General features: G+C 45.5%; 61 protein-coding genes and 1 other annotated feature (1 of these 62 running past the window's edge). Of the genes, 46 read left to right on the forward strand and 15 right to left on the reverse strand.

The window, feature by feature from the left end; genetic code table 11:
- A partial coding sequence (locus tag BUA78_RS13010; RefSeq protein ID WP_072915276.1) for an S-layer homology domain-containing protein occupies positions 1-1,977 on the forward strand: 1,977 nt, incomplete at its 5' end.
- 35 nt (positions 1,978-2,012) lie between these two features.
- On the opposite strand, the gene BUA78_RS13015 is transcribed toward BUA78_RS13010, so the two are convergent.
- Positions 2,013-2,270: a ribbon-helix-helix domain-containing protein gene (locus BUA78_RS13015; protein ID WP_072915278.1), complete on the reverse strand. Its 258-nt coding sequence runs from the start codon at positions 2,268-2,270 to the stop codon at positions 2,013-2,015.
- Between the two features lie 189 nt (positions 2,271-2,459).
- Here BUA78_RS13015 and BUA78_RS13020 point away from each other — a divergent pair, with 189 nt between their 5' ends.
- On the forward strand, positions 2,460-2,768 hold the full coding sequence (locus tag BUA78_RS13020; RefSeq protein ID WP_072915281.1) for a helix-turn-helix domain-containing protein: 309 nt from the start codon (positions 2,460-2,462) through the stop codon (positions 2,766-2,768).
- A gap of 148 nt (positions 2,769-2,916) precedes the next feature.
- On the opposite strand, the gene BUA78_RS13025 is transcribed toward BUA78_RS13020, so the two are convergent.
- From BUA78_RS13025 to BUA78_RS13050, 6 genes are all read right to left on the reverse strand, one after another.
- The gene (locus BUA78_RS13025; protein ID WP_072915283.1) at positions 2,917-3,216 is read right to left on the reverse strand and encodes a zinc-ribbon domain containing protein; all 300 of its coding nucleotides are present in this window, start codon (positions 3,214-3,216) and stop codon (positions 2,917-2,919) included.
- A gap of 178 nt (positions 3,217-3,394) precedes the next feature.
- Positions 3,395-4,342, reverse strand: coding sequence for an NAD(P)H-dependent flavin oxidoreductase (locus BUA78_RS13030; protein ID WP_072915286.1), 948 nt, complete (start codon positions 4,340-4,342; stop codon positions 3,395-3,397).
- A 301-nt stretch (positions 4,343-4,643) separates the two neighbouring features.
- Complete coding sequence (gene trkA, locus BUA78_RS13035) at positions 4,644-5,993, reverse strand: Trk system potassium transporter TrkA (protein ID WP_072915288.1); 1,350 nt, start codon at positions 5,991-5,993, stop codon at positions 4,644-4,646.
- A 266-nt stretch (positions 5,994-6,259) separates the two neighbouring features.
- Entirely contained in the window at positions 6,260-6,832 is a 573-nt protein-coding gene (locus tag BUA78_RS13040; RefSeq protein WP_072915291.1) for a manganese catalase family protein, read from the reverse strand.
- Positions 6,833-6,852: 20 nt separating this feature from the next.
- On the reverse strand, positions 6,853-7,116 hold the full coding sequence (locus BUA78_RS13045) for a spore coat protein CotJB (protein WP_072915494.1): 264 nt from the start codon (positions 7,114-7,116) through the stop codon (positions 6,853-6,855).
- 32 nt (positions 7,117-7,148) lie between these two features.
- A complete protein-coding gene (locus tag BUA78_RS13050; protein WP_072915293.1) occupies positions 7,149-7,430 on the reverse strand; it encodes a spore coat associated protein CotJA in 282 nt (93 codons plus the stop codon).
- 456 nt (positions 7,431-7,886) lie between these two features.
- Between BUA78_RS13050 and BUA78_RS13055 the strand changes: the two genes are divergently transcribed.
- From BUA78_RS13055 to BUA78_RS13065, 3 genes are all read left to right on the forward strand, one after another.
- Positions 7,887-9,317: a glucose-6-phosphate isomerase gene (locus BUA78_RS13055; protein ID WP_072915296.1), complete on the forward strand. Its 1,431-nt coding sequence runs from the start codon at positions 7,887-7,889 to the stop codon at positions 9,315-9,317.
- 168 nt (positions 9,318-9,485) lie between these two features.
- Positions 9,486-9,821, forward strand: a complete 336-nt coding sequence (locus BUA78_RS13060; protein WP_072915298.1) for a hypothetical protein — start codon at positions 9,486-9,488, stop codon at positions 9,819-9,821.
- A 222-nt stretch (positions 9,822-10,043) separates the two neighbouring features.
- Complete coding sequence (locus BUA78_RS13065) at positions 10,044-10,691, forward strand: rhomboid family intramembrane serine protease (RefSeq protein ID WP_072915301.1); 648 nt, start codon at positions 10,044-10,046, stop codon at positions 10,689-10,691.
- A 49-nt stretch (positions 10,692-10,740) separates the two neighbouring features.
- Here BUA78_RS13065 and BUA78_RS13070 read toward each other — a convergent pair whose 3' ends face one another.
- Positions 10,741-11,076, reverse strand: a complete 336-nt coding sequence (locus BUA78_RS13070; RefSeq protein ID WP_072915304.1) for a YmaF family protein — start codon at positions 11,074-11,076, stop codon at positions 10,741-10,743.
- 204 nt (positions 11,077-11,280) lie between these two features.
- Here BUA78_RS13070 and BUA78_RS13075 point away from each other — a divergent pair, with 204 nt between their 5' ends.
- From BUA78_RS13075 to BUA78_RS13150, 16 genes are all read left to right on the forward strand, one after another.
- A complete protein-coding gene (locus tag BUA78_RS13075; protein ID WP_072915306.1) occupies positions 11,281-11,736 on the forward strand; it encodes an N-acetyltransferase in 456 nt (151 codons plus the stop codon).
- A 13-nt stretch (positions 11,737-11,749) separates the two neighbouring features.
- A complete protein-coding gene (locus BUA78_RS13080; protein WP_072915309.1) occupies positions 11,750-12,127 on the forward strand; it encodes a zinc ribbon domain-containing protein in 378 nt (125 codons plus the stop codon).
- Positions 12,128-12,338: 211 nt separating this feature from the next.
- Positions 12,339-12,854: an acetolactate synthase small subunit gene (ilvN, locus tag BUA78_RS13085; protein WP_072915312.1), complete on the forward strand. Its 516-nt coding sequence runs from the start codon at positions 12,339-12,341 to the stop codon at positions 12,852-12,854.
- Between the two features lie 63 nt (positions 12,855-12,917).
- The gene (locus BUA78_RS13090; protein WP_072915314.1) at positions 12,918-13,193 is read left to right on the forward strand and encodes a CopG family ribbon-helix-helix protein; all 276 of its coding nucleotides are present in this window, start codon (positions 12,918-12,920) and stop codon (positions 13,191-13,193) included.
- A gap of 6 nt (positions 13,194-13,199) precedes the next feature.
- On the forward strand, positions 13,200-13,550 hold the full coding sequence (locus tag BUA78_RS13095) for a type II toxin-antitoxin system PemK/MazF family toxin (protein ID WP_072915317.1): 351 nt from the start codon (positions 13,200-13,202) through the stop codon (positions 13,548-13,550).
- Between the two features lie 56 nt (positions 13,551-13,606).
- Complete coding sequence (locus BUA78_RS13100; protein WP_072915319.1) at positions 13,607-14,311, forward strand: gamma-glutamyl-gamma-aminobutyrate hydrolase family protein; 705 nt, start codon at positions 13,607-13,609, stop codon at positions 14,309-14,311.
- Between the two features lie 24 nt (positions 14,312-14,335).
- Positions 14,336-15,490 carry an amidohydrolase gene (locus BUA78_RS13105; RefSeq protein ID WP_072915322.1) on the forward strand — a complete coding sequence of 385 codons (1,155 nt, stop codon included), beginning with the start codon at positions 14,336-14,338 and terminating at the stop codon, positions 15,488-15,490.
- A 131-nt stretch (positions 15,491-15,621) separates the two neighbouring features.
- Positions 15,622-16,029, forward strand: coding sequence for a response regulator (locus BUA78_RS13110; protein ID WP_072915324.1), 408 nt, complete (start codon positions 15,622-15,624; stop codon positions 16,027-16,029).
- 160 nt (positions 16,030-16,189) lie between these two features.
- Positions 16,190-16,408 (forward strand): hypothetical protein, encoded by a 219-nt coding sequence (locus BUA78_RS13115; protein WP_072915327.1) that lies wholly within the window; start codon positions 16,190-16,192, stop codon positions 16,406-16,408.
- 216 nt (positions 16,409-16,624) lie between these two features.
- Positions 16,625-17,098 carry a tRNA (adenosine(37)-N6)-threonylcarbamoyltransferase complex ATPase subunit type 1 TsaE gene (gene tsaE, locus BUA78_RS13120; RefSeq protein WP_238456820.1) on the forward strand — a complete coding sequence of 158 codons (474 nt, stop codon included), beginning with the start codon at positions 16,625-16,627 and terminating at the stop codon, positions 17,096-17,098.
- Positions 17,079-17,783, forward strand: coding sequence for a tRNA (adenosine(37)-N6)-threonylcarbamoyltransferase complex dimerization subunit type 1 TsaB (tsaB, locus tag BUA78_RS13125; protein WP_072915331.1), 705 nt, complete (start codon positions 17,079-17,081; stop codon positions 17,781-17,783). The genes tsaE and tsaB overlap by 20 nt, the downstream gene beginning before the upstream one ends.
- Positions 17,771-18,235, forward strand: coding sequence for a ribosomal protein S18-alanine N-acetyltransferase (gene rimI / locus BUA78_RS13130; RefSeq protein WP_084082418.1), 465 nt, complete (start codon positions 17,771-17,773; stop codon positions 18,233-18,235). The genes tsaB and rimI overlap by 13 nt, the downstream gene beginning before the upstream one ends.
- Positions 18,236-18,264: 29 nt before the next feature.
- Positions 18,265-19,287 (forward strand): tRNA (adenosine(37)-N6)-threonylcarbamoyltransferase complex transferase subunit TsaD, encoded by a 1,023-nt coding sequence (gene tsaD / locus BUA78_RS13135; RefSeq protein ID WP_072915499.1) that lies wholly within the window; start codon positions 18,265-18,267, stop codon positions 19,285-19,287.
- A gap of 273 nt (positions 19,288-19,560) precedes the next feature.
- Positions 19,561-19,802: a binding site (T-box leader), on the forward strand.
- A 168-nt stretch (positions 19,803-19,970) separates the two neighbouring features.
- Positions 19,971-21,275, forward strand: coding sequence for a phenylacetate--CoA ligase family protein (locus BUA78_RS13140; protein ID WP_072915501.1), 1,305 nt, complete (start codon positions 19,971-19,973; stop codon positions 21,273-21,275).
- 18 nt (positions 21,276-21,293) lie between these two features.
- A complete protein-coding gene (locus BUA78_RS13145; RefSeq protein ID WP_072915332.1) occupies positions 21,294-21,725 on the forward strand; it encodes an ACT domain-containing protein in 432 nt (143 codons plus the stop codon).
- Positions 21,725-22,318: a 5-formyltetrahydrofolate cyclo-ligase gene (locus tag BUA78_RS13150; RefSeq protein ID WP_072915334.1), complete on the forward strand. Its 594-nt coding sequence runs from the start codon at positions 21,725-21,727 to the stop codon at positions 22,316-22,318. The genes BUA78_RS13145 and BUA78_RS13150 overlap by 1 nt, the downstream gene beginning before the upstream one ends.
- A 49-nt stretch (positions 22,319-22,367) precedes the next feature.
- On the opposite strand, the gene BUA78_RS13155 is transcribed toward BUA78_RS13150, so the two are convergent.
- Both BUA78_RS13155 and BUA78_RS13160 read right to left on the reverse strand, forming a co-directional pair.
- Entirely contained in the window at positions 22,368-23,903 is a 1,536-nt protein-coding gene (locus tag BUA78_RS13155) for a CoA-acylating methylmalonate-semialdehyde dehydrogenase (protein ID WP_072915336.1), read from the reverse strand.
- Between the two features lie 38 nt (positions 23,904-23,941).
- Complete coding sequence (locus tag BUA78_RS13160; RefSeq protein WP_072915338.1) at positions 23,942-25,324, reverse strand: aminotransferase; 1,383 nt, start codon at positions 25,322-25,324, stop codon at positions 23,942-23,944.
- 199 nt (positions 25,325-25,523) lie between these two features.
- Between BUA78_RS13160 and BUA78_RS13165 the strand changes: the two genes are divergently transcribed.
- The 3 genes from BUA78_RS13165 to BUA78_RS19720 all read left to right on the forward strand — a co-directional run bounded on the left by BUA78_RS13165 (position 25,524) and on the right by BUA78_RS19720 (position 28,918).
- Entirely contained in the window at positions 25,524-26,954 is a 1,431-nt protein-coding gene (locus BUA78_RS13165) for a sigma-54 interaction domain-containing protein (protein WP_072915341.1), read from the forward strand.
- Positions 26,955-27,420: 466 nt separating this feature from the next.
- Positions 27,421-28,641: an APC family permease gene (locus tag BUA78_RS13175; RefSeq protein ID WP_084082420.1), complete on the forward strand. Its 1,221-nt coding sequence runs from the start codon at positions 27,421-27,423 to the stop codon at positions 28,639-28,641.
- Positions 28,628-28,918: a hypothetical protein gene (locus BUA78_RS19720; RefSeq protein WP_084082421.1), complete on the forward strand. Its 291-nt coding sequence runs from the start codon at positions 28,628-28,630 to the stop codon at positions 28,916-28,918. Before BUA78_RS13175 ends, BUA78_RS19720 begins: the two co-directional genes overlap by 14 nt.
- 120 nt (positions 28,919-29,038) lie before the next feature.
- Here BUA78_RS19720 and BUA78_RS13180 read toward each other — a convergent pair whose 3' ends face one another.
- Complete coding sequence (locus tag BUA78_RS13180; protein WP_072915345.1) at positions 29,039-29,404, reverse strand: hypothetical protein; 366 nt, start codon at positions 29,402-29,404, stop codon at positions 29,039-29,041.
- 56 nt (positions 29,405-29,460) lie between these two features.
- On the opposite strand from BUA78_RS13180, the gene BUA78_RS13185 reads away from it, so the two are divergent.
- A complete protein-coding gene (locus BUA78_RS13185; RefSeq protein WP_072915347.1) occupies positions 29,461-30,036 on the forward strand; it encodes a class I SAM-dependent methyltransferase in 576 nt (191 codons plus the stop codon).
- Positions 30,037-30,212: 176 nt separating this feature from the next.
- On the opposite strand, the gene hemZ is transcribed toward BUA78_RS13185, so the two are convergent.
- Positions 30,213-31,691 (reverse strand): coproporphyrinogen dehydrogenase HemZ, encoded by a 1,479-nt coding sequence (hemZ, locus tag BUA78_RS13190; RefSeq protein ID WP_238456821.1) that lies wholly within the window; start codon positions 31,689-31,691, stop codon positions 30,213-30,215.
- Between the two features lie 152 nt (positions 31,692-31,843).
- Between hemZ and BUA78_RS13195 the strand changes: the two genes are divergently transcribed.
- From BUA78_RS13195 to BUA78_RS13210, 4 genes are all read left to right on the forward strand, one after another.
- On the forward strand, positions 31,844-32,023 hold the full coding sequence (locus BUA78_RS13195) for a hypothetical protein (RefSeq protein WP_072915348.1): 180 nt from the start codon (positions 31,844-31,846) through the stop codon (positions 32,021-32,023).
- Between the two features lie 139 nt (positions 32,024-32,162).
- Positions 32,163-33,392 carry a molybdopterin molybdotransferase MoeA gene (locus tag BUA78_RS13200; RefSeq protein ID WP_072915350.1) on the forward strand — a complete coding sequence of 410 codons (1,230 nt, stop codon included), beginning with the start codon at positions 32,163-32,165 and terminating at the stop codon, positions 33,390-33,392.
- 99 nt (positions 33,393-33,491) lie between these two features.
- Complete coding sequence (locus tag BUA78_RS13205; RefSeq protein ID WP_072915351.1) at positions 33,492-35,426, forward strand: molybdopterin biosynthesis protein; 1,935 nt, start codon at positions 33,492-33,494, stop codon at positions 35,424-35,426.
- Positions 35,427-35,433: 7 nt separating this feature from the next.
- Entirely contained in the window at positions 35,434-35,787 is a 354-nt protein-coding gene (locus BUA78_RS13210) for a winged helix-turn-helix domain-containing protein (protein WP_072915353.1), read from the forward strand.
- A gap of 87 nt (positions 35,788-35,874) precedes the next feature.
- On the opposite strand, the gene fdhD is transcribed toward BUA78_RS13210, so the two are convergent.
- Positions 35,875-36,663: a formate dehydrogenase accessory sulfurtransferase FdhD gene (fdhD, locus tag BUA78_RS13215; RefSeq protein WP_072915355.1), complete on the reverse strand. Its 789-nt coding sequence runs from the start codon at positions 36,661-36,663 to the stop codon at positions 35,875-35,877.
- A gap of 153 nt (positions 36,664-36,816) precedes the next feature.
- On the opposite strand from fdhD, the gene BUA78_RS13220 reads away from it, so the two are divergent.
- The 3 genes from BUA78_RS13220 (at position 36,817) to groL (ending at position 39,665) form a co-directional block, all read left to right on the forward strand.
- Positions 36,817-37,305, forward strand: coding sequence for a MogA/MoaB family molybdenum cofactor biosynthesis protein (locus BUA78_RS13220; RefSeq protein ID WP_072915357.1), 489 nt, complete (start codon positions 36,817-36,819; stop codon positions 37,303-37,305).
- A gap of 362 nt (positions 37,306-37,667) precedes the next feature.
- Positions 37,668-37,952, forward strand: a complete 285-nt coding sequence (gene groES / locus BUA78_RS13225; protein ID WP_072915358.1) for a co-chaperone GroES — start codon at positions 37,668-37,670, stop codon at positions 37,950-37,952.
- A 75-nt stretch (positions 37,953-38,027) separates the two neighbouring features.
- Entirely contained in the window at positions 38,028-39,665 is a 1,638-nt protein-coding gene (gene groL / locus BUA78_RS13230) for a chaperonin GroEL (protein WP_072915360.1), read from the forward strand.
- Between the two features lie 403 nt (positions 39,666-40,068).
- Here groL and BUA78_RS21085 read toward each other — a convergent pair whose 3' ends face one another.
- On the reverse strand, positions 40,069-40,152 hold the full coding sequence (locus BUA78_RS21085; protein WP_420795511.1) for a putative holin-like toxin: 84 nt from the start codon (positions 40,150-40,152) through the stop codon (positions 40,069-40,071).
- Positions 40,153-40,340: 188 nt separating this feature from the next.
- On the opposite strand from BUA78_RS21085, the gene BUA78_RS13235 reads away from it, so the two are divergent.
- Both BUA78_RS13235 and cysK read left to right on the forward strand, forming a co-directional pair.
- Positions 40,341-40,517, forward strand: coding sequence for an aspartyl-phosphate phosphatase Spo0E family protein (locus BUA78_RS13235; RefSeq protein WP_072915362.1), 177 nt, complete (start codon positions 40,341-40,343; stop codon positions 40,515-40,517).
- Positions 40,518-40,553: 36 nt separating this feature from the next.
- A complete protein-coding gene (cysK, locus tag BUA78_RS13240) occupies positions 40,554-41,510 on the forward strand; it encodes a cysteine synthase A (RefSeq protein ID WP_072915365.1) in 957 nt (318 codons plus the stop codon).
- Between the two features lie 83 nt (positions 41,511-41,593).
- Here cysK and BUA78_RS13245 read toward each other — a convergent pair whose 3' ends face one another.
- Positions 41,594-42,409 carry a DUF169 domain-containing protein gene (locus BUA78_RS13245; RefSeq protein ID WP_072915368.1) on the reverse strand — a complete coding sequence of 272 codons (816 nt, stop codon included), beginning with the start codon at positions 42,407-42,409 and terminating at the stop codon, positions 41,594-41,596.
- Between the two features lie 354 nt (positions 42,410-42,763).
- Here BUA78_RS13245 and acs point away from each other — a divergent pair, with 354 nt between their 5' ends.
- From acs to BUA78_RS13305, 12 genes are all read left to right on the forward strand, one after another.
- Complete coding sequence (gene acs / locus BUA78_RS13250) at positions 42,764-44,701, forward strand: acetate--CoA ligase (RefSeq protein ID WP_072915372.1); 1,938 nt, start codon at positions 42,764-42,766, stop codon at positions 44,699-44,701.
- Between the two features lie 81 nt (positions 44,702-44,782).
- Positions 44,783-46,123: a histidine kinase gene (locus tag BUA78_RS13255; RefSeq protein ID WP_139257378.1), complete on the forward strand. Its 1,341-nt coding sequence runs from the start codon at positions 44,783-44,785 to the stop codon at positions 46,121-46,123.
- A 32-nt stretch (positions 46,124-46,155) separates the two neighbouring features.
- Positions 46,156-46,944 (forward strand): LytR/AlgR family response regulator transcription factor, encoded by a 789-nt coding sequence (locus tag BUA78_RS13260; protein ID WP_072915373.1) that lies wholly within the window; start codon positions 46,156-46,158, stop codon positions 46,942-46,944.
- Between the two features lie 35 nt (positions 46,945-46,979).
- The gene (gene acpS, locus BUA78_RS13265) at positions 46,980-47,351 is read left to right on the forward strand and encodes a holo-ACP synthase (RefSeq protein WP_072915375.1); all 372 of its coding nucleotides are present in this window, start codon (positions 46,980-46,982) and stop codon (positions 47,349-47,351) included.
- 5 nt (positions 47,352-47,356) lie between these two features.
- On the forward strand, positions 47,357-48,910 hold the full coding sequence (locus tag BUA78_RS13270; RefSeq protein ID WP_072915376.1) for a bifunctional ADP-dependent NAD(P)H-hydrate dehydratase/NAD(P)H-hydrate epimerase: 1,554 nt from the start codon (positions 47,357-47,359) through the stop codon (positions 48,908-48,910).
- Between the two features lie 455 nt (positions 48,911-49,365).
- Complete coding sequence (gene ald, locus BUA78_RS13275; RefSeq protein WP_072915379.1) at positions 49,366-50,481, forward strand: alanine dehydrogenase; 1,116 nt, start codon at positions 49,366-49,368, stop codon at positions 50,479-50,481.
- Positions 50,482-50,595: 114 nt separating this feature from the next.
- A complete protein-coding gene (alr, locus tag BUA78_RS13280; protein ID WP_072915381.1) occupies positions 50,596-51,717 on the forward strand; it encodes an alanine racemase in 1,122 nt (373 codons plus the stop codon).
- Positions 51,718-51,731: 14 nt separating this feature from the next.
- Entirely contained in the window at positions 51,732-52,313 is a 582-nt protein-coding gene (locus BUA78_RS13285) for an ANTAR domain-containing response regulator (RefSeq protein WP_072915384.1), read from the forward strand.
- 159 nt (positions 52,314-52,472) lie between these two features.
- Positions 52,473-54,689 (forward strand): YcdB/YcdC domain-containing protein, encoded by a 2,217-nt coding sequence (locus tag BUA78_RS13290; protein WP_072915386.1) that lies wholly within the window; start codon positions 52,473-52,475, stop codon positions 54,687-54,689.
- Positions 54,690-54,885: 196 nt separating this feature from the next.
- On the forward strand, positions 54,886-55,767 hold the full coding sequence (locus BUA78_RS13295) for a glycosyltransferase family 2 protein (protein WP_072915389.1): 882 nt from the start codon (positions 54,886-54,888) through the stop codon (positions 55,765-55,767).
- Between the two features lie 102 nt (positions 55,768-55,869).
- On the forward strand, positions 55,870-56,625 hold the full coding sequence (locus tag BUA78_RS13300) for a metallophosphoesterase (protein ID WP_072915391.1): 756 nt from the start codon (positions 55,870-55,872) through the stop codon (positions 56,623-56,625).
- Positions 56,626-56,712: 87 nt separating this feature from the next.
- Positions 56,713-57,671 carry the 5' portion of a methyl-accepting chemotaxis protein gene (locus BUA78_RS13305; RefSeq protein WP_072915394.1) on the forward strand. Its footprint extends 604 nt past the window's final position, so the window shows 959 of its 1,563 coding nt (coding positions 1-959); it begins with the start codon at positions 56,713-56,715; the stop codon falls past the right edge of the window.

Consider the following 57,671-nt stretch of genomic DNA (forward strand, 5'->3'; position numbering starts at 1 on the left):
ATTGATCCCAGTATGCAAACCTTTGTGGCGGCTGCCGTAAAGCATGGCGTGATGTCTGGTAAGACGAATAATTTATTTGATCCCAAAGCCAACGTTACCCGGGGTGAAATGGCTGCCATTGTGGCACGGCTATTTGAAAATGGCAAGATAAACCCTTCACCCGATAAATATTTCATTGGCAAACTTTCTACAGTGGATGTAACTGGTAAGAAAATAACAGTGACTAAGGACGGCCAAAGTAAGACCTATAGCTTGGATGCTGATGCTCTATGTTATCGGGATGGTAAACGCACGGGGATTGGTGTTTTTAAGGCCAATGAAAATGTTAAGGTTGCCCTGGATGCTGCCAATAAAGTAACGGTTATGGCCTATACCACAGCCACCACCACGGCACCTCCCAGTGTGTCAGTTGCTACCACCTATACAGGAACGATCCGTAGCCTGTTGTCGGGTAATCCGATAACTTTATCTTTCCAGCCCGACTCTGGAACTCTCAATTCCTATCCACTGTCTAGCAATGCCATTATTAAACAAAATGGTATAGTGAAGGATTTAACGGCTTTAACTTCTGGTTCCAGGGCAGAGATTAAGGTAACCGGTGACAGTGTAACAGAGGTTAATTTACTAAGTGCAGTTCCCTCTGGTAACGAGAAAAGGGGCTATGTAGTTAATATGTACTTGGATTACTTCACCATTCGTTATGATGACGGGACCTCAGAAGAGATCCAAAAAACCAATGCAGGTGCTTCCTTTTCCCAGCTATTCCGGGGACAACGGGTGGCTGTTACTAAGTCGGGGAGTCTGGTGACCGGTGTGGTTGGTTTATCGGAAGCTAAGAAGCTGTTCGGTGAAGTGGTTAGTGTTGGTTCCTCCAGTATTACTATCGAAGATGTGGATGGCTATGAGCGTAATATTGATATGGCCAGTAGTTATAAGGTAAAGGATGAAGACGGTGATACTATTGATCTGGATGAAATCAATGAAGAAGATGAAGTGGAAATAGAAGTGAATAGTAAGGAAGAGGCTGTTACAATCAAACTGCTAGACGGTTCTTCCTCCTCATCGTCCTCGTCTAATTTAGAAGGGGAAGTTACAGTTCTTGATACCTCCGGCGACTACAGTATTAAAATTCGCAAGCCCGACGGCAGCGAAAAAACCTACGATGTGGAAGACGACGTAGATGTTTATGAAGATGGAGATTCCATAGATTTTGACGACATTAGAAAAGGTGATTATGTTAAATTAAAGTTGAACAGTAGGGATGATGTGACCCGCATTGATATTTTAGATGTGGAATTGGTAGAAGGGGAAGTCACGGATGTGGATACTTCTGGCAGTTGGAGCATTACCATTGAGGATTCCCGTGGAGATGACGAGACCTACGATGTGTCAGACGATGTCGATGTTTACGACGAAGATGGTAAGAGCAAAAAATTTAAAGATATCGATGACGGAGACCAAGTTAAATTGGTAATTGATGATGACGACGAGGTTATTACTATTACCATTTTAGATGAAGATTCATCCTCCTCTCGGGACGGCACCTATACCGGTACATTGACAGGCCTGGATGAAGATGATGAGGAATTAACTCTTAAGACTAGCAGCGGTACGAAAACCTACACCCTGGCCAGAAATGTGGATGTAGAAAATGACGGGGATGAACTAGACTTAGACGAAATCCTTATCGGTTCTAAGGTGAGAATTACAGTAGAAGACGGCGAAGTGGAAGAAATTGAAATTACCGATGCTGAGGACATTACCATTGAAGGAAAGCTCTATAACATAGATGCTCACTATATCTGGCTTAAGCAAGAAAACGGTACCCATAAACTGAAAATGGCTAGCGATGTTACCTTGGAAGATGATGAGGGCGATGAAGTTGATTGGGATGAACTTAAGGATGATTTCTTAAACGATGATGTTGAAGTTGAACTAGATAATGGTGAAGTAGAAACCCTAACTGTAATAGAGTAAAAAATGAGGCGGCATACAAATGGCCGCCTCATTTTTTACCGTTTGTAGCCGCCCAAATCTAAGAGAGAATTGTAATAATCCAGGTCGGAAATTTCCATGTCTTCAACTGCAACGTTGCGTGGAGTGGTTTTAGCAACGGTTAGGGAGGCCATGTCTTTTTTTATTAGAAGTCGTATGTATTGGCTGCGATTGGTTTCCTCAAAGGAACTATGATTGATTTGGGTAATTTTTTGGTCTAGATATTCAATTAAATCCTCAGGAATACTTATAGTTATGGTTTTGTGTCGGCGCACGCTGTTTCCCCCTTTGCTGGTAGTGTTATGGTATATCTTATGTGAAGTTAACAGGATTCAATAACCTGAATTGGCAAATTAATCAATAAAAATATAAACAAACATTTTCAGAAAAATTACCACTCATACCAGTGCGTCTAAAACAAATAATAGGGATAAGTACTTTTTAAAAGGAGGCTTCAACAAGATATGTATAGCCCAAAGGAATTAGGCCTCAAAGTAAAAAAAGCCAGGGAACACCGGGCAAAAAGAAGCGGACAGGATTTTTCTCAGAAAATGTTAGCCTTTAAGATTGGGGAAACTTCTAAATGGGTGCAAAAATTAGAGAAAGGCCAATTTTACCCGGAGTGGGATGCTCTGAATTTAATTGCCGATACCTGTGGAGTGGATATTGAGTTTCTGACAGAAGAAAAATTTGAAAGTGAAGTAGAATACGAGGAGGCAGTTAAAGGTGGTTATGTTACTAGAAGGATAGAACAAGAGGAATTATATTTATAGATAAATTAGGAAAAAATGGCTTGTTGCCCGTGAACTATAGATTATCCTTGAAGGACAGTCAATCCTGGTTTATCCGTTGTTATCGGAAAGTTTAAGCTTTCCGATAACTAAAAAACCCGAATGCCTTTTTTGGGCATTCGGGTTTAAATTAACGATATTGTCTGGTACGGCTGAAGCAATCACGGCAGTAAACTGGCTTTGTGCCGCTAGGCTGGAAAGGAACTTGCGTGGTACAGCCGCACTCGTCACAAACAGCTTCGAACATTTGTCTTTGAGGGCGGTAGCCTTCGTTTCCTTGCATACGCTGCTTACGTGCAGCCCGGCAAGAAGGGCAACGAGAAGGATCGTTTTGGAATCCTTTCTCAGCAAAGAATTCCTGTTCGCGTGCGGAAAACTCAAATTCGGCTCCACAATCACGGCATGTAAGAGTTCTGTCGGAAAAAGTCAAACCTATCTCCCCCGAATAATAGGCTCCCTAAATCACCCGGTGCCAACCACATAGAACTACCGATACCCTGACACCGATCAATTTTTCGGGAGGAGATAGCCTTAGTTAGCTGGTGAAAACTTAGAGGCAATTCAAGTATAACACTCCATCCCGCCAAAAATCAATGATTACTTTAGCCTTAAGCGTTAGCAAGATCAGTGATGAGGCGGTCAAAAATTACACTTACGGGCAAGATGTCCTTGATCTGATGCACGTTCTGGCCACAAAAGACCAACCCATTGTTAATATCACCGTCGCGACTATTCACGAGAGCATCCATAATGCAAAAGGATTGAGAGCAATGCTTTAGGCAAGCCTGACAGTTTTCAGGTTCCGGAGCCTGTTTATTTAAAATGCGATTTACCAGGCTATTTTTTAAAGCACGCCCGGGTAATCCTACGGGGCTTAATATTTCAACTACATCATCTGAAGTTGAGTTTAGGTAATGTTTCTTAAAAGCATCAGCGACGGTACATTCAACGCTCAATACGAAACGAGTGGCCATTTGAACACCATCAGCCCCCATGCGAATCATATCAGCTATACCTTTGCCGTCAACAATACCACCAGCTGCAATGACGGGGATTTTTACAGCTGCTTTAATCTCAGGGAGAATTTCCTTGATGGAGCGGTCTGTACCCAAATGCCCCCCTGCCTCGGTACCTTCAGCAACCACAGCGGCTGCCCCCAGTTTTTCTGCCATTTTGGCTGCTTTAGCATAAGACACAATGGATACGATGGGGGTATTAGACTCTTTCCCCCAGGCGAAGATTTCCCGTGAAAAACCAGCACCAGTAAAAATCATGTCAATTTTCTCTTCAATGGCTGTATGAACTATTTTAGCAAATTCTCGTGCAGCATACATAATATTAATTCCGATAATACCCGTGGGTGAAATTCTACGGGCTTCCCGGATCTCACTGCGTAGTTCATCTTCCTCCATGCCGGTAGCACCAATTACGCCAATACCACCAGCATTGGCCACTGCTCCGGCTAAGGGGGCCGTAGAAACTCTAACGGCCATACCACCTTGAATAATTGGATATTTGGGGATAAATTTGCCTATCCTGAGAGTTGGAAATTCCAAGACCACTTTCTCCTTCCATATAATCCATAAGTATACCTACTTAATTTAAACAAAAATTAGCTAAATTTGCAAATAAAGTTTTTTGCTAAATATCACCTATTCTAATACCAATTTTAACCGTTAATGCCAAAACTTAATACTAAAGACCAGCAATACCGTATATATCTCTAAACATCTAAGTAACTTCAGGAGAGCAAGCACAATTTTATCTAGATCTGGGATAGCAAAGTAACTCGACATAAGACCCACAAGGCCAAATCTTGGGCCAACATTTCCCAGCTCCGATCATGGATATGCAAGATTATTTTCCTCCTGCACCAAACAGTCTTTCAAGAGAGGCAAGAGTATGTCCCATGGCAAAGACTACTAAGCGGTCTTCTACCAATATTTTTTCAGTACCCTCAGGTATAATAGCTTCACCGTCACGTAAGATAGCTCCTACGATAACATTACGGGGTAAACCACATTTGGCCAGAGTTTTACCAACCACCCGGCTTTGGGCAGGAACAATTAGCTCCGCCACTTCAGCTTTCCCGTTCAGCAGCATAAAGAGTGATAATAGCCTGCCCCCTTGAATGAAACGGACAATCTCGCTGGCAGTAATTAGACGAGGGCTGACGGCTGCATCCACACCCAAGCTTTCTACAATGGGTGCATAACTAGCACGACTAACCTTGGCGATAACCATTTTAGCTCCCATTTGCTTAGCTAATAAGGAGATCAGTAAATTCTCTTCATCCAGGCCGGTAACCGCTACAAAACCATCGGTTTCTTCAATACCTTCTCGCTTAAGCAAATCAACGTCGGTTCCGTCACCATTTAAGATAAGGGCGTCGGGTAACCGCTCGGATAGTTCCTGGCAACGAGAGTAATCTTGTTCTATTATTTTTACAGACATACCCAGGGAACAAAGCTTGTCCGCCAAGTAAAAAGCCAAGCGACCGCCGCCCAAAATGATAACGGAATGCAGTTGCTTTTGTCTACGTTTTTTTACTTTAGAGACCAACTTGTCAATACTGCCCGGTAGGCCCAAAATGTAAAGTGTGTCATGCGGTAAAATAGTATCCATACCACCAGGTACAATCATATCTCCACGTCGGGATATGGCGACAATGAGGCAGGAAGGTGGCATATCTAAATCCCAAATTGGTTTGTTGGCAAAAAGAGTCATGCCTTCATCCACGGTGATATCTGCCATTTGTACCTTACCCTGACCAAAGGGTTCAGTATGTACGGGAAGAGCCATAGTTAACATGCGAACAATTTCTCGAGCAGCCGCAAATTCAGGATTAATGATTAAATCTAACCCCAAGTCTTCCCGAGAGAACCAGGCATCTTGGGCATAATGCGGATCCCGAACCCGCACGATACATTTGCCAATTCCCAGCTTTTTGCCAGTTATCCCGGCAATAATATTTACTTCATCGGTACTAGTTACAGCCAGCAAAAGGTCACTGTCGACCACATGAGGATCTCGTAAGACCTGGGCAGTGGCGCCGTTTCCTTTCATCACCATAACATCTAAGTGTTCGTCAACCCTGGAAAGTTTTGTTTCATCCTTGTCCACCACTAAGATGTCATGGCCCTCCTCGCAAAGACGACGGGCTGTTTCAAAACCCACTTTGCCTGCGCCAATAATTGTGATTTTCATAACAAGATTGCCCTCCGGTAAAATGATTAACACATACTACTGTAATACTTGATACAAGGGTAAAAAGCAAGATGTTTTTAAGTGAAGAAAATAAATAATCAGAATCCCCGGATTAATTTTTAAGGGATTCTGATAATCAATAGTATTCCTTAGTAGTTGTAATTTTAAGATCAAATTCGGATTTTTCTTTCAGATGAAGATTACGCCGTTCTGGGGAGGGGCTATTCAAAAGGATATTTTCGGGGGCAGTCTTTCAAGGTATCAGCTTAATAGAATCTTTTCTGACTCATACATTCTTGCACCTGCATTAAGGTTTCGCCAAACCGCTGGAAGTGTACCACTTCACGCTCTCGCAGGTAACGTAAAACGTCAGTTACGCAGGGATCATCAGATAAGCAAATTAGGTTTTCGTAAACTGCCCGCGCCTTTTGTTCTGCTGCCAGGTTTTCGTGTAAATCAGCGACCGGGTCACCGGTAGCGGATACATAAGCAGCTGTCCAGGGGACTCCATTGGGATCACTCCAAAATAAAGCGCTGTCGTGAGTGGCATAGTGACCGTCAAGACCGGCCGCTTTAATTGCTTCAATAGAGGCACCTTCCAATAGTTTATAAACGACAGTACCTACAATCTCCATATGCGCCAGTTCTTCTGTGCCAATGTCGGTAAGGACAGCTTTGGCCCGGGAGGTTGGCATACTGTAACGCATATTTAAATAACGCAGAGAGGCCGATAATTCACCTTCCGGACCACCGTATTGTGTTAGAACTTCTTTTGCCAAGCGAGGATTGGGTCCAGAAACCCGAACCGGGATTTGTAATTTCTTTTCATAGATCCACATAGATGCACAAATCCTTTCATTTAATATTTAAGCTCCCAGGGCCAGGGAAGTTCTGCCCATTTCCAGGTGTTTTGTAATGCTGGTGAAAAACCGAAGTTAAGCAAAGGTCCACAAAATTGCTCATAATTTCGAATACACTGCATTAAATCCTGGTGTACTTTGTTAAACATAGCTAGTGCTTGCTGATCATCCGGGTGGGTATCTAAAAAAAGATTTAATTCAAGGGCAGTAAATTCCAGTTGTTGAATTTGCAAAAGCATTTGTGCCATGCGACGATTATCCATACCAGTAGCTTCCACCGTGTTCACCTCCAGAATTATTTATGATAGGGGCGATATAATTCGGGAAATAAAGTTCCAACCTCTAGGGCCTTGGCACAATCAAAGACCGGGCCAAAACGCTGAATGCAGAAATATGCCCGAGCTAGTTCCATGCCTGGGCAGGACGTTCCGGGACAATTGTCAGGTTGCATACCTGGCATCGGTTGGAAGGGAGAAGTGGGCATGCCAGGCTTGCCGTAGAAAGGGCCGCCCATGGGACCCATCATAGGAGCAGCTTGGGCCTGGGCCTGTTCAATTTTTTTGTCATCTCTGAACATGGAGCATACCTCCAAATAATATTTTGATAGGGCTCTTTATAGTTTCCATATTATTCTATATTTGGCGATTTTGTTACAGCCTTGATAAAAATAAAAACCGCAGGTGAATAATTCTGCGGTTTGTAGCATAGCTATAAATTTGTTATTGTTAAAAGCCGTATGTCCATTTGTAAGGCTATTTTTGCCAGTTGGGCAGATAATTCTTCCAAAGATGCTGCTGTGTTTTAGTAACAGCCACATCTTGCATAACATAGTGGGAATCTACTAAAAGCTAATTGAATTTCCTATTTGCCATAATCAATAGATAAGTTTTAAATTTTATAATATTTATGTCCATTTTAAACATAATTTGTCGTTTTTTGGGTCATTATTTCAGGATGGACCTGTAACCATGAAGGCAGGTAAATTGGGATATAATATGGAAACTTTTATAAGCTGGAAAGAGGAGGTAAATGAATGCGTTATGAACAACTTCAATGGCAAGAGCAAATGAAAATACAGGTGGATTTTAACCATATGATGACGGAGTTCATTGGTGAGGAAGAGGGGTTTACCAGGGAGCATATCGAAGCACTGGCAGGGAAAATCAAAGATTCACACCAGAGGATGCTGAAGAAAAGTGGTTCCGGGTGGCTGGAGTGGAGAAAGCTGCCTATGAATCAGGAAGAAGTCGTAACGAAAATCGTAAGAACGGCTGAAGAAATTCGCAGCCGGGCCGAGGCTTTTGTGGTGTTAGGTATTGGTGGCTCTGCATTAGGGCCTCTGGCAGTGCAAACAGCCCTTAATCACCTGCATTACAATGAATTGCCTACGGAAAGACGAGGGGGACCCCGCTTTTATGTATTAGACAATGTTGATCCTGAACGGGTGGCAGCCCTCTTTGATATTATTGATCCAGCCAAAACGATATTTAATGTGATTAGCAAATCTGGCAGTACCTCTGAAACCATGGCACAATTTATGATCGTCTTTAATTTACTGCGAGAAAAAATTGGCAGTGACTATGCTAAGAATATTATTGCTACCACTGATGCAGAAAAAGGTAACCTTGTAAAGATGGCCAGGGAGGAAGGTTATACCACTTTCACCATTCCTGCCGGGGTGGGCGGTCGCTTTTCAGAGCTTTCCCCTGTGGGCTTGCTGCCGGCCGCTGTTTGTGGTATTGATATTAGAGAACTTTTGGCTGGGGCCGCTTACATGGATAAGCTTTGCCAGCAGGAGGATGTTTTCCGCAATCCGGCCTATATGTTGGGGGTTTTGCAATACCTGGCCATGCGGCGTGGTAAAAATATTTCCGTAATGATGCCTTATACAGATGCCCTTAAATATTTTGCAGATTGGTATGCCCAGTTGTGGGCAGAAAGTCTGGGCAAGCGGACCGATAACAATGGGGAAGATGTTTTTGCCGGTCAAACTCCTGTGAAGGCCCTGGGCACTACCGATCAACACTCCCAGGTGCAGCTTTACGTGGAGGGGCCCTTTGACAAAGTGGTTACCTTCCTGGGGGTGGGATGTTATCGTCAAGAGGTTACTATTCCTAAGGTGTTCGAAGATTTGGCAGGTATCGCCTTTTTAGGCGGTCACACACTGGGCCAACTAATCAAAGCTGAACAGTTGGCCACTGAATATGCATTGATGAAGGCACAGCGCTTAAACTTTACCGTTACTTTGCCTGAAATTAATGCCTTTACGGTGGGGCAACTCATTCAATTGCTGGAAATTCAAACGGCCTTTGTTGGTGAATTACTCGATATTAATGCCTTTGATCAACCTGGTGTGGAGGAGGGCAAAAACGCTACCTATGCTTTATTAGGCAGACCTGGCTATGAGTCTAAAAAGCAAGAGCTTGAAACGCGCCCGCTGAAGAAATCGGAATATATCCTATAGCAGGGAATTTTTGCCATTCCTGAGCCCTGGGAACTAAAGGGCAACAGCCAATGGACAAGGGTTTTCTGACAAAGTTATGCCAAATAGCGAATGACAATAGCTAACAACGAAATACTATCATAATAACGGCAACCCCAAAGCACTACCCATAAGCAAAGGAGGCTCCATATGCAGCGTTTACCCGAGCAAGATATCTATGTTTACAAAACACCCGGCGAAGAAGTGCATAAAATATTGGTGGGAGATTTAGACCAAAAAAGACTAAAGGCCTTTTCCAAGGTAGACGTCACCAACGAACAGATCACGTATAAAATCATTGCTGAAGATGCTAACAAGAAGACAGAGGTCTTGGCTGAAGGCACTGGTTCTCCAGCTGATTTTGAAAAGGAAGTAACCCGGTTGGGCCAGCAATATCTAGAACCCGTTGGAGAAAACTGGCGGGAAATACAGCCCAAGGTTATGAAGGTTTTTGACCCCAATCACCTTTGCCCTAAATACGAATAGAAAAGGTTCCTCCAGGTGCTTCTATAACCACTAGAAGCACCTTTTTAGTGATTTAACAAGTGCTCCCACCACACTACACAGACCCTCGCAATACTCACAAGTCCAGACCGGAAAATCCAGTCAAGGCCCGAAGTCCAGACTAGTAATAAATTGTTAATAACCCTGTAAGTTTTTTATCCGTAATATAATGTATAATAACAAAAAAATGGGAGGTAAAAGGCTTTGATACCACTCAAAGATAACATACCCTCACGAAGATTTCCCATTGTTACCGTCTTGATTATTCTACTTAACACCACTGTCTGGCTATATGAAGTATCTCTTGGGCCTTACATGGATAATCTAATCTTTGCTCTGGGGGTAACTCCTGCAGAATTAAACCACTATAGCCTCGGGGGGCAGCTAATTTTACTGACTACTGCTATGTTTTTGCACGGTAGTTGGCTGCATTTCCTGGGCAATATGCTATATCTTTGGATATTTGGGGATAACGTGGAAGATCGGTTGGGAAGGCCGAGATTCCTCCTCTTTTACTTACTAACAGGATATATTGCTACTTTAGCCCATGTTATGTCGGACCCTTCGTCAACATCCCCTCTCATTGGGGCCAGTGGAGCCATAGCTGGCGTATTGGGCGGTTATTTAATTCTTTTTCCCCATGCCCGGGTATTAACGTTGATACCAATTTTTATTTTTATCCAAATCATTCATATTCCAGCCCTCTATTTCCTGGGGCTTTGGTTCTTACTGCAAATTTTTAGCCAGACATTCAATATGCAAGGCGTGCAATCTGTAGCCTTTTTGGCCCATATCGGCGGCTTTGTGGCCGGTGCGTTGCTGGTTAAATTATTTCAAAAATACCGATACTAAGTATAAAAATCGACTTATTGTCTGCCTGGGAGCTATTAGGTTATGACCATTAGGGCTGAATGCTGCTGGCTCGAGTAAAACCGGAAAAGTCATGGCTGTGCCTATCGGCAGGACAGGCGATCGTTAAGCCAATGATCAAGTGAAGGTGTTCCGTGTCTGAAATCCAAACGGGTGGCCCAGTAATGCCCTTTATCTCATGACTGTGCAGATAAAGGAAAGAACAATGGGTGATGTATATTTCATGTATATGACCCAACCCAGAGCATTCGGGCAGAAGTATCTCCGAACCAGTCACGCCAGAAAAGCTGTGACGGTGTCCGCAGGCATCCTCGGTGGCTCCAATAAAGCAATGTGCATGGGTCAATGCAGATAGAACCAAATTCATGAAATATTGATACCTCCTTCTTACCATATGGTATGTGGCTCTCTTGCTCTGTGTACCGGGTAAGATCCAAAATAAGGACTTTTTAGGTAATTTAGCAACGCAAGATGAATTTTGTTGAAATAAAGCAGGTTATTAGATGTTGATTGAAGAATATAGAAAGCTATACGGTTGTTATATATCTTAAACTAGTAAGGGGTTGCAAGAGTGCTCATCCGAAAAGCGAAGATTTCAGATGTTGAAGATATACATAGACTAATTAACCATTATGCCACTGAAGGTCAGATGTTGGCCCGGGCTAGGACAACCCTTTATGAAGGAATAAGGGAGCTTTCCGTGGTGGAGGATCAGGGGCAAGTGGTGGCAGTGGGTTCTCTGCATGTGGTATGGTGTGACTTAGCAGAAGTTCGAGCGTTGGCTGTGGCACCGGATTATATTAAACAAGGTTTAGGCAAAACTTTGGTACAAACTTTTTTGCAAGAAGCCAAGGGTTTGGAACTTCCCAGGGTGTTTGCTCTTACGTATAAGCCGGAATTTTTTATGAAGTGCGGTTTTCGGGTAATTGACAAAGATGAATTGCCTCAAAAGGTCTGGAAAGAATGTGTGAACTGTCCCCAGTTTCCCAACTGTGAGGAAACTGCGGTCATTATAGATCTGGACTAAAGGAGGAATTGGTATGGAATTTATTAAAAACATTAGTGAAAAAGCCAAGGATTTTGGTGAAAAAGCCAAAGAAATTACCAAACGCTCCGGGGAACTTTTAGAAGTCACCAAGATGCGGTACGAGATCAGTAAGCTGGAAAGAATCATGGTTAATAATGTTGAGGCCATAGGAGAGCTCTATTTCCGTAAGTTTAAAGGAGAGGGAGAACTGGCAGAAGAAATTGAACGACTCTGCCAAAGCACCCAGGGGGTGGAGCAGGATATAGCGAACCTACGGACACAAATTGAGAAACTTACGCCAAAGGCACCGCTCTGTCCGAAGTGCCAAACAGCACTTACCGAAGAGGCAAAGTTTTGTCACAATTGTGGAACCAAAATAGAAGAGCAGTAAGATACCATTTATTACATGGCTTTATATACAGGAATCGACAACACGTATGTAGAAAACCTTATTTTTATTGGCATATCGGGATGTATAAAACGTTCCGATATGCCTAAGGGCAAACTAGGCTTACTTGCCTGTGTCCTTTAGGTTATTCCCTATAGGGTACAAGCAAGCCAAGTCATACTACTTGAATGTGGTTAAAAGGGGTCGTGGCATGATGAGACGTAGCTTAGCCGTACTGGTACTTAACAAACCCGGGGTACTGGCTAGAATATCTGGCTTAATTAGTCGGCGGATGTTTAACATTGAAAGTATTGCTGCCGGTTATACCGAAGATCCGAATATTACCCGCATTACTTTAGTGGTGCAGGGTGATGAGAATATTCTCTATCAGGTGGTCAAACAACTGAGTAAATTGGTGGATGTCATTAAAATTCACGAATTAGCTGCTTCAGATTCCATTAATCGTGAGTTGGCCTTAATTAAAGTAAGGGCTAACGATGCCAGCCGCCGGGCGGACATCGTTAATATTGTAGATATTTTCCGGGCGAATGTGGTAGATGTAAATAGCGAGACGATGGTTATTGAATTACCGGGTACTGAAGAGAAGATTGATGCCCTTTGCAGTATTCTCCGGGAACATGGCATTGTGGAAATGGTTCGAACCGGTAAGATTTGCCTGGACCGTGGACCAGGAGCGGCAAAAGATGCTCCAGACAATGATCTGACATAATTTACCCGTTTTTGGGTATATATTATGGTATATAAAAATTGTATTGACAGGGGGGTCCGGTAGGTGTCGCAGGCGCAAATTAAACGTATCATGATTAGCCTACCCGACAGTTTGCTAGCGGAAGTAGACAACATTGTCGAGGAAGAACGGGTGAACCGTAGCGAGTTTATCAGGGAGGCTATGAGGTTATATATCTCCGAACGCAATCGGCGCATTTTAAGGGAACAAATGAAAAAAGGTTATTTGGAAATGGCAAAACTGAATCTGGCTCTGGCCATTGAATACCAGCATATTGAGAGTTGTTCCCCTGGTTATGAGCTGGCCAAAGCGGAGGGATAAAACTTCATGCAAGTTCAGCGGGGAGATGTTTTTTATGCCGACCTAAGCCCAGTGGTCGGCTCAGAACAGGGGGGCATTCGGCCAGTATTAATCTTGCAGAACGATATCGGCAACCAATACAGCCCTACTACTATTATAGCGGCCATCACCTCTCAAATTGCGAAAGCGAAACTGCCGACCCATATTGAGATTCAGGCCAAAATGAGTGGTTTGGACAAGGATTCAGTGGTTCTGTTAGAACAGATCAGAACCATTGATAAAAGCCGCTTATTCGAAAAGGTTTCCTCCCTAAACATTGAATACATGAATCGGGTGAACCGAGCCATTGAAATTAGTTTGGGATTGGTGGAAATCTAGCAAGGTTATGAATACACTCCAAAGAGGGGTGTATTTTTGCTTTGAGGAGGGATACGATGACTCCGCTGATTGGCATAACCAGTTCCTACGACAGGGAGAGTAACCGAACCTTTATTAGCAGGTTTTACTGTCAAGTTATAGAAGCAGCTGGCGGGTTACCTTTGATATTACCCTGCATTTTAGGAGAAAAAACCGTTGATAGAATTTTAGACAAGATTGATGGATTGTTGCTGTCCGGGGGTGTGGATGTGGATCCCCTTTTATTCGGAGAGGAACCGCTGCCCTCCTTGGGGTCCATTTGCCCGGAAAGGGATACATTTGAATTGGCCTTAACCCGCCGGGCCTTAACCTTAGGGCTTCCCATACTGGCTGTTTGCCGAGGCTTACAGGTATTAAATATTGCCGCCGGGGGGAATGTGCTGCAGGATATTGGATCACACATAGCAAAGCCTTTGAAACATGATCAACAGGCACCCCTTTGGTATGGGACCCATTCCATCGAGGTACTGCCCGGCAGCCGTTTGGCGGCAATTTTTGGCGAAAAGACCATTGTCAATTCCTTTCATCACCAAGCGGTGGCCCGAATAGCCGCTGGGTTTTTAGCCACCGCCTGGTCCTCAGACGGTGTGGTGGAGGCTATGGAAAGCAGCTCTTCTTCCTTTATTGTGGGAATACAATGTCATCCGGAATGCATGTGGGAACATGACCCAAAGATGTTCCAATTATTTAAAGAATTTGTAGCAGCCTCGGCAACTAAGTAGTTAACGAATTAGGGAGGGACATTTATGTTTGCAATTATCAATGGAACCCTATTAACCATGTCGGGTCCGCCTATTTTTCAGGGTACAGTTTTAGTGGAACAAGGTAAAATCATACAAGTGGGTCAGAACCTCCCTCTAGCGGGGCGAGTAGACGTAATCGATGCGGCAGGGAAATTAGTCCTTCCCGGTTTAATTGATGCTCACAGTCACGTGGGTATTGCGGAAGAAGTTTACCAAATCGAGGGGGATGACACCAATGAAACCACTGCCCCGGTAACAGCACATCTCCGGGCTATTGATGCGGTAAATCCTGCTGACCTAGGTTTTCAAGATGCCCTGGCCGGTGGAGTTACCACAGTGGTAACCGGACCCGGCAGCGCTAACGTCATAGCTGGTGAAATGGTCACCATGAAGACCTACGGTGCTGTAGTAGATGACATGGTTATTCGCTTTCCAGCCGGACTAAAATGTGCGCTGGGGGAAAATCCTAAACGAGTTTACGGCAGCCACAATAAAATGCCGGCTACCCGCATGGCAACGGCTGCGCTGCTGCGGCAAACATTGGTGGAGGCTCAGAATTACCTGGCTAAACAAGAAAAAGCCAGGGCAGAGAAGACCGTTCCGGAACGCAGTTTGCAAATGGAGGCGTTGCTCAGGGTTCTCAAAAGAGAAGTACCTCTGCGTGTTCACGCCCATCGGGCAGATGACATTATGACGGCGGTACGCATCGCCCGGGAATTTAATGTTGAACTGATTGTGGAGCACTGTACGGAGGGACACTTAATTGCCCCTGTGTTGGCTGATGCCGGAGTCAAGGCGGTGGTGGGACCGATCATTACTAACCGAGCCAAGGTGGAATTGATGAACAGAAGCCTGGAAACCGCTATGGCCTTATATAAATCAGGGGTACCCTTTGCGCTGATGACTGACCACCCGGTGGTCCCCATCCAATATCTAAGCCTTTCTGCTGGCTTAGCTGTCAAAGGTGGGTTGCCCGAAGAGGAGGCTTTGAAGGCAATTACTATTAATGCGGCTAAACTTCTTGGTATTGATCACCGGGTGGGTTCCTTGCAACCGGGCAAAGATGCTGATATTATTATCGTGGATCGACCAATATTCGACCCAAATCATCGGGTTGAACGGGTTTTTGTTGGTGGGCGACAGGTTATTGGAAATTAATTAAAAATAGCCATAAAACAATAATTTTTAGCAGGATTTTAAAATCTCCCGTCGAAATGGTTAAACAAGAAAAAATGGTAAATGATACCTTTTATGGAATCTTGTCACAAATTGTCGGGAGGCGTAGAAAAATGAAAAATCCACTCAATGTTCTGATTGTGGATGATCAGGCAGGAGTTCGATATCTACTGGAGATTTTAGTTAAGGAATCAGGGCATCAGGTTTATACCGCTCAAAATGGCGTGGAAGCTGTGGAAAAGGTACGCATTCTAAAACCCGATCTCATTTTTATGGATGTTCGTATGCCGATCATGGGGGGGTTGGAGGCCTTAGGCAAAATAAAGAAAATTGTTCCCACAACTGAGGTTGTTATGATGACTGCCTACAGTGCCGAAGACACAGCTACCATTGCCATGCAAAAAGGGGCGATGCTGTGTATGAGCAAGCCCTTTGATGTGGAAGAAGTGAAACATCTGTTGGAAAGAATGGCCTCAACAACACCGATTTACGAACAGGCTTGTTTAGAAAATTATGCATAACAACAAAATGTTCTCGTCATAACGGGAACGTTTTTTATTTACCGTGGGTATAACCTAGGGCGGGTAAGCAAGCTAAATTATTCCAATTCAGCTACATTTTGTGTTTTACTGTTGTAAATATTGGTAATAATACCAATAGTAAAGCCCGGGAGGGATTACCATGTTTACAGTGGTTGTGCAACAAATTCCTACCATTGTTGTAGCAGCGGTAAGCTTTGTTATTTGGATGTGGCTTGCCCTAAAAATAATGCACCAGATACCTGTAATTACCAGCAAGCTAGGATTAGGTGAAGCACCTGGCCTTATTGTTGCAGTAATGGCACTATGGCCGTTGTTTGCCTTAACCTACGAACTGTTTCGTTTCTTTCTTCCCTCCTAATGGCAGAGACCCCTATCTCTTTTACAGATAGGGGTCTTTGCTATATAATAACCATAGTTTGGTTAGAAAAAATTGGCTTGCGCCCCATTGGGTGCAGATGCCAGCGGAGCCTCGTTTGCCCTTTCTGATAGGCCAAAAACAAATAATGAAGCAATACTTTAGAGAGTATCTTCTCAAACGTAAAAAGGTGGTTATATGTAAGCAATGGGAACGGAGATGTTGAAAAGTTTTTCGTCGGAAGAAACCAGGCAATTTGGTGAAAAAATGGCTTTGCTATTACAAGCGGGTGATATTATCTGCCTGAACGGAGATTTAGGAGCAGGTAAAACGGCCTTTTCCCAGGGGGTTGCCCGGGGATTGGGAGTAACCTCGCATGTTACCAGTCCGACCTTTACCTTAATTAATGAATATGAAGGGCGTTTGCCACTGTATCATTTCGATGTCTACCGCCTGGGAGATTCCGAAGAAATGGCAGATTTGGGCTATGAAGAGTACTTTTACGGCCCAGGCGTTTGTCTTGTGGAATGGGCTGAACTGGTAGAAGATGTGCTGCCAGAGGAGCGTTTGGATATCACTTTGCTAAAGGATGAAGAGGCAGAGGAAGTTCGGCTGATCAAGTTTACACCAAGGGGTCAGCGCTATAAACATCTGGTAGAGGAGATGAACCAACTTGTTTGTCCTGGGAATTGAAGCAGCTACGCCGGTGGCGGCAGTGGCTATAGTTGAGGACGGCCGTGTCTTGGCGGAGCGGCTAGTGAATAATCGCCGTACCCACTCCATCAACCTGTTGCCTATGATCAAAGCAGTGATTGAGGATGCGGGCCTTACCCCTCCACAAATCCAGGGGATTGCTGTTTCCTTCGGCCCAGGGTCTTTTACCGGCCTTCGGATAGGTCTTACTACAGCCAAGACCCTAGCCTGGGTGTGGCAGGTTCCGGTGGTGGGAGTATCCACCCTGGAGGCATTGGCCTTACCGCTGGCTCCTCAGGGGCAGCTAATTTGTCCCATTCTAAACGCCAGAAAAAATGAAGTATATGCCAGTATCTTTAGAGGTAGAGCGGGTCAACCGGAGCTGCTGAAAGGCCCATTGGCAGTAAGCCCTCGGCAGTTGGCAGAGGTTTTGGCGGAGTGGGAGGGCCAGGTTACCTTTTTGGGGGATGGGGTGCCTGTTTATCAACAAGAACTATCTGATTTACTCGGGGAGCGGGCTTTGTTTACCCCGCAAGCTGCCTTGTTACCCCGGGGAGCGGCGGTGGCAGAGTTGGGCTATTGGCAGTTGGCCGCTGGCCAAGGACTATCCCATTTGGAACTGGCAGCCCAATATATTAGGCTGTCGGAGGCAGAAGTTAAACTGGCAGCCAAATGTGGGAAGTAGGTGATGCAGTGGAGTATCGGCTAATTGAAATGAAGCTTGACCATATCCCAGGGGTACTGGAAATTGAACAGGTTTCCTTTCCTACACCCTGGTCCAGTCAGGCATTTACCTACGAAATAACGCAAAATAATTTTGCCCATTATGTAGTGGCACTGGAAGATGAAAAGGTGATTGGTTATGTGGGTATGTGGATGGTTTTAGATGAAGCCCACATTACCAATGTGGCAGTTCACCCTAGCTATCGTGGTAAAAAATTGGGCTTGGCTCTCATGGTTGAAGTTATGCGGCTAGCCGTCCTGCGTGGTGCCAGCCGCATGACCTTAGAGGTCAGGCCCTCCAATACGGTAGCCAGGGAACTATATAAAAAGCTGGGCTTTAAAGAAAAGGGCCTGCGCAAACGTTATTATACAGATACCAATGAGGATGCCATCATCATGTGGGTGGATTTATAGCTGCCTCACAGAGAATTTTGGAGGTTTTTATGGGAATTACAATACTAGGTATCGAAACATCCTGTGATGAAACATCGGCAGCGGTGCTGGAGGATGGGATAACTTTACGTTCTAACATTGTTTCCTCTCAGGTGGATATCCATAAAAAATTTGGTGGCGTGGTGCCGGAGGTAGCATCCCGCAAACATTTAGAAAATGTTCATCCCGTGATTATGGAAGCGCTGGAACAAGCCAAGGTAACCCTGAAAGATATTAATGCCATAGCCGTTACCTATGGGCCTGGTTTAGTGGGGGCACTCTTGGTAGGGGTAGCCGCGGCCAAAGCGATGGCTTATGCCCTGGATGTTCCATTGATTGGAGTCAATCACCTGGAGGGACATATAGCGGCCAATTTTCTGACCCGGCCCGACTTGGAATTTCCCCTGCTATGTCTGGTGGTTTCCGGTGGACATTCAGATCTGGTCTTTATGCCACATCGGGGAGACTATCAACTGCTTGGCCGTACCAGAGATGATGCGGCGGGTGAAGCCTTTGACAAAGTGGCTCGGGCCATGGGCCTGGGCTATCCTGGGGGACCGCTTATTGATAAACTGGCTCGGGAGGGAGACGCCAGTGCGCTGAAGTTACCCAGAGCTTTTTTGGAAGAGGGCAGCTTGGACTTTAGCTTTAGTGGTTTAAAGTCAGCGGTGCTAAATTATTTAAATCGAGCGGAGATGCGCCAGGAAGAAGTTAACAAGGCCGACTTGGCTGCCAGCTTTCAGCAGGCTACCGTAGAGGTATTAGTGGAAAAGACACTTTTAGCCGCAGAGCGGACCGCTGTAAAAACCATTATGTTAGCCGGTGGGGTGGCTGCCAACGGGGGGCTAAGGAGTTTACTACAAACCAGAGCACTGGCAGCAGGCTGTACTGTGGTTTATCCACCCCTTCATTTATGCACAGACAATGCAGCCATGATTGCCTGTGCCGGTTATTATAAATATTTACGGGGAGATTTTGCCCCGTTAACCCTTAACGCAGTCCCGGCTTTGTCTTTGGGAGAGGAGAAGTATTAACATAAATACTCCTTTTTTAGCCACTTATCCACTGTTCTGTGGGTACTTAACTGTGGATAATGTGGATAAGTCTGTTAATAACTTACGAATTAAGGCTTTTTACTGTGAATATTAAAGCGGAGCCTACCGAACAAAACATAGCTACGTTTTGGTAAGGGGTTGTTATTACCCTGTCCAAAATTCGACACATCCGGTGGTTACACTAATTAGAATTGTAAAAAAATAGGTTGACGACGGTGGCTCATTGTGATAACGTATTTGTAAGTTGAAATGGTTAATGCGATGATGGAGAAAAGTAAATCTCCCCAGCCTTTCAGGGAAAAGAAGCCGTGACTGGAAGCTTCTTTAAGGTATGGCTGATTGAAGTTCCCTCCGGAGTTGCTGTGCTGAAGCGATCAGTAGGTGCAGCCGGATGTCCCGCCGTTACAGGGGAGAGGTATCGGATCATGTCCTGTACCGGTAAAGTGGCTCTTGCAATTAGGGTGGTACCACGGAAAATACTCTCCGTCCCTTGGTGGATGGAGATTTTTTTATTTACCGTTACTTCATTTTCCCGTACCTGCTTTGAGTTGGGCCCAAGTGGCCAATTAGGGTGGTACCGCGGAATTGTATCTCCGTCCCTGCATAGGGATGGGGATTTTTTGTTCAAAGTATCTGTACATACTATTATGGGGGTGGAGTATATGACTTCTTATTGGGATGCACATCATGAAACCATGTCTCGGGATCAGTTAGCCGAGATCCAAACAAAAAGATTAAAAACATTGGTAGAACGGGTGTATACGTCGGTGCCTTTTTATCGCCAGGCCTTTCAGGAAAAGGGAATTACACCCGGAGATATCAAGTCTCTGGAGGATTTAAAAAGCTTACCCTTTACTACCAAAAAGGATTTGCGGGATACCTATCCCTTTGGCTTATTTGCAGTTCCCCGCAGCGAAATTGTGCGTATGCACGCTTCTTCCGGTACCACTGGCAAGCCAATTGTGGTAGGCTATACTAAGAAGGATTTGGATACCTGGTCCGATTTAGTGGCCCGCTGCTTTTCTATGGCTGGCGGCACCAAAGAAGATGTGGTACAGAATGCCTATGGCTATGGTTTATTTACCGGTGGGTTAGGCATTCATTATGGTGCCGAACGGTTGGGAGCTACCATTGTTCCCATCTCAGGGGGCAACACGGCTCGTCAAATTATGTTAATGCAGGATTTTCAAACCTCTATCTTAACGTGTACTCCTTCGTATGCCTTGTATCTGGCAGATGAAATCCATGCTGCTGGGGTAGACCTCGGGACTTTGCACTTAAAAGTTGGGATTTTTGGTGCTGAGCCCTGGTCGAACAATATGCGGCGGCAATTGGAAGAGAAGCTGGGTATTAGAGCCCATGATATCTATGGTCTCAGTGAAGTGTTAGGGCCTGGTGTGGCTATGGAGTGTCCTTGTCAGAATGGCTTGCATGTTTTTGAGGATCATTTTATTCCAGAAATTATCGACCCGGTGACTGAACAGCCGCTGCCCTATGGTGAAAAGGGTGAACTGGTCTTCACCACCCTGACCAAGGAAGGCTTCCCGGTTATCCGTTATCGCACCAAAGACATCTCTACCCTCTACCCGGAAGTATGTGAATGTGGACGAACTCACCTGCGGATGGAGAGAATTACCGGCCGTACCGATGATATGCTCATTATCCGAGGGGTCAATGTCTTCCCTTCCCAGATCGAAAGTGTGTTACTGGAGTTTGGTGAGACCGAACCGCACTACCTGCTGGTAGTTGATCGCAAGGCCTCCCTGGACGATTTGGAAATTCAGGTGGAATTATCCGCTAACATGTTCTCCGATAAAATAGCTGGTTTGGAAGTGTTGGAGCGAAGATTACGCGAACGCATCTTAAGTGTGCTGGGCATTTCTGCTAAAATAAAATTGGTGGAACCTAAATCTTTGCCTCGCAGTGAGGGGAAAGCCAAAAGAGTCATCGATAGGCGAGAATTATAAATAAGGGAGGTATTGTAAGTGCGCGTACAACAAATCTCCATTTTCTTGGAGAACAAGAAGGGCCGTCTGGCCAAAGTAACCGAAGTGCTGGGGGAAAATCAGATCAACATACGTGCCCTTTCCATTGCCGATACCACGGATTTTGGTATCCTACGTTTAATTGTTAACAAACCACAGTTGGCCTATCAGGTGTTAAAGGAAGCTGGCTTTACGGTTAGTACCACCGATGTGATTGCTGTGGAAGTAACCGATCAGCCGGGAGGTTTGAGCAACATTCTGCGTCACCTGGATAAGGTAGGTATCAATATTGAGTACTTATATGCCTTTGTTACCCAAACCACTTCCGCGGCCTTGATTGTTTTCCGTGTTGAGCAGGTGGATGAAGCCATTAAGGTTCTCCAGGGAAATAGCATCCGCATCGTGCCTGGGGATGAAGTATACCAAATCTGATGCAAGAAGCAAAACAAATGATTCGCCAACAGGTACTGGCGGCCCGCCGCAGTTTGACACCGACAGAGGCACTGGAGAAAAGCAGCCGTATTACCCAGCGCCTGTTAGAACTGCCGCAATATGGTAAGGCGAGAACCATCTTAACCTATCTGGATTTTCGGGGGGAAGTATGTACCGGTTCTTTCATCAGCCAAGCTCTTGAGGCAGGTAAGATTATAGCGGTGCCGCTGGTAAACAAAACCGAAAAGCGGATGACACCTTGCCAATTAGTAAATTATCCTGAGGAGCTAGTTCCGGGTGCCTATGGCATTCTGGAACCGGCTCCAGATAAAATAAGACCGGTGCCGGTGGAAACCGTGGATATGGTGCTGGTGCCGGGGGTTGTCTTTGATGAACAGGGACACCGTCTGGGCTATGGCGGAGGCTTTTACGATCGCTTTTTACCCCAGCTACGGCCAGATGCTGTTATTGTGGCCTTGGCTTATGAGTTGCAAATATGGCCGGATTTAATCTCCCTGATGGCAGATCATGATCAGCCTGTGGCAGTGGTTATTACGGAAGATAGGATTATTAGAACGAATGAAATGAGCTAAGGTCTAGGTGTAATCCCGGCCTTAGCTCATTTGATTAATAGTAATAAACTTAACTCCCACTGCAACCGGCAGGTTTAGAAAATTTGCTTTCCCATAAGGCATTTCCGGCTTCTGGTAAAGTATTGCCAAACCATCTGCTGGTAACGGATTTCGTTTCGGTATAGAACATGACTCCATCCTTGCTTCCCATGACGTGCAGGTCACCTAAGAAGGAGTTTTTGTGACCTTGGAAGGCAAAGAAAGATACCGGCACAGGAATACCTACATTGACACCGACCATGCCGCCATGGGTTCTGTGAGCAAACTCTCTGGCATAATAGCCACTTTGGGTGCAAATAACCGAGCCGTTGGCAAACTGGTTAGCGTTCATTAGAGTAAGACCTTCTTCAAAATCCTTAACCCGTTTAATGCATAAAACAGGGCCAAATATTTCGACATCTCCAACACTCATGCCAGGTTTTACATGATCCAGAATGGTAGGACCGACAAAATAGCCGCCTTCATAGCCTTCCACCAGGACATCTCTGCCGTCCAGAACCAACGTAGCGCCTTCTTCAATGCCTTTGTTGACCCAGTTAACCACAGATTCCTTATGGGATTTGGAACCGACGGGTCCTAAGGTAGAGCATTCCTTGACTGCCGGACCAATCTTTAGCTGCTTGGCATATTGAACACATAAGGCGACAAATTCGTCGGCGATGGATTCCTCAACCACGGCCACCGGCAAAGCCATGCAACGTTGTCCGGCCGCACCAAAGGCCGAGGTTACCACGACCTTAGCGGAATTTTCCAGATCGCAATCCTTTACTACCAAGGCATGGTTTTTCGCTTCTCCCAGTGCCTGTACCCGCTTGCCATGGGCTGCTGCTGTAGCATAAATATGTCTACCTACTTTGGTTGAGCCAACATAAGAGATACCCCTGACATCAGGATGACGAAGGAATAGATCAGCTTCATTCCGGCTGCAGGTAATAACGTTCACTACACCCTCCGGCAAACCCGCTTCAATTAATAACTCCATGATTCGCATACCTGTCTGGGGCACCTTGCTGGCTAACTTGAGGACAAAGGTATTCCCGGTGGCAATGCATAAAGGCAACATCCAGCCAAAGGGAATCATTGCTGGAAAGTTGGCCGGGGCAATCCCGACAAAGACGCCGATGGGTTCGCGGTAAGAAACAGTGTCAATGCCGTTGGAGACCTGCATTAAGGTATCACCTTGCATCATCAAAGGTGTAGCGCAAGCCAACTCAGCTCCTTCAATCGCCTTACCCACCTCACCCCTGGCTTCTTTAATGGTTTTTCCTTGCTCCTGTGCTACCAGAGTAGCCAGCTCTTCCAAATGTTCCTCCAGGATTCTTTTATAGCGAAAGATGAGTTCGGTTCTTTTTTGGACGGGCATCACGGACCAGGCACCAAAAGCTTTTTTAGCTGCGGCCACTGCTTCATTAACCTCTTCCACGGTGCAGCAAGGCGCCTCGGCCATTACTTCACCGGTGCTGGTGTTGTACACCGGCATATACGTTTCTGTTTTTGATTCTTTCCACTGGTTGTTAACACAAAACTTTAATCTTTTCATAGACATTTCTGCAGCCTCCTAGTGTTTGATTATTTGTAAGTGCATTACCGCTGTACCGTTTCCAAAGCTTTCTTAATAGCACCAACCATTCGGTCAAGCTCTTCTTTGCTTACAATATACATAGGTGCCATGGTAACAACGTTATTAAATCCAGGCACGCTGCGGTTCATTCTGCCAACCAGAACACCCTGGGAAGCAATGATGCTTAACAGTTTTCCCATGTATGCTTCACTGACAGGAACTTTCGTTGACCGATCTTCTACCAGTTCAATTCCGGCAAATAAGCCCTTGCCACGAATTTCACCAACCACTGGGAAGCCCGCCAATTCTTTCAGGCTTTCTAACAAATAATTACCCATTTCCTTAACTCTTTCAACTAGGTTTTGTTCTTCGATAATTTTAATGTTTTCTAAAGCTGCTGTGCAGGATCCGGCGCTGCCGCCATAGGTACTAATATCACGGAAGTAAGCAAAGGTATCTGCAGGGTCATTGATGAACTGTTCAAAGATGTGTGGTTTACAAACAGTGGCCGAAATCGGCATATAAGAGCTGGCCATACCCTTGGCCATAGTGATCATGTCAGGGCTTACATCAAAGTGCTGATGTCCAAACCATTTACCGGTTCTGCCAAAACCGCAAACAACCTCGTCCAAAATTAATAGCACTTCGTATTTCTGGCAGATTTCTTGGATCACTTGGAAATACTCTGCCTGAGGTACTAGAATACCGCCGCCTGCAGTAATCGGCTCAACAATGAACGCTGCTACTGTATCAGGACCTTCTGATAAAATTACATCTTCTAAAGCCCGGGCACACTCCATATTACAACCAGGGTAAGATTTGCCAAAGCTGCAGCGATAGCAATAAGCAGCAGGTATACCAACGAAGCCGGGTACCAGGGGCTCAAATCCCATTCTCCGCTCGTCTTGACCGGTGGCACTCAGAGCAGCAAAGGTTGTTCCATGGTAATCCCTGTGACGATAAATAATTTTATATTTATCTTTGTTAGGATACTTTAATCTAAAGTACTGACGAGACATCTTGAAAGCCTTTTCATTGGCTTCGGAGCCGCTGTTTGAAATATAGGACTTTGCAGTACCAGGTAACAAAGATACCAATTTTTCGGCTAACTTGATAGCAGGCGGATTCCCGGCGCTCAGGGCATAATAGGGCATTTTTTTCAACTGTTCATAAACAGCCTTAGCAATGGACTCCTGACCGTAACCAACATTCACACACCATACGCCACCGGAAACACAGTCTAAGAATTCTCTGCCCCGAGCATCTTTAATGATGCAACCCTTACCTTCAACAATAATGGTAGGTTCGGTGGAATCGAAAATTTTGTGCTGTGTAAGGTGGTGCCACAGGTTTTGCCGATCCTTTTCCACGAGTTCTTCCGGAGTCAAATCATACCCATATGACATTTAAATAGCCCCCTTTAATAATCAAGTTTTTTATTACACCAACTATTGCAATTAACATGCCATATCATTACCATGATAAGATTTTAGGAAATACTCTTTTCCATTGAACAAGAATTACTATTGACTGTATGATTAATGCCGTTTTACATTAATAATGAAATATGTTGTCAAAAGTGCTAAATTAAGGAGCGTTGCCAACATGAACATACAATACCCCCACCAAACGAACGACCCAAGCCTTTTAAGGAAAGAAATAGATGCCATTATAGATAGTGTGTTTGATGGTATTTGGATTACCGATGGTCAAGGTATCACTGTCAGAATTAATAGGGCTTTGGAGAAAATTGCCAATCTAAAAAACAGTGAGGTCGTTGGGCGACATGTATTGGATGTACGAGATGAAGGGAAATTTGCCCTTTCAGTTAATATGAAAGCACTGGAGGAAGGAAAACCAGTTACTCTGCTAGATGAGTATAGTACAGGAAAGCGTTGTCTAACATCCAGTGTTCCTGTCTTTAATGACAAGGGGGAAATTTGGCGAGCGGTTGCTATTGTACGTGACATGACAGAATTAGAAAATCTGCAACAAGAATTACTAGTAGCCCAGGAGCAAGCCCGCCATTTTCAGGATAAAATTATAGAACTCGAAAAAGAACAACAGTTGGGTACGGATTTTGTAGGAAACAGTCCGACATTTAGAAAAGTGATTGCTACCATACGTCGGCTAGCTAAAGTAGATTCCACCACCATTATTTTGGGGGAAACTGGTACTGGTAAAAGTCTGGTGGCTCAGGCCATACATAATCTTAGCCCCCGCTCTAAAGAGCCTTTTATTAAGGTTAACTGTGGTGCTATACCCGAAAATTTAATTGAATCAGAATTGTTTGGTTATGAAAAAGGTGCCTTTACCGGGGCCCAAAAAGAAGGAAAACCAGGTATGTTTGAACTGGCTCAAGGAGGCACCATTTTCCTCGATGAGATCGGGGAACTGCCGCTGTTGTTGCAGGTAAAACTTTTACAAGCAGTGGAGGAACAGTGTGTTTTCCGGGTTGGCGGCACAAAGCCGGTTCATCTAAATGTGCGAATTATCGCAGCAACCAATAGGAATTTAGAAGAAATGGTGGCTAATCGAACCTTTCGCGAAGATCTGTATTATCGTCTAAAAGTTTTATCAATTATTCTCCCACCCCTGCGGGAAAGAAGGGAAGATATTACTCCTTTAGCCCTATATTTTTTAAAAGTATTTAATCAAAAGATGGTTCTCTCTAAGGAACTTAGTATAGATGCCATTGATTACTTGGTCAGACATAACTGGCCTGGCAATGTTCGAGAACTCCGAACGGTAATTGAGCATTTAATCATAATGACTGATAGTAATTTAATAACACCCGATGATTTGCCTTTAAATTTACGTCAATCAATGATTGAGGTGAATTTAGGCGATCAACCATTCCCCCTCAAGCAAGCAGTCCATGATTTGGAAAAAAAGTTATTAACCAAAGCCATTCAGAAATATCAGAACAGCTATAAAGTTGCTGAAATCTTAAAGATAAACCAGTCTACCGTAATTAGGAAGGCTCAAAAATACGGCATTTCCTTTAATGAAATTACTAAGTTAAACGGGAAATAATAGAAAAACCGAGGTAAAAAATAATATATTGAAAATAACCTCATCGAAAAAGACGACTCTCCTTCAACTTTTTGAATGGAGAGCCGTCTTTTTGTTCAATAGTAACACTCCCATTAATGCAGGAATGCATTCTAATGATTTTTTGCATCCTGAGCAAGCCGAAAATAACAAGATTGTTTAAAAAAGCCAATTCCAAAATGCATTTGATCAGTAATTATCATAACAACCTTACTGGTACCGTGATATTTCCAAAGCCCTGTTTTACGTTATTTTTGTTCCTAATACTTGAGATTAAAACAACATTACTTAAAAGACATACTTCTGATCATTTAGCATGGAATATGGCATCTTATTTGCACTTTATTTACTTAATTTACTTAATTTGCTGTTTCTCATGTGAAAGGAGGGGTAAGGGCCTTCTTAAAAAGACTATTAGATTTAAGAAAAATAACGAGGAGGGGACAACATGACGGAAAAACGGGTGGAATTGAAAAAAGCTTTGAATCCTATAGATGTATGGGCATTGGCATTAGGATCTATTATTGGGTTTGGTTGTTTTGTACTTCCCGGGGATTGGCTGCCCAAGGCAGGCCCGTTGGGTGCAGCCATTGCTTTTCTCCTAGGCGGTTTATTGATGCTGATTATTGCCAATAGCTACAGTGTCATGATAAAAAATTTTCCCGTGGCGGGTGGGGAATTTGCCTATGCCTATGGTGCCTTTGGTCGTTATCATGCATATATTTGCGGCTGGTTTTTGGCTTTGGGTTATTTGTCCATCATACCTGCCAATGGAACTGCCTTAGCGGTGTTAGGCCGGTTTGTGGCCCCGGGACTGTTTGAATGGGGTTATTTGTATACTGTTGCTGGGTGGGAAGTGTACCTGGGAGAAATAATGTTAGCCACATTTGCCATGTTGTTCTTTTTCTATCTTCATTATAAAGGCGTTGGAGCCGCCGGTAAAATGCAGTCATTAATTGTTGTCTTGCTGGTAGCTGCTGTACTGCTCTTAGGAGGAGGCGCTTTATTAAATCCAGTTACTTCAACAGCTAACCTGCAACCGTTGTTTGCACCGGGAAAATCTGCTATAGCTTGTATTGCAGCCCTGCTGGCCATTGCTCCATTTCTATTTGTTGGTTTTGATACAATTCCTCAGGCAGCGGAAGAATTTAATTTTTCCCATGATAAAACAAAAAAGTTAATGTATCTGGCTATTATCATAGGAGCTGTTGTTTATGCTACCGTAACATTGTCTACAGCTATGGCGGAACCCTGGCAAGATTTGATTGCAGGTAAACCGGTATGGGCCTCGGGTCAGGCGATGTATAAGACCATGGGGAACCTTGGCGTAGTGTTCCTTATGGTGGGGGTATTAATGGCTATTACCAGTGGAATAAACGGCTTCTTTATGGCTACTAGCCGTTTGTTATTTGGTATGGGACGTGCTAAGGTGTTGCCTAACTGGTTTACAGATATTCATCCCAAGTATAGCACTCCCTACAAGGCATTAATTTTTGTGCTCATTATTTCTTTAGTTGCCCCCTGGTTTGGTAGAAAAGCAATTATCTGGATTGTGGATATGTGTGCAGTTGGTACAGCAATTGGTTACATGTATACCTGTATGGCCTGTTATCTGCTGAGTAAAAATAATTCCAGTCAGTATGCCAGGGGCGGCTATGGGAAAGGTTAAGGGGTTAGTTGGTACGCTTTGTGCTATTTTGTTCTTAGGCTTGTTGCTTATTCCAGGCTCACCGGCTTTCTTGACATTACCATGCTGGATTGCGCTAGCCTGTTGGTTAGCCATAGGGTTGTATTTCTACCTAACCATAGTAAAGGACTACAAACAATTATCAGAGGAGCAGTTGGATCATTATATTTTAGGAGACTTTCATAATATTATAAAAAAACCACTGGTTGCAGATTCTTATCAAAATCGGCCGACTGCAAATGAAAAAATATCTGGTTAATTTAAACAGAAGAAAGCAATAGTTTTCAATGGTATGTCTGCATTGATTAAGTAAGAACTGAGTAATCTTTACGATAATCTTTGATACACCTGGCTTGGGGTCAGGTGTATCAGAATTTTCTTATAAATAGTAATTCAAGAGAGGAATACTGTGGAAGGAAACAGTCAAGTTATTTTTGTTACAGCCGTGTTTTTTTGATTTCCTATGCAATTGCAAATCGCCCAGAATTTTACAGGTCCGTTCCCCCGGAATACTGGATCCAAGAACAAATCCGTCCCGATCACAAATAACCTTTGTCTTACCCGTTGTTTTTTCATCTACAACAGCGCGGTCTAAGTCGCTGTATTCAGTAGTATAGACGTGGATGCTGTCACCCTTTTCGCTTGCCTCATCCTTGGTCATTCCTAAAGGTGCAAACTCAGGATCTATAAAAGTACACCATACAACATGCTCCATAGAGATGGTTTTTTGAATAGTGAGTTGCATACTTTTGTTAAATGGTATATTTTAAAAGTTAAAGACCGGTAAAGGTGTGATTATCCTTGTTTTTTAAGACAATAGCACCATTTTACGATCATTTTGTGAATAAAACAGGCATGGATTTTCGCAAGCAATTGCTGGAGTGGGTTGCTCCTAGGCCTGGGGAGAGTCTGTTGGACCTGGGGGGAGGTACTGGTCGGAATGTACCGGTACTAATCGCCCGAGGGGCCAAAGTGGTAATATTAGATGCCTCGGAAGCGATGTTACATCAGGCCAGAAAAAACCATATCTCGGCGGAGTTGGTGTTGGGGGATGCCCGGCAGATGCCTTTTCCCCAGGATTATTTCGATGGTGTTTTATGTTCCGATGCCTGGCACCATATGCCGGAACAGCCAAGAATAGCCAGGGAGTTGGCCAGAGTATTACGCTCCGGTGGCCGGGTGGTCATGCTGGAATTTAACCCGGCTTGTTGGCAGGGGAAAGTCATTAGAGCGGTAGAAAGGCTCTTTGGGGAACCGGGAACCTTTGTGACGCCGGAACAACTTATGCTACAGATGAGAGAAGTAGGTATTATCGGTGACATTCAGGAGCTTGGCAATTGGCAATATATTTTTATCGGTAAGAAACAGGGGGTATAAAAAAGGAGTGCGCAAAACTACTTTTTTGCGCACTCCTTTTTTATAGTAGGGGCGAACTTCGTTCGTCCGGATGAACTACCTGTGGGCTACAAGTGTGTATCAAAATAGCGGACGACCACAGGTCGCCCCTACATCGCAGCATCGGTTCATTGTGTAACAGCATCCTTTAATTTATTTCAATTTGCTAGCAGGCTTTGAATATGTTTGATTTTTCGTTCGAGGTACTCATCCAGCCGCTCCACATACTGGCGGGTCTCTTTAGCGTTGTATTCATTGACGAGGGTCCAGGTACGGGGATCAACCCACTTGGAACCTGCCCCGACCCCGAGGCCAATAATGGTTTGCCGCTCCTCGATCATTTGAATGTTATAGACACATTGGTGTCCGGGTAGAGCATAACCGATGTTCTCTAGATTACCAACCATTTGCTTTTGACGATACATATAGTAGGGTTCCAGCCCCATCTCACTGGCTATCCGGGCGGTTTCCTGCCACATAGCCGTGGCTTCGCTGGCACCGGGCAGAGGAAATTCTGCCAGCCTTTGTTTTAGATGCGAGGCTCTTTTGAGGGCCAAAGCATGGACTGTCAGATTTTCCGGCTGCATCGTGGCCAGGCACTGCATGGTATGGGCTACCTCTTGAAGAGTTTCACCTGGCAAGCCGATAATGACATCCATGTTGATGGTGTCAAAATGAAACCGGCGGGCTGCTTCCACGGCTTGATAGATGTCCTCCACCGAGTGGGAACGGCCAATGGCCTCCAACGTTTTTTGATTCATGCTCTGGGGATTGATACTGAGTCGGGTTACCCGGTGTTCGTCCAATACTCCGAGAATTTCTTCAGTTAGTGTGTCCGGGCGCCCTCCCTCCACAGTATATTCCATAGTTTCTTTATTTCTTAAGTGTTGGTTGATTACCTGCAACAGCATCTTTAATTGCTCACAATGCAAGCTGGTGGGGGTCCCGCCTCCGAGATAAATAGATTGGACTGTCAGACCGTTACTTTGTAGAGTCTCCCCCACCACGCGTATCTCCTCCAGCAACGCCTGGAGAAAGGGAGCTACCATAGCGCGATGTTTATTAATGGGATAGGAGGGGAAAGAACAATACAGGCAGCGGGTAGGACAAAAGGGAATACCGATGTATACAGCCACCATTTTGGCTGCTTGTTCCTGAGAAAGTAAAAAAGAGCGCTGGCTGTGGGCAATATCAGTAATCAAGGATGCTTTCTCTGGGGCAAGGGCGTATTTCGCCTTTAAAAAATCCTCCACCTGTTCCTTGGGCCAGCCTAGGTCCAACAGGCGATGGATCACCTTGGTGGGGCGAATGCCGGTCATGATTCCCCAGGGGCTGGGGCTTGCCCCGCAAAAGGAAGCTAAGACTTGATAAACAGCCAGCCGGGCTAATCTTTTTTGTTCATTTGCTGCTTCCCCGGGCAGGATAGGTTCTCCTGTCTCCCGGTGTGCCATGGCACTTCCCTCAGCATATAACTCAGCCTCTGCCCACAAGGACTTTCCTTGCTCACCAAAAGTCAGGTTAAGGGCTAACGTGGCTCCGCTGTCAGTTACCAATTGGGCACCGGGATAAAATAACCAAATGATGTCTTGGATGGTACCTCTATATTCCTCTGCCAGGTTTGAAAGACCAATGATCAAAGTATTTCTCTCCTTTAAGCATATGCTATAAATGGATTGTCTCGTTATGTAGAAAAAAGGATAACAGTGGTTTGGGTCAGAAGGATATTTTAAGATGGTATTGTAATAATAACACAAATACAGTTATTTTTTCTAAGAGGGGAGAAATCGCCATGAGTGAACAGAAAGAGAAACTGGTTATAGCTGTCAAAGAGTTGGCCCGGGAAGGGAAACTTTCCTGTACGGCGGCTCGTAAAATTGCCGCTGAATGTAATGTACCCCCGAAAGCAGTGGGAGAAGTTTGTGATGAACTGAAAATTAAAATTAAAGCCTGTGAATTGGGATGTTTCTAACTAGCTTACCCATTACTGTCTATGCCCAAAGTATGATGAAAGCGAAGGCTGCCGCCTGCCAAAGGCTGGGCCTTACCCCATAGGGTACAAGCAATCTAAAGGGGTAAGTAAGCCGGCTTTTTGAAAAAGGAGTGTCCTTGTGGAACTATTTAATGTACTTACCGTACAACAGGCCCGTGATACTTTGCGAAGTCATTTGCCGGCCCGCGCTAAAACAGAAGTGGTGCCTCTTCTGCAGGGGCTTAACCGCATTTTAGCCCAAGATATTGTAGCCCTGGAGGACGTACCGAATTTTGATCGCTCCACCATGGATGGTTATGCCCTGAGGGCTAGGGATACCTTTGGAGCGACGGAATCCTTACCAGCCTATGTTGATGTTTCCGGGGAAGTTCTAATGGGTGAAGAAGCCAGTGGAGCACTAACAGCCGGACAAGCCTGGCTAATTCCCACTGGGGGTATGCTGCCGCCGGGGGCTGATGCTGTGGTGATGGTGGAATACACGGAAGAATTGGACAGCCAAACCATTGGCGTTACCAGACCGGTGGCGCCTGGTGAAAACTTGGTGCGTCGTGGTGAAGATGTGGCCCGAGGGACTGTGGTGCTCACTGCGGGACATCGTCTAAGACCACAGGAGCTGGGCTTGCTTGCTGCTGTGGGTGTAACCCAGGTGCCGGTAATGAAGCCTTTCAAGGTCGGTATTCTCTCTACGGGCAATGAATTAATGGCGCCAGATCAACCGGCTGAACCGGGTAAAGTGCGAGATATCAATTCCTATACCCTTTACGGTCAAGTGTTGGAAGCCGGTGGCTTGCCGATTCTTTACGGTATCATTGAAGATCATTTTGAAACCCTGCAACAAACCATGGCCAAAGCACTGGCTGAGAATGATCTGGTGCTTATTTCCGGCGGCAGTTCTGTGGGGGCTCGAGATATTACAGCCAAGGTCATTGAAACGATGGGTAGCCCAGGTGTGCTGTTTCATGGCATGGCCATCAAGCCCGGCAAACCCACCATTGGAGCGGTGGTGGAAGGAAAGGTTGTTTTGGGGTTACCGGGACATCCTGTTTCTGCTATGGTGGTTTTTGATTTACTGGCCCGGCCCATGATTGCCTCCGGTGGGTTGTACCAGAACGTTGGTTCTTTTCCTCTCCGGGCGGCTATTACCCGGAATATCCATTCAGCCACCGGGAGAGACGATTACTTGCGGGTAACACTACGACGGCAGGAAGACGGCACCATTGTGGCCGATCCGGTACTTGGCAAATCCGGCCTGATTAGCACTATGGTCAAAGCCGTTGGGGTAGCCCATATCCCTTTGAACAAAGAAGGGGTTGAGGCCGGTGAATTGGTGGATGTGTGGTTGTTCTAGAAATCCCAGCTGTTGGCTATAAGGGTAAGGAACAATGACTCATGGAAAATTACTCGTATTAATTTATGGTAAATAAATTAAAGAATTAGGAGAAAATCTATGAGAAATAAACGTGATGTTTATCTGGATGATCGCCCGTGGGAAGAAGCCTTAGCGGAACTTTTAGCTCATTTGGCGTCGCTTGGGTCTCTCTCGCCTGGTGCGCCGGAGGATATTTCGGTGGAGCAGGCCTTGGGGCGAGTTACAGCGGAGCCAATTTTTGCTGTAAACTCCTCCCCCCATTATCATGCCTCGGCCATGGATGGTATTGCTGTGGATTCCGCTCTTACCTTTGGGGCCTCGGATACCTCAGCCAAACATATCCAACTGGGTGAGAAGGCTCAAGTGGTAGATACAGGAGATCCCATTCCTGCCGGCTGTGATGCAGTGATTATGATTGAGGATGTTCATTTTGTAGAGGATGACGTATTTGAAATCACTTCTGCTGCGGCTCCTTGGCAGCATGTCAGGGCCATTGGGGAAGATGTGGTGGCCACTGAAATGATCCTGCCGGGCAATCACCGCATTAGGCCCATGGATATAGGAGGGATCTTAGCGGGTGGTGTCGTGCGGGTAAAGGTGCACCCGAAACCGAAGGTAGCTTTATTGCCAACGGGTACAGAATTGGTACAGCCAGGTGGAGAATTAAAACCGGGAGATATTGTAGAATACAATACCCGGGTATTTGGCGCCATGGTAGAATCCTGGGGCGGCGAAGCGTTGCGCTGGCCCATCACCGTGGATAATTGGGACAAGCTAAAGGATTCGGTACAGCAAGCCGTTCTGCAGGCCGATGTGGTGGTAATTAACGCTGGTTCTTCCGCCGGCAGGGAGGATTTCACCGCTGAACTGATACGGGAATTAGGGACAGTACTGACCCATGGGGCTGCCATAAAACCTGGCAAACCGGTAATTTTAGGGGAAGTGATGGGAAAACCAGTGATTGGTGTACCGGGTTATCCGGTTTCTGCCTTCCTCACCATGGAATTATTTGTCAGACCGGTGGTTTATCAAAAACTGGGTTCTATTGCGCCGCTGCCACAAACCACCGAAGCGATTATCTCGCGTAAGATGCCCTCCCCCATGGGAGTGGAAGAGTTTATCCGGGTTAAAATGGGACAGGTCGGGGAGAAGATTATTGCCACACCCATATCCCGTGGGGCTGGGGTGATCATGTCGCTGGTTCGAGCAGATGGTATGTTAAGGGTACCACGCCTTTCCGAAGGCTTTCGGGCCGGGGAAACCGTTAAGGTGGAGCTAATGCGTCCCTTGGAAGAAGTTCGGCAAACCACGGTGGTAATTGGCAGCCATGATATGGCCTTGGATATTTTGGCTAACCACCTGCGCAGGAAATTTCCCGAGGCGAGCCTTTCCAGTGCCAATGTTGGGAGTTTAGGCGGTCTGTCTGCCATTAAAAGAGGCGAATGCCATTGTGGTGGTACCCATTTGCTGGATGAGGATACCGGGGATTACAACGTCAGCTATATCCAAAGATTATTAGCGGATCGCCCGGTGGTATTGTTGAACTTGGTTTATCGTCAGCAGGGGTTAATGGTGGCCAAGGGTAACCCCCTCAAGATCAAAGGGTTAGAGGATTTAGCCCGGGAAGGCATACGGTTTATTAACCGCCAGCGGGGTGCGGGTACACGCATTTTGTTGGATTATCGTCTTAAGCAACTGGGCATAGACCCGGATAGCATTTATGGCTACAACCGGGAGGAATATACTCATATGTCAGTGGCGGCAGCTGTGGCTAGCGGTGCTGCTGATGCGGGTTTAGGCATATTGGCAGCGGCCAATGCCCTGGAACTGGATTTTGTACCTGTGGTAGAAGAACGGTACGATCTCTGTATTCCCGGCGAATATTGGAACACCCCCTATATAGAGCGGATGCTGGAGGTTATTGCCACAGCAGAATTTCGCCAACAGGTGGAGGCTCTGGGAGGCTACGATTTAAGAGATTGTGGTGGTGTCATGTATCGGCAGGGAGTTTAGGAGTATCATGAAGCCCTTTGGGGAGTTGTTTCAACCAGGGTGTAAAATATGGTTAGTTTGTGGTGGGACGAACTTTGGGGACGGTCTCTATCACCTGCTATACCACGTCCATCAGCACGGCTCCATCTCTAAGGCAGCCAAAGTTATGGGTATGTCTTACCGAGCAGCCTGGGGTAAAATCAAAAATGCCGAAAAGAATTTAGGGTTTAAGCTGGTGGAGACCCAGGTAGGCGGTGAGGCTGGCGGTGGTGCCTGCCTCACACCGCAGGGCAGCAAACTATTGCAGGGGTTTGGGGAGTTTCGGGAAAAGGTAGAACGGGCGGTGACGGGGATATTTCAGGAGACCTTTGCAGGGGAATGAATTGGCTGTTGGCCTATTGGAAGTGGAAAATCGCCTGGGGAAAATTAAGAGGGGGTAGGTTATTCGTAACCCTACCCCCTCCAAACCTCATCCAAGTATCCGTTCTGGATGTGTATACACATTCATTTGTTCACCCTTGGCAAAACCAACCACAGTGATACCCAGCTTTTCTGCCATCTCCAAGGCTAAATCGGTGGGGGCGGAGCGGGAGATAATGATAGGCACCCCCATTTTGCCGACCTTAATGACTATTTCAGAAGAAACCCTGCCGCTGAAAACGAGAATTTTGTCATCCAGGGGAAGCTCTCTGAGAAAGGCCCGGCCAAAGATTTTGTCTACTGCATTGTGACGCCCGACATCTTCATAAAAGAAAATCACTTCAGTGGCGGCACAAAGGGCGGCATTGTGAACCCCACCGGTTTGCTGAAAGAGAACCGACATTTGTTCTAAGCGGTCTGATAAATCCCAAACTTGCCCAGGTGTAACCAGCAGGTTCGCAGTGACCTTATTCATACTTTTGGCATCATTCACAAAATAAAAAACAGGCCTGCCTCTGCCACAACAAGAGGTAATGTTTCTCTTCAGAAACTTTGTTTCAGATTCTCCTTCCACAGCTTCAATGTGGACAAGGCCATTTTCCAGATCAACTTTAACATCTTTTAGGTCTTCCAGTGTCTGTAAAAGGCCTTCGGAACAAAGGAAGCCTACGGTCAGTTCTTCCAAACCTTGGGGAGAGCAAACCATAGTTACAAATTCTTTACCATTTAGAAAAAGGGTAATGGGGACCTCTCGTACGATGGTGTCGTCCGTCGATATGATTTTGTCGCCTTTAATTTTAATAATTTTGGTTGATGTTTTATTCACTTCCCAAACCACTATTACCAACCCCCTGTCAGGTTGCTTGGCATATCGGAGACTTTCCGATATGCGTAAGGGCAAACTAAGCCAAGTTTTTTTAACAATTAGTTTTATTGTAACCCAACTGTCGGGTGTTGTGAAGGTAAGATCAAACAATGAGGTGAGAAACAAATGTACAAAATAGGTATTATTACCATGAGTGACAAAGGTTCCCAGGGACAACGAGAGGACCTCAGTGGGGCAACCATTGGGGAAATGGTTGCTAATTTGGGGCAAGTGGAGCAGTATCGCGTCATTTCGGACGATCTGGAGATCATTCGTTCAACCTTAATTGAGTTTGCCGATGAACATAAGTTAGATCTAATTCTTACCACTGGTGGTACCGGTCTAAGTCCCCGAGACAATACTCCAGAAGCAACCTTGTCTGTCATTGATCGTTTGGTACCGGGTATAGCTGAAGCTATTCGAGTAGAAAGTCTTAAAAAAACACCGAAGGCCATGTTATCCAGAGCAGTAAGTGGAACTAGAGGAAAAACCTTGATTATTAATCTACCAGGCAGTGTAAAAGGCGTGCGAGAATGTTTGGCAGTGGTTTTGCCCGTATTAAACCACGGTTTGGAAATTCTCAGCGGCAAAGGTGGCGAATGCGGCCACCCTTAAAAGGTAATCTCTTGAAAAATAAAAATAGCAAAGGCTATAAAATAATAGAAATTTTTAACAAAAGGTGAAAAATATAGGGTAAATATTGCATAAAATACCCGGGTATTTGGTAAGAATAATTTGTGGGTGAAGAAATTAATAACATACCCAGTAAATATAATGTAGAAGGAGAAAATAGAAGATAAATACCCGTATTTTGGATTTACATGCGATAGTTGTGATTTATTTCTCTCCAGGGTATTTGCTTTAAATTTCTCAGTTCTATATTATAGTTACTGGGTGTTAGCACTCGATCACACTGAGTGCTAACAACCCAAAGGTAGTTTATAAAAAAACCTTAAAATTTTAAAGGAGGGTTTTTTGTGATTAAACCATTAGGTGACAGGGTAGTTGTTAAGGCACTGCCCCAGGAAGAAAAAACCAAGAGTGGCATTGTATTGCCGGATACTGCCAAGGAGAAGCCCCAGCAAGGTGAGGTTATTGCTGTGGGACCCGGTCGTTTGCTAGAAAATGGCCAGCGCGCCACCATTGATGTAAAAGCTGGTGACAAAGTATTTTTCTCCAAATATGCAGGTAACGAAGTGAAAATTGAAGATCAGGAATATCTTATCCTGCGCGAAATGGATATCCTGGCTGTAATTGAGTAATTTCTTACTCTAAATACTTACACCTGAGTAAAGGCTTTTCAAACTAGATTGTGAATTTTAAGGAGGTCATGAACCTTGGCTAAAGAAATTATTTTCAGCGAAGATGCTCGCAAAGCTTTGGAAAGAGGCGTCAACGCCTTAGCTGAAGCAGTTAAAGTTACCCTTGGACCTAAGGGTCGTAACGTAGTAATTGATAAGAAATTCGGTGCTCCCACCATCACCAATGACGGTGTGACTATCGCCCGTGAAATTGAACTACCCGATCACTTTGAAAACATGGGTGCTCAACTGGTAAAGGAAGTTGCTACCAAGACCAATGATGTAGCTGGGGACGGAACTACCACCGCTACTGTATTAGCCCAAGCTATGGTACGCGAAGGTCTGAAGAACGTTGCTGCCGGTGCTAATCCCATGATTATCAAGCGCGGCATCGAAAAGGCCGTGGAAAAGGCTGTAGAAGAAATTAAGGCCATGTCTAAGTCTGTAGAGAGCAAAGAAGCCATTGCTCAAGTAGCAACTGTTTCTTCTAACGATGATTCCATCGGTAATCTGATTGCCGAGGCTATGGAAAAAGTAGGTAAAGATGGTGTTATCACCGTTGAAGAATCCCAAGGTATCGGCACCAATTTAGAAGTGGTTGAAGGTATGAATTTTGATCGGGGTTACATCTCCCCCTACATGATTACCGACACCGATAAGATGGAGGCTGCTATTTCTGACCCTTACATCTTACTTACCGATAAGAAAATTTCCTCTGTACAAGAAATTTTACCTCTGCTGGAAAAGGTCGTACAGACTGGCAACAAGCCTGTACTGATCATCTGTGAAGATCTGGAAGGTGAAGCCCTGGCCACCCTGGTACTGAACAAGCTGCGTGGTACTCTGAATATCGTAGCTGTTAAGGCTCCCGGCTTTGGCGATCGTCGTAAGGCTATGCTGGAAGACATTGCTATTCTAACCGGTGGTACTGTTATTACCGAGGAAATCGGCTTGAAGCTCGACAAGGCTGATCTGACCATGCTAGGTACTGCCCGTCAAGTGCGGGTTAAGAAAGAAGAAACCATCATCGTGGGTGGTGCTGGTGAGCAGTCCAATATCGAAGGCCGCATTGCTCAAATCAAAAAGCAAATCGAAGAAACCACTTCCGACTTCGACCGTGAAAAATTGCAAGAGCGTTTGGCTAAGCTGGCTGGCGGCGTAGCTGTTATCCAAGTTGGTGCAGCCACCGAAGTGGAAATGAAGGAAAAGAAACTGCGCATTGACGATGCTTTGAATGCTACCCGTGCTGCAGTGGAAGAAGGTATTGTATCTGGTGGTGGTACTGCCTTTGTCAATCTTATCGCTTCCTTGGATGGCATTCAGCTGGAAGGCGATGCTAAAACAGGTGTAGATATTGTGAAGCGTGCTTTAGAAGAACCTGTACGTCAGATTGCTAACAATGCTGGTCACGAAGGTTCCGTAGTAGTAGAAAAAATTAAAGCAAGCGAAAAGGGTATTGGTTTCAACGCCATCACCGAACAATATATTGATATGATTGGTGCTGGTATTGTTGACCCTGCTAAGGTAACCCGTTCCGCACTGCAAAACGCTGCCTCTATCGCGGCCATGATTCTCACCACTGAGACTCTGGTTTCCGATAAGCCTGAAAAAGACGGCGGTGCTAACCCAATGGCTGCTATGGGCGGTATGGGTGGCATGGGCGGTATGATGTAATAGGCACTCAGAACCCCTTTATTATCAAGGATTGAGCGCTTAACATCCAGTCTTTGACCACATAGGTATTCTTTAGAGGCTTCTCATTAGTTCACTGAACTTTTGGGAAGCCTTTTCTCATTGTTTTTGTAATGTGCAGATATACTTGCCTAGTGGTGTCGTCATAGTTTCTACGGGAACTGGAAACTCAATTTAGATTGTGATATTATAAATTTAGATTGAGGTATTAAAAACTAGATTAAAGCATTATAAATCTAGATTAAAAGACGTAAACTACAAAATAAAAGACTGTAGGTGCTGGTAACACCTACAGTCAAAGCACAACAGTTGCCCCAACAGGGGTCGGCTCAGGTGTACAAAATAAGAAGTAGACCTCCCATTTGCTTGCAGGCTCAAGGGAGGTCTACTTCTTTCTATCCTGCGACAACATGGCCACGATTAAGATGCCAAAAGTAAGCATCAACATAAAAGCTTCAAATGCTGTCATAGTCTCACCCCCTTTCTACCGGGGATGAGCCAGACCACCCTAGAGGAGCCTTTTCTGTTGTACAAGGAATATTATACCATTAACGCTCTCGCTTGAGGTTGTTTTGTTTATCTTATTTAAGGACATGAGAGGGGGTTTTCCTACTTCCTGGGTAAACTAGTTGTAGCCAAATACGGGGAGATGACAGTTTGTCACAGGAGCTAAAGGAGATTCTAAACACAATAAACGAATTACGACAAAAATTGCATAGTACTGGAGCAGGAAAGGTCTTGGCTGACCCAGAAGTTGTTGCAGCTAGCCAAAAACTAAATGAAGTATTAAATGAATACTACAGGTTACTCAAACAAAAGGAAAAGACAAAGTAGGTAGAGGCTAGTGATAGTAAGTAAGGAGGTTTGTGTATGCCAATTTACAATAGTATTTTGGAAACCATCGGCAGAACACCTTTGGTGCGTGTACAAAAATTAATGGAAGGACTGTCGGCAGAGGTCTTGGTTAAAGTAGAATCCTTTAACCCTGGCGGTAGTGTGAAGGATCGCATTGCCTATACCATGATTAAGGAAGCTATGAAGCAAGGTACCATTAACCAGAATAGTCTATTGGTTGAGCCTACCAGCGGTAACACGGGTGTAGGATTGGCTATGATTTGTGCATCCATGGGACTTCGCCTAATTCTAACCATGCCAGAGACCATGAGCCAGGAGCGGCGGAGCCTGTTAAAGGCCTATGGAGTGGAGTTGGTGCTTACTCCAGGTAGTGAGGGCATGAGCGGGGCCATTGCTAAGGCGGAGGAATTGGTGGCCAGCCGAGAAAACGCCATCATGCTGCAGCAGTTTGCCAACCCGGCTAACCCCAAGGCTCATTTGGAAAATACAGGCATAGAGATTTGGCAGGATACCGAGGGGAAGGTAGATATTTTTGTGGCTGGAGTGGGGACTGGTGGTACCATTACCGGAACGGCCCGCTATCTCAAATCACGGAAGCCTACCTTACAGGCAGTGGCCGTGGAGCCTGCTGAATCGCCTGTACTTTCCGGGGGCCAAGCAGGATCACATCCTATTCAGGGTATTGGTGCGGGCTTTATTCCAGAGATATTAGACTTATCACTGGTGGATGAGATTTTTCAAGTTTCAGGAGCTAAGGCTATGGAAATAGCCCGCCGCCTGACTAGAGAAGAGGGTATTTTGGTCGGTATTTCTTCTGGGGCCGCCCTTTATGCAGCGTTAGAAATTGCTCGCAGACCTGAAAATACTGGCAAGACCGTAGTGGCCCTGCTACCTGATACCGGTGAACGCTATCTATCCACACCCTTGTTCAAAGATGAACCACCCCAAGAGAGTTTGCCAAGTAATCAGTGATAATGAAAAACCCGAAGGCATGTTCCGGCATGACCTTCGGGTTTGTTTTTTGGCTAATGGCTTATGGACCAAGGCCCAACAAATTACTTTCCTTCATCCTTAAAGCGAATCATAGGACACTTTTTGCATACATCGACCCCGGGATAAGCCTGGCCGCCGGCTCCGATGAAAGACGCTCCACCGCCGTAGTGGTTGCTTCTGGTTAGCAGTTGTTTTGCCACAGTTTCAATTTGGTGACCGGGAATAAAGACATTTACTTCGCCCTTCTCAGTTTTACCGGAAGTGAAGCTGCCCGCACACATCGTTTTCATTTCTGCGCTGCCATTTAGATAGCAGCTAACGGAACCACCGCAAACCGCAGAGTTCACACTGTGGCTAGAGGTAACAGTGGGTACCTTGGTAGCACCGATATAATCATTTAAAATGTGATAGGCTTGAAAGGGATTCACGATCAGTAAAACTACATCCGGGTCTATCGGGGTTTTGTACAGAGGTGCGGTAACAATACCCTTTAGTTCTCCCAATGGTAATTTCCCTTTACTTTCCAGGCATTGTTTAGCCAGATCCCAATCGTTGGTGTATTTTACATGGTCATTTACTTCCTCCTCGGAGGCTTCCCGAAAGCCAAATACAGTGCGGGCATTGCCACAAAGAAGTTTATCATCGGTAATCTTAACAATGTAGTCATCCATGCGAGAGGCTAGCAGAGCCTGGCAATAGGTCATTTTAGGACCGGGGACCTTTTCGGCAGAAATATTGTCAAACTCCGCCTGATCAAAGAAGAATTTTATGGCCACAGGATTATGTTCTAATTTATAAAGTACGGCCAGTGCTTTGTGAATTTCTTCGTAAGAAAGAGCACGCTTAGTGGCCAGTTCACTAACGTTGAGAAGTAGCATAGTTATTCCTCCTTCTATTTAGGTAGTAGTTAAGTATTATAATATCAAACGGCAGACAATGAAAATGTGTTATAGCACACATATATTTAGTCAAATTCATTACATGATACGTGTCGTATAAATTACATATAAATGAGCTGTAACCGTAAACGGTTCTCAAAGCACCCTCAACGGTTATTTTCAGTTGCCAAACGGTAAAAAGAGCACGGGTAACTGCCGTTTAGCCCTCGAAATCGCCGTTCGGGAAAACAATGATCTTGAAAATAGGGGTTTCTTACCTTTCACGGAAAAAACATTACTCGCCGGCCTTTTCTTCAGTATGATAAAAGAAAACGAGGCTTGGGAGGGTTTTTCATGTTAGGTCAAATGAAATCGGAATATGCTCCAGAGGAGCAGGTGTTTTATCCTGATTTGTCTTTCTCTGCCCGGGCCAACGTCCGGGACAGCCGCATCTATGATTGGGCAGGGATCGATTACGAAAACTATTGGGCTGAAGAGGCTAAAAAATTGCATTGGTATCAGCCATGGGATAAAGTACTGGAGTGGCAAAGTCCTTTTGCTGAGTGGTTTGTCGGAGGCAAGTTAAATGCCTGTGTAAACTGTGTAGACCGTCATCTCAGCAGTTGGTACAGAAATAAAGCGGCCATCATTTTCGAAGGTGAACCGGGAGATCAAGTGGTGCTAACCTATCAGGATTTGCACCGGGAAGTTAGCAAGTTTGCCAATGTCCTGCGCGGTATGGGTGTGACGAAGGGGAAGGTAGTAACCATCTATATGCCCATGATTCCCGAGGCAGTTATTGCTATGTTGGCCTGTGCTCGTATTGGTGCGCCCCACAGTTTGGTCTTCGGTGGTTTTTCTGCCGAGGCCCTAAGGGATAGAATTCAAGACGCCGAAGCCCGGGTAGTTGTTACCACCGACGCCTGTTGGCGCCGGGGGAAGGCCATCCCTCTAAAACAAAATGTGGATGCGGCCCTGGTAAACTGCACCAGTGTAGAAAAGGTTGTGGTGGTGCAGCGAACCGGCAGCGAAATATATATGGAATCCGATCGGGATGTTTGGTACCACGAAGTGATGAAAGAAGCCTCAATAGCTTGTGAACCGGAAATTATGGATGCCGAGGATACTCTCTTCATTTTATATACCAGTGGTACCACTGGCAAACCTAAGGGGATTGTTCATACAACGGGTGGTTATTTGACCGGGGTTACCTCCACCCATCGCAATCTTTTTGATCTCAAAGAAGATGATGTTTACTGGTGCACCGCCGATATCGGTTGGATCACTGGCCACAGTTACCTGGTATATGGCCCCCTGGCTAACGGTGCCACCGTATTTATGTTTGAAGGAGCACCGGATTATCCAGAGCGGGATCGGTTCTGGGAACTTATTGAAAAATACCGGGTGACTCTCTTTTATACAGCACCTACCGCTATCCGTTTGTTTATGAAATGGGGAGAAAGCTATCCCACCAGTAGGGATCTATCCTCCTTAAGACTGTTAGGGTCTGTAGGGGAACCGATTAACCCCGAAGCCTGGTTGTGGTACCATGAACATATCGGTGGGGGAAAGTGTCCTATCGTAGATACTTGGTGGCAGACAGAAACTGGTAGTGTGATGGTTGCCCCGCTACCTGGTCTAACTCCTACCAAACCGGGGGCGGCGACCATGTCTTTGCCAGGTGTAGCGGCAGATGTGGTAAATGAATTGGGCGAATCGGTGAAAGCAGGTGAGAGTGGCTACTTGGTGATTAAAAAACCTTGGCCCTCCATGCTACGTACCATCTATAAAGATCCTCAGCGTTACGTGGATCAATATTGGAGTCGATTTGAAGGCATGTACTTTACCGGGGACGGTGCCCGTCGAGACAAAGATGGCTATATCTGGGTATTGGGACGGGTCGACGATGTGATAAATGTTTCTGGTCACCGTATTGGCACCGCCGAAGTGGAAAGTGCCCTGGTGGAACACCCGGCAGTGGCTGAGGCAGCGGTAATTGGCCGTAATCATGAGCTGAAAGGGCAGGCTGTATCCGCTTTTGTTACCCTGCGGGAGGGCATTGCCTGGGCTCCGGAATTAGAACGGGATTTAAAGAGTCATGTAGCCAAAAAAATTGGTGGGTTGGCTAGGCCGGAAGAAATTATCTGCACTTGGGAACTACCCAAGACCCGTAGCGGTAAAATCATGCGCCGTTTGCTTAAGGACATCGCCGAAGGAAGAGCACTTGGAGATACTTCTACCCTGGCCGATGCTTCAGTAATCAACCAACTCATTCGACAAAAAGACGCGTAATCAATTTGGAAAGGCAGGTATACATGACCTGCCTTTATTTTTTTGGGAGGAACCACACAAATTTTGTAGAAGAATAATGTTATGAAAAAATTAAGATTATTGAGTCAATACCTACACAAAAAAATGGGTTTTCGAGTACCGGAATTGGCCACCCTGCTCCGTTTAGTTGTTGTCCAACTTATACTGGGAGTTATCTTTTCGTTTTTGTACAGAGACCTGTGGTTGGAGTGGCTGATCTTTTCCTGCTTGAGCTTGCTGGGTTCCTTTGTTGTTTTAGGGTTGCGTCCTTTAAGGCGGATGCTGACGGTACGGGTGGATGAAAAATCCTTTGCCCCCACCTTACAAATTGCCAATGAAACCCTACCCTTCTTGCGCCGGGGCTTAAATGAAGAAACGGCCAATAAAACAGCCGAAATCATTCAAAAAATCAGTGATGTGGCAGCTGTGGCCATTACCGACAGGGAAAAGGTACTGGCCTTTTTGGGGACGGGCTGTGAAAATCACCCCGTGGGAGGTTCCATTGTGACTTGGGCCACCCGAGAAGTCCTTGCCACTGGGGAGTTAAAAGTTGTTCAGAACAAGAGTGAATTTAACTGCCCGGTAAAGGATTGCAACTGTCCTCTGGAGTCGGCTGTCATTGCCCCCTTAATCTGCAAGGGGGAAGTGACGGGTACTGTGAAGCTTTATCAGACCCACAAGGGACAAATTCCTGGCAGTGTGGTAAAGCTGGCCATTGGAGTAGCTCAACTCCTGGGTGTACAAATGGAACTAGCCGAATTAGACCGACAGTCCCAATTGGTCACCAAAGCAGAACTAGACGCCTTACAGGCTCAAATTAACCCGCATTTCTTATTTAATACCATTAATACCATCAGTATGTTTACCCGCACCAATCCAGAGACAGCTCGCCGCTTGCTGATCCGTCTAGCCTCTTTCTTCCGGCATTCTTTAAAACGTCACGGACGTTTTATTACCCTCCAGGAGGAAACGGAATACATCAATACCTATCTGGTATTGGAAAAGGCTCGTTTTCGGGAAAAGATTCGGGTGGTGCGGAATATAGATAAATCACTACTACACTATCGGATACCGGTTTTAACGGTCCAGCCTCTGGTGGAAAATGCCATTCGTCATGGGATTACGCCCAAGGAGGGACAAGGGATGGTGCAAATCTCTGCCCAACTACGAGGGGATGAAATAGAGATTGCGATTACGGATGATGGTGTGGGCATACCACCGGAAATTATGCTTAAGATTTTTCAGCCTGGTTTTGGTTCCGGCAGTGGGGTGGGCCTCTCCAATGTACACGAAAGGTTAAAATTATTGTTTGGCCCGGAACATGGGCTGAATATTGAGAGTGAACAGGGGTTTGGCACCACTGTATGGCTCCGGGTCCCTTTGGTAGTGCATGATGATGATTAAAAAATTTTTCAAAGAGAAAGGGACGGTTAACAGTGACTTTAAAGGCCTTAATTGTTGATGACGAATATCCCGCCCGGCAGGAATTACGCTACATGTTGGGGAAATTTAATCATATTGAAATCGTCGGGGAGGCCACCAGTGCCACCGAGGCCCTGGCATTAATTAAAGCACTGGATTACCAGGTACTGTTTTTAGATATTAACCTGCCAGGCATGAGTGGTTTGCAACTGGGAGCAGTGATTCAAGAACTTGCCCGACCGCCCTTCGTCATTTTTATTACAGCCTATGATGAACACGCTTTGGAAGCCTTTGATGTCAATGCCATTGACTATATTTTAAAGCCGATCGACGAGAATCGGTTAAAGAGAGCTATCGATCGGGTAATCAAAGCCCAGCAGGAGCGGGAGGGCTGTACGCCCATCCCGGCAGCCGGAATTGTAACCTCGGAAATCTCGAAAACACAAGGGCAACCGGGTGAGAGCATTAAAATTAACCGGATTCCAGCAGAGAAACAGGGCAAAACTTTCTTGGTAGATATTGGAGATGTTTTTTATGCCTTTACTGAAAGGGATTACGTCTATATCAAAACCTTTTCTGATAAGCTGTTTACTCGTTTCACCTTAAAGGACCTGGAAGTCAGGCTGGGGGGCGGTATGTTTTTCCGTACGCATCGCTGCTATATTGTTAACTTACAAAAGGTAAAGGAGATCGTTCCTTTTTTTAACGGTACCTATAATTTAGTGCTGGAAGATAAAGACCGCAGTGAGGTACCGGTTAGCCGAGCTCAGGCCAAAAAGCTTAGGAAAATATTGGGTTTTTAAGATGGTTCTAGGATAAGGCCCTGGAGGTGGAGGGAATGAAGGGGATTGGTACGGATATTATAGAAATAGAGAGAATTGAGCTGGCCGTAACTCGTTCCGGTCAGCAATTTTTAGACCGGGTGTTTACCCAGGGAGAACAAGAGCATTGCCGTGGTAAGGTACATTGTCTAGCTGGCCGTTTTGCGGCTAAAGAGGCAATTTTGAAGGCATTAGGCACCGGTCTGCGGGAAATGAGATGGACAAACATCGAAATATTGCCCAATTATCTAGGGAAACCCGAGGTGAGGCTTTCGGGACCAGCTGAAGAGTTGGCACAGCAAATGGGTATTGTCAGGGTGCTGGTAAGCATCTCCCATGATCGGGGCAGAGCAGTGGCATTTGCAGTAGCCGTAGGGGAGGAAGGATAGATAAAGTGCGCGTCGTAACAGCAGCAGAAATGAAACAGATAGATCTTCAGGCCATCGAAAAATACGGCATACCGGGCATTGTCTTGATGGAAAATGCCGGTTGGCGAGTGGTGGAGATTATTGAAGGCATTATTTCTGAGGTCAAAGACAAAATAGTTACCATTCTAGTGGGTAAGGGTAATAACGGCGGCGATGGCTTAGTGGTGGCCCGACATCTTTTAAATCGGGGAGTTCAAGTAAAAGTGTTATTACTAGCGGACCCAGAAGAATTTCAGGGTGATGCTAGGATCAATCTACATATTTGGCAAAAATTAGGCCAACCCTTTTATCAAGTCAATCAGGTTAATGGCATTAATATTGTAAAGGTGGCTTTGCTGAATACCCATCTGGTGGTAGATGCCCTTTACGGTACGGGTTTCCGTGGCACAGTCAACGAAAGGGTAGGGCGGGTTATCGAACTTATCAATGCCAGCAACCTGCCGGTGGTGGCGGTGGATATTCCTTCGGGGTTGGAGGCAGATACGGGGCAAATAAATGGCCCATGCATTAAAGCTACCCAGACAGTGACCTTTGGCCTACCGAAACTAGGTTTGGTAGTGGAACCCGGTGCCAGCTATGCCGGGAAACTGCATGTGGCAGACATTTCTTTGCCAAGGGTACTGATCGAAAATAAAGACATTCCGAGGCAGCTGTTAACCAGAGAGTTGGTGTCTTCCTGGTTTAAACCGAGGCTCACTACGGGGCACAAGGGAACGTACGGTCATGTATTGGTGGTGGCTGGTTCTCGGGGTATGGTTGGAGCAGCCAGAATGACAGCCAAAGGGGCATTAAGGTCTGGTGCCGGATTGGTTACCTTAGCCTTACCCGGGAACTGTCAACCAATGGTTGCGGCTGCCTTGGATGAAGCTATGACCATAGGACTGCCAGAGACAGCCGAGGGAACCCTGGCAGGCTCTGCTTTAGAGGAGATCCTGCAGGCCTGTAAGAGAGCGGATGTACTAGCCATTGGTCCGGGTCTTACCACCCAACCGGAAACTGTGGAACTGGTAAAAACATTGCTGCCTGCCTTGGATATCCCGGTTGTGATAGATGCCGATGCCCTCAACGCCTTGCAGGGAGCCACGGATATCCTCAGTTGCTTAACGGTACCCGCGGTAATTACCCCGCATCCCGGTGAGATGGCTCGTTTGTTGGATAGGCCTTTAACGGAGGTGCAGAACGACCGACTGAACGTAGTCTGCAAGGCAGCCAAAGAGTGGCAGGTGGTAACTATTTTAAAGGGGGCTCGAACCGTTATTGCAGTACCCGGTGGGAAACTTTATATTAATCCTACGGGCAATCCAGGCATGGCCAGTGGAGGCAGCGGTGATGTCCTCACGGGTGTGGTGGCCGGATTGATGGCACAGGGTTTAACACCCGAACAGTCTGCAGCCGCCGCAACTTTTTTACACGGGTTGGCTGGAGATTTGGCTGCGGAACGCCTGGGGCAGCGTAGTGCTTTGGCGGGAGATCTTTTAACCCATCTGCCGACAGCTATTCAAGAATTAAAGATATCCTAAAGGGGAGTGCACGAAACTTGTGCACTCCTTTTATGATAGTAGGGGTGAACTTCGTTCGTCCAGATGAATTACCTGCGGGCTACATAGTGTGTATCAAAATAGCGGACGACCACAGGTCGGCCCCTTCTACGACACAACATCGCTTCATTGTGCAATAGACCTTTTTAGAGAGTATAAAAATTAATTATTTTATGTTAACTTTGTGTAACAAGGGGTGAATTTTTTAAAGATTGTTAATTGTGTAAAAAAATCTTTCCGTTTATGGCAAGAGAACTTTCCGAATATATGAAATATTATCAATGATGTGGAAATATAATGTTCCACATGGTGAAAAGCTCGTCTAAAGATGGGGTTTTTTCAGGATATTTTCCTCGATTTCTTTTTGGCATAGTTTTTGCGTTTTCTTGTGGTGTAGAAATATTCAATCAATGAACATCATAGAGGAGGAGATTTACGTGATTGTAGGAGTACCAAAGGAAATAAAAAACAATGAAAACCGTGTAGCCATGACACCAGCCGGTGTAAAGGCTATGATCGACAATGGCCACCAAGTAATTATTGAAACCAACGCTGGTTTGGGCAGCGGCATTACCAATGAAGAATATATCGCTGCTGGTGCAAAAATTGCGGCTACAGCGAAAGAAGTATTCGATGGTTCCGACATGATTATGAAAGTTAAAGAACCCTTAAAACAAGAATATGATCTGTTCAAAGAAGGCCAACTTCTCTTTACCTATTTACACCTTGCTCCCGAACCGGAACTGACAGCAGCCTTGCTGGAAAAGAAAGTAACCGGTATTGCTTATGAAACCATTCAATTGGATAACGGCGCACTGCCCCTGCTCTCTCCCATGTCTGAAGTAGCCGGACGTATGTCTGTTCAAATCGGTGCCCATTTGCTGGAAAAAACCTTTGGTGGTAAAGGTGTTCTGCTGGGTGGCGTACCAGGTGTTCCTGCTGCCAAGGTTGTTGTTGTGGGCGGCGGTATTGTAGGAACCAACGCAGCTAAAATGGCAATGGGTTTAGGTGCTGATGTCACCATTATTGATGTTAGTGTTGATCGTCTCCGTTATTTAGATGATATTTTTGGTGGACGGATTAAGACCATGATGTCTAACAGCTACAATATCGCGGCAGCTGTAAAAGAAGCAGACCTGTTAGTAGGTGCTGTATTAATTCCTGGAGCTAAGGCACCCAAATTAGTAAAAGAAGACATGGTAAAAACAATGAAACCGGGGTCCGTTATTGTAGACGTAGCCATTGACCAAGGCGGCTCGATCGAAACCATTGACCGGGTAACCACACACGACAATCCTTCCTATGAAAAGTACGGTGTAGTTCACTATTCTGTAGCCAATATGCCGGGTGCGGTAGCTCGTACTTCCACCTATGCGTTGACCAATGTGACCCTGCCCTATGCTGTTCAATTAGCCAATAAAGGTTGGGTTCAAGCAGTAAAAGATAATGGTGCTCTGGCTAAAGGGGTTAACGTGGCAGCTGGTAAGTGTACCTATAAGGCAGTAGCTGACGACTTAAAACTACCTTTTACCCCACTTGCTGATGTATTATAAGCCTACTAATTGAAGATGATATTAAAATACGCTTGGCTTCGGCCAAGCACTTTCTTTTAGTGTGTGTTACAATAAAAAGGAATTTTATCAATTTGAATTGGCAGGTGAACCAACATGTCTGAACCCATTTGGGCAGAGGTTACCTTAGCAAATATTCGGCATAACCTAAAGGAAGTAAGAAAATTAGTTGGTACAGAGCGGGAAATCATGGCTGTGGTCAAGGCCAATGGATATGGTCATGGAGCAGTCCAGGTGGCTAAGGCTGCACTGGAGGCAGGGGCCACTCGCCTAGCTGTGGCGAGGCTTTGTGAGGCCCTTGAACTACGAGAGATAGGCATTGAGGCACCTATTTTAATCTTTGGTTTTCTGACCAGGGAGCAGATGGAACAGGCCTTGCAGCAGCAGTTAACCATAACTCTCTATCGCTTGGATATGGCGGAACAGTTGGCAGAACTGGCCGAAGTAGCTGGTATCCCAGCCCGGGTACACCTAAAGGTGGATACTGGTATGGGACGCCTGGGATTTTCGGGTGGTGAGAAGGGTGTAAGGGAAATAAAGCAAGTTTGCTCTTTGCCGGGCTTACTCTGTGAAGGAATCTATACCCACTTTGCAGCAGCGGATGAAACCGATAAAACCTATACACGCTGGCAATTAGACCGGTTTTTGTCCCTGCTGGATGAACTTAAACTGCAGGGTATTACCTTTCCCCTGCGTCACTCAGCCAATAGTGCAGCGATTATTGATTTCCCAGATGCTTACCTGGATATGGTGCGGCCAGGCATTATTATGTATGGCTTATACCCCTCAGCAGAGGTGGATCATAATAAAATTAAGCTGCGCCCAGCCATGAGCCTAAAGGCTCGGATTGCCCATTTAAAAGAAGTAACTGTGGGCACCAAGATTAGTTATGGCTGTACCTACATGGTGCCAAAGGATACCGTAATTGCCTCCTTGCCTCTGGGCTATGCTGATGGGTACCCTCGGGTGCTATCCTCCCGAGGCCAAGTGTTGGTAAAGGGCCAACGGGCCCCTGTGGTGGGACGAGTCTGCATGGACCAGTGTATGGTGGATGTGGGTGAAATTCCTGGGGTAAAGGTTAATGATGAGGTAATTATCTTTGGTCAAAGGGATCATGATATACTACCAGTAGAAGAAGTGGCTGCCTGGTCGGGCACCATCAACTACGAAGTGGTGTGCTGGGTGGGGAGCCGTGTACCCCGTTTTTATACCGACTAATTAGGAGACGGTTTATGCAGAGAAGGATCGTCATTGCCAGTGGAGACAATAACGAACTGACACAATTAAGGCAAATCATAACCAGACAGGGCTACCGGGTTGTGGCCGAAGCCACCAGCGGCATGAACGCCCTGAAGGCTGTGCGTTCCACAACTCCGGAGGTTGTACTGCTGGATGATCGCCTACCGGTGCTGGATGGTATGCAGGTGGCCAAAATCCTTACCGAAGAACATCTGGCGCCTGCCATATTAATGATCTCCCAGGGCAACAAAGGGCTGGTTGAAAGGGCCAGAGATGTCACCGCAGCCTTTCTGATGAGACCCTATCTGGATGACCACCTCTATGCGGCCATAGAAAGTGCAGCCGCCTCCCATAGAAGAATTGTCCAGTTGCATGAGCGACTAAATGAACTACAGGAGACGATCAAGTCTAGAAAAATAATCGAACGGGCTAAGGGAATCCTCATTAAACAAAGGGGCTTTTCCGAAGAACAGGCCTATAAGATGATTCAGCAAACAGCCATGAAAAAACGTACCAGTATGAAGGCCGTAGCAGAAGCCATCATTACAAACTACGAAATAAGCAAACCTCTTTGATCCCTGGGATAACCCGGGGATTTTTTTTGGCGAAAAACCCAAAGGCCAATGGCCAATTATTTATTACTCAATAGTGGTAATAAATAATAAATCCCTTGTAACAGAACCCCCTCCTTCCCCGTCTTATAGGTAAAGTTTTACGATAAGGAGTGTGTTCCTTTGTCAAAAAAGATGATTAGTGCCCTGATGGCCAGCTGCTTATGCGGTGGGCTGATTCTAAGCCCACTGACCATGGCCGAAGCGGCCAAAGCCTCAGTAGCACCCATACCTTCGCCTAAAATAAACGGCGACCTTTCGCAGGCCAAGCTCCCCCTGGATCAGGCCATTACCAAAGCCAAAGAGATCTTTGCTATCAGTCCTACATACGAACAGTTTGAAAGCGGCATCAATACCTACGACGGTAGAACTGAATGGCAGCTTAATTGGACGAAGAATACCGAACCAAGGGGTAATATCTCGGTACGTATTAATGCCGTTACCGGGGAAATCCTTGGTATGGATCGGTGGGAGGATCTGCCTCCCGGCCAAAGGTTCAGTGGCATACCCAAATATTCCTATGATGAAGGAGCAAAGGCAGCGACAGAGTGGGCTAAAAAATTAGTACCTGATTACATGGCCCAGGTTACGCTAACTCCCAATCAGGATAACCCCTTCTACGGTTTTGGAGAACGGGGTTCTGCGGAATATTATTATAACTTTACCAGAGTCGTTAATGGTGTTTCCTTCCCCGAGCACAATATTAATGTACGTTTTAATGGGGATACCGGCCAGTTCGTGGGTTTCAACCTCCAATGGCAGGATCAGGTAAGCTTTCCCTCTCCCGCTGGTAAGATCTCCTCTGCCCAAGCTGAAAAGGTGTTTGGGGAAAATGTAGAATTAATCTATTTCCGGCCTCAAAGATCCGGGGCCAAGGATGCCCCGGTTAAGCTAGCGTACCGCATTAAAAAGGGAACCGGCCTGTTCATTGATGCCTTTAAGGGTGAAGTAATCAACGATAGCGGTTACTCTTATTATGACCGTGCTATGGATGGTGCCGCTGGCATGGCCAACGCTGAGAAATCTGCAGTACAAGAACTTTCACCAGTGGAACAGGCAGATGTGGATAAATATAAGAACTTACTTAGTGCTGAGAAGGCTTTGGAACAGTTCAAGAAAATGATCCAAGTTCCTGCCGATTTAAAGCAAACAGAAAGCCGCCTAACCCAGGATTATCAATACCCCGAACAGAAAATATGGAATTTTTACTGGAACGGTGAAAGCAGCACCTCCTATGAATCAATGAATGCCGGAGTGGATGCAGTTACCGGTGAGCTCATTTCTTTTAATAGATGGCAAAAAACACAGTACAACACGGTTGATCAAAAATCCCAGCTAACCCAGGAACAGGCCCAAAAAAAGGCAGAAGAGTTTATCAAGAAACAACAAACCACGCGGTCCGGCCAGATTAAACTAGCCAATGGTGGTCCTGACGAATATATGGAGAAAGGGAATCCTCGGAGTTATCACTTCTCTTACGACCGTTTAGTGAATAATATTCCCTTTATCAATAACGGGTTTGAGGTTCGGGTGGATGCCTTTACCGGGGAGATTACCAGTTACCGTATGATTTGGTGGAACTTATCCTTCCCGAATACCCAAGGAAGCCTGGAGCAACCGAAAGCGGTAACGGCTTTCCTGGCTGATGGCGGGTTAAAACTAGAATATTTACGCCTCACTCGAGGGAAAAACGATGCTCCGTTAAATCTGGTCTACCGTTTAAAAAATGACGCTTCTACGATGTTGGATGCCAAGACCGGTCAACTCTTAGGCTGGAACGGCCAGCCTGTACCGCCGAAACAAACCAATGTGTTTACCGATATTGCCGGCAACCCCGCAGAGAACGATATCAACCTGCTGGCCAAAGCCAATATTGTAAAAAGTCAGGATGGCAAATTTTATCCAGACCGCAACATCAATAAGTTAGAGGCCTTGGAAATGTTAGTGGCCAGTCGTGGTTGGTACCAGGAACCCGTTTATCGGATCCTACAGGGAAAAGAAAAGGATGAACAGGTAAAGAGAGTTATCAGTGCAGCCATTAGCCTTGGCATTATTGAACCCGGCGAGGACCAAAATTTAGAACAAGAACTTAGCCGCCTGGATTTAGCAAAACTGATGATCAATACGCTGGATTATGATGGAGTAGCTAAATTGCCTCAGATTTATCAACTAAAATCAAAGGATGCCGAAGTAGTACCAGCTGAATGGAAGGGCTATGCTGCCTTAAGTTTGGGGCTTGGTTTACAGAACGAACTACAGGCTAACTACGAGCCTACCCAGAAGGTAACAAGGGGAGCCGCTGCCACCTCTTTGGTTCATATGTTACAAGTGAAAAAGTAAGCAGAACAAAGTACCTGTCTTGGCAGGTACTTTCCCTATGCCAATCAGGAGAATATAAAATTTCTGATTGGCATAGGGAAAACGTAAGACTTGGCAGAGGCCAAGTTTTTCTTACTTGGTAATTTTGCAGCAAAGGGACAATTTCTGCAACGGCGACACATAGAATATACAAATTCTCTTTACGAGGAGGAAAAGTATGTCGCCAGTTTCCATTATTATCCCGTGTAAAAATGAAGGGAAATTTATCAAACAAACGATAGAATCCATCCTGGACACTCCCTGTCAATTACCCTATGATATTATCGTGGTTAACGACGGCTCCACCGATGGCTGTTGCACTTTTTTACAGGGTAGTCACCGCAAATCTCTGTCTAAGGTTAAACTTGTTAATACCACCGGCCTTGGTTCTGCTAACGCCAGAAATTTAGGGGTTCAGCAATCAGCCGGGGAGATCTTGGTATTTTGCGATGCCCATATAACCGTAGAACAGGATTGGCTGGAGATTCTTATCGAAGGATTGTTAGAAGGGGGAGCGGGGGCAGTATCGCCGGGTATCTCCAATATGGAGGTTAGGCACGCTGTTGGCTATGGCATGACCTGGGGGGAGCATTTAGAAATAGAGTGGCTTGAGAGCACCGGCGATGTGGCAGAAGTGCCGATTGCACCGGGTGGCTGTGTAGCAGTCAAGCGTGAAGTCTTTCAAGATGTGGGTGGCTTTGAAAGGGGATTTCAAGTATATGGCCATGAAGATGCCGAATTTTCCCTCAAGCTTTGGTTATTTGGTTACCGGGTTGAAGTGAATCCTTCGGTGGTAATTCAGCATCATTTTCGCAGCCACCACCCCTATGAAATATCGATGGACCAATATGCCCATAATGCTCTGCGGATGGCCATGAGCCACTTCAGTGCAACCCGGCTAGGGAAGGTTATTGCCCTATATAGTTATTTAGAAGACATAGAACAATTGGTGTCTCAATTAGTTTTAGAGAGTGATGTTCTGGAGCAGCGCCGGCAATATTTGAAGCGCCGTAAATATGATGATGACTGGTTTATGGATAAATTTCAAATTCCTTTTTAAGCCAGTTGACAATCCTAATTTGGGCGGGATAAGATAAGCTAGATACCAAAAAATGGTGGTTAGGATAAGCTTAGTTAACACCAATTGTAGGGGGTCTGAAAAATGAGATTTTTTAGTATCAGTGATCTACATCTTTCTTTTAGCAAACCGGTAGACCCCCTGAATTGGCAATCGGTTGAACTCCACAAGCCCATGGATATTTTCAATCAAGAGTGGCACAATCACTATCAAAAGATTTACGATAATTGGATAGCCCAAGTGCAGCCGGGGGATATTGTGCTGATGCCCGGTGATATTTCCTGGGCCACCCGCCTGGAGGAAGCTCGGTATGATCTGGATTTTCTAGGTCTACTGCCGGGGACTATTTACGCTGTGCCTGGTAACCATGATTACTGGTGGCAGGGTATCTCAAAGACGCGCCAGTTTGTACCGGAAAATATGAAGCTAATTCAAAATGATAGTGCCCTGGTGGGGGAAATTGCCCTTTGCGGTAGCCGGGGTTGGACTTGCCCCAACAGTCATCAATTCACAGCAGAAGATGAAAAGATTTACAAAAGAGAATTAATTCGTTTGGAAAACTCTCTCCGCAGTGTTGCTAAAAGTGCTGTTGAAATTATTGTTATGATGCATTTTATGCCCACCAATGAGGTTCATGAATGCTCCGGTTTCATCGAACTACTCTGCGATTATAAAGTAGGGCGGGTGGTCTACGGCCACTTACATGATCGGGCTAGAAACTACCGATTACCCGATGAACTATGGGGAATTAAATTTCACCTAGTTAGCGCAGATTATGTTAATTTTTCGCCAATAATCCTGCTGGAAAATAATTTGACAAAACTCTCAAATAATAGTTGAAAAAATTGTTTGAATTATTTATAGTTTTGTCACAACAGTAGGTTAAATATTTCACAAAGTTTTAGTAAGGGGGAGGGGGAAGGTGCTATGAGTTTTAAATTAACTACCCGGATTGCTCTAGGCTATTGTCTAGTCCTTGTATTGACAGGACTTTTAGCTGGTATCATGATCTATAAGGTAAATGCTATTACCACGGAGATTGATGGTTTACAAAAACATAATGTACGTACCATGGAAGGTATAGCCATCTCCATGTACGTAGAAGAACAATCATCCCTCATTAAGGAATACTTACTAAGCGGCAACCAAGTGGCTAAGGCAGATGTGGAAAGCAAAATTAAAGAAGCTTTGCAACATGAAGAGGAGTTAATTAAGCTTACCCGACAAAAGATAAACTTGGATCGAATTACCCATGTGCGAGACTTAAATAAACAAATGGAAGAAATTTTTCAAAAAGATATTGTTCCATTGGTGGAGCAAGGGAACATAGAAGAAGCACGTACGATAAAAAAGACATCCTTTGACCCTTTAGCCAAAGAATTGAAACAAGCGGTTACAGAGTATGTAGAGTATAAAAAATGGGAAAGCAGGAATGCCGAGGCATTAGCTATGAAAGTAAGCCAAGAAGCCAAACAAGTTGCGGGTATCTTTGGCCTACTGGCTTTAGTCTTAGGAATCCTACTCAGCCTACTGTCTTCCCGGGCTGTCACCAAACCCATTAAGGGGCTGGTGCAGGAAACTTTGGTGGTGTCTGAAGGAGATCTTACCCAGAAAATTGAAGTTAGGGGTAACGATGAACTGGCTCAACTGGCACAGGCCTTTAACAAAATGATAGGCAATTTGCATCAGATGGCTAAAGCAGTGGTAGAAAAAAGCGGTAGTTTGGCAGACCATAGCCAGCAATTATCTGCCGCCAGCCAGGAAGTAAGCGCTGCGGTGCAGGAAATTACCAGTACCACTACCGAACTGGCCAGTGCAGCCACTGAAGAAGCAGCAGCAGCAACCAATGCTGTTGAAGTTTCCCGTGATGTGGAGCATTCGGCAAA

This window comes from Desulforamulus aeronauticus DSM 10349, assembly GCF_900142375.1.
Lineage (GTDB): Bacteria > Bacillota > Desulfotomaculia > Desulfotomaculales > Desulfotomaculaceae > Desulfotomaculum > Desulfotomaculum aeronauticum.

Coding starts and splice junctions, on each gene's coding strand:
- BUA78_RS13245 (WP_072915368.1), bottom strand. CDS start 42,409: ATGCTACTTCTCAACGTTAGTGAACTGGCCACTAAGCGTGCTCTTTCT.
- BUA78_RS13115 (WP_072915327.1), top strand. CDS start 16,190: ATGTTTACAGTGGTTGTGCAACAAATTCCTACCATTGTTGTAGCAGCG.
- BUA78_RS13255 (WP_139257378.1), top strand. CDS start 44,783: ATGAAAAAATTAAGATTATTGAGTCAATACCTACACAAAAAAATGGGT.
- BUA78_RS13040 (WP_072915291.1), bottom strand. CDS start 6,832: ATGTGGATCTATGAAAAGAAATTACAAATCCCGGTTCGGGTTTCTGGA.
- BUA78_RS13045 (WP_072915494.1), bottom strand. CDS start 7,116: ATGGATAATCGTCGCATGGCACAAATGCTTTTGCAAATTCAACAACTG.
- BUA78_RS13205 (WP_072915351.1), top strand. CDS start 33,492: ATGAGAAATAAACGTGATGTTTATCTGGATGATCGCCCGTGGGAAGAA.
- BUA78_RS13195 (WP_072915348.1), top strand. CDS start 31,844: ATGAGTGAACAGAAAGAGAAACTGGTTATAGCTGTCAAAGAGTTGGCC.
- BUA78_RS13295 (WP_072915389.1), top strand. CDS start 54,886: ATGTCGCCAGTTTCCATTATTATCCCGTGTAAAAATGAAGGGAAATTT.
- trkA (WP_072915288.1), bottom strand. CDS start 5,993: ATGAAAATCACAATTATTGGCGCAGGCAAAGTGGGTTTTGAAACAGCC.
- BUA78_RS13060 (WP_072915298.1), top strand. CDS start 9,486: ATGCAGCGTTTACCCGAGCAAGATATCTATGTTTACAAAACACCCGGC.
- BUA78_RS13210 (WP_072915353.1), top strand. CDS start 35,434: ATGAAGCCCTTTGGGGAGTTGTTTCAACCAGGGTGTAAAATATGGTTA.
- tsaE (WP_238456820.1), top strand. CDS start 16,625: ATGTTGAAAAGTTTTTCGTCGGAAGAAACCAGGCAATTTGGTGAAAAA.
- BUA78_RS19720 (WP_084082421.1), top strand. CDS start 28,628: ATGGGAAAGGTTAAGGGGTTAGTTGGTACGCTTTGTGCTATTTTGTTC.
- BUA78_RS13110 (WP_072915324.1), top strand. CDS start 15,622: ATGAAAAATCCACTCAATGTTCTGATTGTGGATGATCAGGCAGGAGTT.
- rimI (WP_084082418.1), top strand. CDS start 17,771: ATGTGGGAAGTAGGTGATGCAGTGGAGTATCGGCTAATTGAAATGAAG.
- cysK (WP_072915365.1), top strand. CDS start 40,554: ATGCCAATTTACAATAGTATTTTGGAAACCATCGGCAGAACACCTTTG.
- BUA78_RS13105 (WP_072915322.1), top strand. CDS start 14,336: ATGTTTGCAATTATCAATGGAACCCTATTAACCATGTCGGGTCCGCCT.
- BUA78_RS13160 (WP_072915338.1), bottom strand. CDS start 25,324: ATGTCATATGGGTATGATTTGACTCCGGAAGAACTCGTGGAAAAGGAT.
- BUA78_RS13220 (WP_072915357.1), top strand. CDS start 36,817: ATGTACAAAATAGGTATTATTACCATGAGTGACAAAGGTTCCCAGGGA.
- BUA78_RS13175 (WP_084082420.1), top strand. CDS start 27,421: ATGACGGAAAAACGGGTGGAATTGAAAAAAGCTTTGAATCCTATAGAT.
- BUA78_RS13055 (WP_072915296.1), top strand. CDS start 7,887: ATGCGTTATGAACAACTTCAATGGCAAGAGCAAATGAAAATACAGGTG.
- acs (WP_072915372.1), top strand. CDS start 42,764: ATGTTAGGTCAAATGAAATCGGAATATGCTCCAGAGGAGCAGGTGTTT.
- BUA78_RS13300 (WP_072915391.1), top strand. CDS start 55,870: ATGAGATTTTTTAGTATCAGTGATCTACATCTTTCTTTTAGCAAACCG.
- BUA78_RS13165 (WP_072915341.1), top strand. CDS start 25,524: ATGAACATACAATACCCCCACCAAACGAACGACCCAAGCCTTTTAAGG.
- BUA78_RS13155 (WP_072915336.1), bottom strand. CDS start 23,903: ATGTCTATGAAAAGATTAAAGTTTTGTGTTAACAACCAGTGGAAAGAA.
- BUA78_RS21085 (WP_420795511.1), bottom strand. CDS start 40,152: ATGACAGCATTTGAAGCTTTTATGTTGATGCTTACTTTTGGCATCTTA.
- acpS (WP_072915375.1), top strand. CDS start 46,980: ATGAAGGGGATTGGTACGGATATTATAGAAATAGAGAGAATTGAGCTG.
- BUA78_RS13050 (WP_072915293.1), bottom strand. CDS start 7,430: ATGTTCAGAGATGACAAAAAAATTGAACAGGCCCAGGCCCAAGCTGCT.
- BUA78_RS13070 (WP_072915304.1), bottom strand. CDS start 11,076: ATGAATTTGGTTCTATCTGCATTGACCCATGCACATTGCTTTATTGGA.
- alr (WP_072915381.1), top strand. CDS start 50,596: ATGTCTGAACCCATTTGGGCAGAGGTTACCTTAGCAAATATTCGGCAT.
- BUA78_RS13285 (WP_072915384.1), top strand. CDS start 51,732: ATGCAGAGAAGGATCGTCATTGCCAGTGGAGACAATAACGAACTGACA.
- BUA78_RS13150 (WP_072915334.1), top strand. CDS start 21,725: ATGCAAGAAGCAAAACAAATGATTCGCCAACAGGTACTGGCGGCCCGC.
- ilvN (WP_072915312.1), top strand. CDS start 12,339: ATGAGACGTAGCTTAGCCGTACTGGTACTTAACAAACCCGGGGTACTG.
- BUA78_RS13140 (WP_072915501.1), top strand. CDS start 19,971: ATGACTTCTTATTGGGATGCACATCATGAAACCATGTCTCGGGATCAG.
- BUA78_RS13020 (WP_072915281.1), top strand. CDS start 2,460: ATGTATAGCCCAAAGGAATTAGGCCTCAAAGTAAAAAAAGCCAGGGAA.
- BUA78_RS13180 (WP_072915345.1), bottom strand. CDS start 29,404: ATGCAACTCACTATTCAAAAAACCATCTCTATGGAGCATGTTGTATGG.
- BUA78_RS13100 (WP_072915319.1), top strand. CDS start 13,607: ATGACTCCGCTGATTGGCATAACCAGTTCCTACGACAGGGAGAGTAAC.
- BUA78_RS13080 (WP_072915309.1), top strand. CDS start 11,750: ATGGAATTTATTAAAAACATTAGTGAAAAAGCCAAGGATTTTGGTGAA.
- BUA78_RS13095 (WP_072915317.1), top strand. CDS start 13,200: ATGCAAGTTCAGCGGGGAGATGTTTTTTATGCCGACCTAAGCCCAGTG.
- tsaD (WP_072915499.1), top strand. CDS start 18,265: ATGGGAATTACAATACTAGGTATCGAAACATCCTGTGATGAAACATCG.